Here is a 57,336-nt window from a genome sequence, read left to right as displayed (position 1 = left end):
TCGAGACTGTCGTCACCGCGACCGCCGGGGGCTCGTGAGGGCATGCGGATGAACTCCACGCCGGGCGCGGCGTGAAAGAAGCCTTGCCACGCCTGGTCGTCGTTGCGATCGGGGTCGCCGGCGGCGACGTAGCGTTCGTCAACGAACCACACGCGCACCCGCGACCAGTCGACCTCGCCAACTCGCCCGCGCAGAGAGGGGAGTAGGGAGGAGGTGATCGCGCCCCCGGAGATCGCCAGGTTGACCCGTTGCCCGGGCTCCGCCTCCTCGATCAGGATCCGCAAACGCGCAAAGAGGGCATCCCCGACGGCCTCGGCCAGTTCCTGCGGGCCGGGTAGCACCGCGAGCGTACGAACGCTGAGCATCTCACTTCCCCTCGGTGCAAAAGGCCAGGCGAGGAAGTTCCGTCGTCAAAAGCTCGCCGTAGTAGACATCCGGGTCGAGGCGACGCAGCTCCTCCATGAGAGAATCCTGGACGGAGCGACGCGCGAGATTCACGTTGCGATCCTCGAGTCCGGGACGGGAGAGGCGTGCCACGGAGGAGGTGGCGCTGCGCGAGAGGGACACGGTGGTGTCGTCATCGAAGAAGAAGGTGATGTCCGTGATCGTCAGGGCGTGCGGATCCACGACCCTCTCGACGGGAACACCCAGCTGGTGGTGGAGCCACGCGGCCACCAGGAACGGCGAGGGGTGGGTCGCGTTTCCCGCGATCCGAATCGAGGTGGGCATCCGATCAAGGTCCTCCGCGATAGCTGCCAGGAGTGCGCGCCACAGGGTCACGCCCGCCCATGCCAGGTCGGTGTCGCCGGAGGTGTAGACGGAGGACAAAGCCGAGAGCGTCTCCATCGGGCAGCTCGTTGCGCGAGAATCCGTGATGCGTTTGACGGCAAGACGCCCCAGGGGGTGACGGCCGGGGTCAGAGGGAGGGGTAAGCGGCCAGTAGGTGACGACCGGAGTATCGGACTGCAGGAGCGGCATGACGAGGGAGTCGATGTTTGTTGCGGCCTCACCGCGCGGCTCGAGAATGATGATGTCGGACAGGCCCGCGGCATCGCCCACGCGAATCTGCGCATTGAGGCTTGCTTCGCCCTGGACGGAGGAAGGCTCGACAATGACGATGACGCGGCAAGGGTGCTCGCGCGAAACCGCATCCGACACCTCGATCGCGTTGTCAACGTCGATGACGTCGGGAACGCAGATGAGAAGGGTCAGGACGCGGCTCAGCGCCGCGGAGCCGCGTTCGTCGCGCAGCTCGACGATGCGCGAAGCGACCTGCGCGGATGTCGTGTTCTTCAGGGTAATAATCACGGAAGCCTCCAGAAGCGGCCGTCGCGGGCCAACATGTCGTGCGCGGACGAAGGACCCCACGTGCCCGGCGCGTAGGGCTCGGGCTGACCCTGGGTGTCCCAAAAGTCGAGGATCGGGTCAAGAATCCGCCACGAGGCCTCGACCTCGCGCTGGTGGGGAAAAAGCGGAGCAGAGCCGACGAGCGCATCGAGGATGAGGCGCTCGTAGGCCTCCGGGGAATCCTCCGTGAACGCGTGGCCGTAGGCGAAGTCCATGGTCACGTCGCGCACCTGCATCTCCGTGCCGGGAACCTTCGCACCGAGCTTCAGGGTCAGTCCCTCGTCCGGCTGGACGCGGATGACGAGCGCGTTCTGACCCGATTCGCTCAGATCGGAGTTGGCGAAGGGAACGTGAGCCGAACGCTTGAAGATGACGGCAATCTCGGTGACGCGCTTGCCCAGACGCTTGCCGGCACGCAGGTAGAAGGGCACCCCGGCCCAGCGCCGCGTGTCAACATAGAGCTTGACGGCCGCGAACGTGTCCGTCGTCGAATCGGCAGGAATACCGTCTTCTTCCAGGTAACCCCGCACGCGGTCACCGCCCTGCCAGCCGCCGGCGTACTGCCCGCGAGCCGTCGCGCTACCCAGGTCCTCGGGCAGGCGAACCGCGGATAGGACTTTCTCCTTCTCCACGCGGATCTCCTCGGGGGTGAAATGAACGGGCTCCTCCATCGCTGTGAGCGCCATGAGCTGCAGGAGGTGATTCTGGATGATGTCCCTGGCAGCGCCGATGCCGTCGTAGTACCCGGCACGCGTGCCGATGCCGATGTCCTCGGCCATCGTGATCTGGACGGAGTCGACGTAGGTGGCCTTCCACAGCGGTTCAAACATCGCGTTGGCGAAGCGCATCGCCATGATGTTCTGAACCGTCTCCTTGCCCAGGTAGTGGTCGATCCGGAAGACATCACGCTCATCGAAGATCTGGGAGATGACGGTGGACAGCTCGCGAGCCGAATCCAGGTCATGGCCGAAGGGCTTCTCGATGATGACGCGGCGCCACTCGCGACCCTGACGCCTGTTGAGGCCCGTGTCGGACAGGTGCTTGGCGACGACGGGAAAGTAGGAGGGGGGAATGGACAGGTAGAAGGCGTGATTGCCGCCCGTGCCTCGGGAGCGGTCCAGTTCGGCCACGGTCTGGGCCAGCTGCCGGTAGGCGCCCGGATCGTCGAAGGTCCCGGAGACGAAACGCAAGCCCGAGCGCAGCTGATTCCACGTGCCCTCGTTGAAGCCGGTACGCGAGTGGGCCTCGATGGAGGAGCGCACATAGTCCTCGAAGTCGCGGGGGCTCCAATCGCGCCGGGCGAAGCCGGTCAACGCGAAAGCCGGATGGAGGAGACCGCGGTTGGCGAGGTCGTAGATCGCTGGCAGTAGCTTCTTGCGGGCCAGATCCCCGGTAATACCAAAGATCACGAGGCCGCACGGCGGCGAGATGCGCGGGAGCCTACGGTCTTGCGGGTCGCGCAGGGAAGGGATCTCGTTGGCCACGGGGGCGCTCCATTCGCTTGGGGACATGGGACGAGGTCGGTGAGGGCCGCGAGCGATGCCGCGGGCCGCCGGGCACCGAGGAACCGGTATGCCTAAGAGAATAGGGCTGCCGACACGCCCTCGCGCGCCAGCAGCCCTATCGCCATGAAGTTGACTAGAAAGTCACGACCTCGCAGCCTCGATGGAGTCCTTCGCGGCGGAGGCGACGTGCCCCGCGTCGATCCCGTACTTCTCGAACAGGAGGGTGCCGGGAGCCGACTCTCCGAAGTGCTCGATGGAGACGGCGCGGCCGACGTCGCCGATCCAGCGGTACCACGGCAGGGCAATGCCCGCCTCGACGGACACGCGTGCACGCACGGACGGGGGAAGGACCTCGTCGCGGTAGGCGCGATCCTGTGCCTCGAACCAGTCCAGGCAGGGCACGGAGACGACGCGCGCCGCGATGCCCTCGGCGGCGAGACTCTCGCGCGCTTCGAGGGCAACGGCGACTTCCGAGCCGGAAGCCATGAGAATCACGTCCGGAGTACCCTCGGTGTCAGCCAGCACGTAGGCACCCCGGTGCAGGTTCGCCGTGCCAGCCAGGCCGGTCCCTTCCCCGCGCGCCGGGTTGGGCAGGTTCTGACGCGACAGGACGATGGCCGCGGGGTGCGTCTGCTCAAGGATCGCCTTCCAGGAGGCAGCCGTCTCGGCGGCGTCGGCCGGACGCACGACCGCGACGTTCGGAATCGCACGGTAGGCCGCCAAGTGCTCGATCGGCTGGTGCGTGGGACCATCCTCGCCCACGCCGATGGAGTCGTGGGTCCACACGTAGGTGACCGGAAGATCCATGAGCGCGGCCAGGCGCACGGCTCCGCGCATGAAGTCGGAAAACACGAAGAACGTGCCACCGTAGGCCCGAGTCAAGCCGTCGGCGGCGATGCCGTTGAGGGCGGCACCCATCGCGAACTCACGGACGCCGAAGTGCAGGTTACGGCCGAACTCGTTGCCGCTGAAGGACGTGGAGGAGCGGTGCGCGGGCAGGAACGAGGGCTCGCCCTTGACGAACGTGTTGTTGGATCCGGCGAGGTCAGCCGAGCCCCCCCACAGTTCAGGCAGCACGGGCGCGATCGCGTTGAGCACCTGGCCCGAGGCGGCGCGGGTCGCGATCGCCTTGCCCTCCTCGAAGACGGGCAGCGCGTCGGCCCATCCTTCGGGGAGGCGGCCATCGAGGAGGCGCTCCAGCAGGGCGGCCTCCTCGGGGTGGGCATCCTTCCACGCCTCGAAGCGGGCATCCCAGTCCTTGCGGTACTCGGCAGCGCGCGCTGCGGCGCGCTCGCGCACGGTTGCCACAAGCGTGGCGTCGGCGTCGAACATCTTGTCCGGGTCGGCTCCCAGAGCCTCCTTCAGACCCTTGAGGGCATCGGAGCCGAGCTTGGAACCGTGAATCCCGCCCGTGTTCTGCTTACCGGGGGTTGGCCAACCGATGATGGTGCGCAGCGCGATGAGCGAGGGCTTCGCCGTCTCTGCCTTTGCCGCATCGAGGGCGTCGCTGAGGGCCGCGGTGTTCTCCTCGTAAGAGCCGTCCTCGCCCAGCCAATCGACGCGCTGAACGTGCCAGCCGTAAGCCTCGTAGCGTGCCAGGACGTCCTCGTTAAACGCGATCGAGGTATCGTCCTCGATCGAGATATGGTTGTCGTCCCAGATCACCGTGATGTTACCCAGCTCCTGGGTTCCCGCCAACGACGATGCCTCGGCGGAGACGCCCTCCTCGAAGCAACCGTCACCGGCGATCACGTAGACGTGGTGATCGAACACGGACTCGCCCAGAGGCGTGTCAGGATCCAGCAGGCCGTGCACGCGGCGGGCGTTCATGGCGAAACCGACGGCCGACGCAATGCCCGTTCCCAGCGGTCCGGTTGTGATCTCCACACCCTTCGTGTGTCCGTACTCGGGGTGGCCGGGCGTGAGCGAGCCCGCGGTGCGCAGCTTCTCGATGTCCTCCAGCTCAAGGCCGAAGCCCGTGAGGTAGAGCTGAACGTACTGGGTGAGGGACGAGTGCCCCGCCGACAGGATGAAGCGGTCACGGCCGATCCAGCGCGGATCCGCAGGGTCCACGTTCATGACCTTGTTGTAGAGAAGGTACGCGGCGGGGGCGAGTGAAATGGCGGTTCCAGGGTGTCCTGATCCGGCCTGCTCGACGGCATCGGCCGCGAGGATTTTCGCGGTCTTGACCGCTTCGTCGTCAATGTGGTCCCAGTGTAGTGTCACATCGGTCTCCAGGTGTCGGGCCCCAGCGTCGGGGCGAGAAACGTTTACCGTGTCACAGTCTAGCGAAACTGGCGGCAAGCGGATACCGCTCACGCGCAATCGGAGGATCGAGCGCTTACGCTGGCGCCATGACCGCCATGGATGCACTCGTGCGCGACTGGGTGGACTATCTGCGCGTCGAGAAGGGAGCGTCGACGCACACGGTGTCGAATTACCTGCGCGACGCCTCACGATACGTGCGCGACATGGAAAGCCGGGGGAGGGCAACGCTCACGGATGTCAGCGCTCACGACGTTGAGGAACACCTGGCCGGGCTCGCATCCGGCCAGGTGTCCGGTAGGCCGGCGGCCCCGTCGTCGGTTGCACGTGCCTGTGCGGCAATCAGGGGACTGCACAGGTATGCGCTGGCGGAGGGGGTCCTCAACGTCGATGTGACGGCGCAGCTGCGTGCTCCGCGCCAAGGCAGCCACCTTCCCAAAGCCCTGTCCGTTGACGAGGTGGGGCGTTTGCTGGACGCGGCCCACGCCGACGACACGCCCATTGGGCTGCGCGACGCCGCGCTGTTGGAGCTCCTGTACGCCACGGGTGCGCGCGTGTCCGAGGCCGTTGCCCTGAGCGCCGACGATCTCGATCTCGATGGGCAGGTGCCCGTCGTGCGCCTCTTCGGTAAAGGACGCAAGGAGAGAATCGTGCCGGTCGGATCCTTCGCAATCGAGGCTCTCGATGCATACCGGGTCCGTGCCCGCCCCGTGCTGGCCGCTCGAGGTTCCGGTTCGACGGCTCTCTTCCTCAATTCGCGCGGATCTGCTCTGTCCCGCCAGAGCGCCTGGACGGCCATTCGCCGCGCGGCGCAGGCGGCGAATCTCGCACACCGAGTCTCGCCGCACACGCTGCGCCACTCCTTCGCGACCCACCTTCTCGAAGGTGGGGCAAGTGTGCGCGAGGTTCAGGAACTCCTCGGGCACGCGTCGGTGGCTACCACCCAGATCTACACGCGTGTCACCGCCACCGTGTTGCGCGAGGTATTTACCGTCTCGCACCCCAGAGCGCGTGGCACGGATGAGAATGTGAAGCAATGAACTAGGATGAGCCTGTGACCATGAATTCGCATCCGACGCTCACGCCCGACCTGCCCGCCGAAACGGTCGATTTTCCGGTGCCGCCGCCGCTGACGGGACACGGTCCTGCCCGCGTTATCGCGATGTGTAACCAGAAGGGCGGGGTGGGGAAGACCACGACGACCATCAACCTGGGTGCCGCGCTGGCCGAGTACGGGCGCCGGGTCCTCATCGTCGATTTCGACCCCCAGGGAGCGGCCTCCGTGGGGCTGGGGATCAACGCGCTGGACATGGAGCAGACGATCTACACCCTGCTCATGAACCCGAAGGCCGACGTCGTCGCGACCATCTGTCACACGGCCACGCCTAACCTCGACATCATTCCCGCGAACATCGATCTGTCGGCAGCGGAGGTTCAGCTGGTGAACGAGGTCGCGCGCGAGAGTGCGCTGGCTCGCGTGCTGCGCCACGTCGAGTCCGACTACGACGTTGTCCTCATCGACTGCCAGCCCTCTCTCGGTCTTCTCGCGGTGAACGCACTGACGGCCGCGCACGGTGTCATCGTGCCGGTGGAGGCTGAGTTCTTCGCCCTGCGAGGCGTCGCTCTGCTCGTTGAGACGATCGAAACGGTACGCGACCGCATCAACCCTCGGCTCAAGATTGACGGTATCGTGGCCACGATGGTCGACAGCCGCACCCTGCACTCTCGCGAGGTGCTGCAAAGGCTTCAGGAGGCCTTCGGTGACCTCGTTTTCGACACCCGGATCGGCCGCACGATCAAGTTCCCGGACGCGTCGGTCGCGACCGAACCCATCATTTCGTACGCGCCCAACCACGCCGGAGCCCACGCGTATCGTCGACTCGCGCGGGAAGTCATCGCCCGTGGCGACGCAGCCTGAACAGCTTGAGGTACAGGGGGAGTTTGACCTCTTCGCCGTGTCTCTGCCGGTGTTCGAAGGGCCCTTCGACCTGCTTCTGTCACTGATAGCCCGCAAGAAACTCGATATCACGGAGGTTGCGCTCGCGCAGGTGACCGACGAGTTTATCGCGTTCATGCACGCCAGCCCCGACCTGTCGCGCACGAGTGAGTTCCTCGTCGTCGCAGCCACGCTGCTCGACATGAAGGCAGCGCGCCTCCTTCCGCAGGTGGACGAGGAGGCGGGGGCCAGCGAGGCGGACCTTGAGGCCCGTGACCTTCTCTTCTCCCGTCTCCTGCAGTACCGCGCCTACAAGGAAGCATCGAAGGACATCGGGCGCAGGCTCATCGACAACGAGCACTACGTGCCGCGGGAGGTCCCCCTCGAAGCGCACTTTGCGGTCATGCTTCCTCCCCTGGCGTGGACGACAACCCCGCAGGATCTGGCGCGGCTGGCCGCCGACGCGTTGACATCCCAGAGCCCGACCGTTGAGGTCTCCCACCTGCATGATCCCGTCGTGCCGGTGCGCGAGCAGGTCCTCGTGCTCTCTGCGATGCTTGCCCGGGCGGGGCGCATGACATTCGCTGAGCTGGTGTCTGACGCCGCCTCCCGTCCGGTACTGGTATCGCGTTTCCTCGCGCTCCTGGAGCTGTATCGTGACGGAGCGGTTGAGTTTGACCAGGAGGCTCCGCTGGCGCCCCTGCTCGTCTCCTGGCGCGGGCGAGCCACGGGTGACGGGCACGGATCCGAGGCATCATCCGAACGCGCAGGACGGCGCGGCGCAGGGGCATCAGTCAACGAGGAAGGGAAGGGCGCGGACAATGAGTGAGGGCGCGCTGAGGGGGCCGCTTGAGGCGATCCTGATGGTCGCGGCGGAGCCGGTGGCCGCCGAAGAGGTGGCGGCGGCCCTCGGCGTCGACGCGGGCGAGGTCGAGCGAGAGCTCAACGCGCTGGCGCGGGAGTATGGGGGCGAGGACGGCGCAGAGGCCAGGGGGTTCGAGCTGCGTCGGGTCGCGGGCGGATGGCGCATCTACTCTGCGCGCCGCTACGCGCACGCCGTGGGGAGATTTGTCGTCGGTTCCGCGCACGCGCGTTTGTCGCAGGCAGCGCTGGAAACGCTGGCCGTGATCGCCTATCGCCAGCCGATATCGCGCTCGCGCATCTGCAAGATCCGCGGGGTGAACGTCGATGGCGTCGTGCGCACCCTGCTCGCTCGGGGCCTCGTAGAAGAGACCGGCACGACACCCTCGGGGGCGCACCTATACGGGACGACCACGGAGTTTCTTGAGAAAATGGGGATGTCAAGCCTGTCCGAGCTGCTACCCTTGGCACCCTACCTGCCGGAAGCCGACGCGCTCATCGAATTGGAGGAAGAACTATGAGGGCTAACCCCTACACCGAGGGCGGAGTGCGCCTACAGAAGGTGCTTGCCCAGGCCGGGATCGCGTCCAGGCGCGCGTCCGAACAGATGATCGCCGATGGGCGCGTCAGCGTTGACGGCACAGTGGTGCGCACCCAGGGGGTGCGCGTCGATCCGGCGACCCAGGTCATTCACGTCGACGGTGAGCGCCTCATCCTTGACGAGGCCAAGCACATCGTGCTGGCGGTCAACAAGCCGATCGGCACCGTCTCCACGATGAGCGACCCCGAGGGACGTCCGACGATCGCCGACCTGATCGCAGACTACCCCGAGCGCCTCTACCACGTCGGCCGGCTCGACATCGACACGTCGGGCCTGCTGCTGCTGACGAACGACGGTGAGCTCGCCAACCGCCTGACCCATCCCTCGTACGAGATCCGCAAGACCTACGTGGCCCGCCTCCACGGTGAGGTCAAGCCGGGCGTGCGACGTCGACTGCTGGCTGGCATCGAGCTTGAGGACGGGCCCATCGCCGTCGACTCCTTCCGCCTCGTCGACACCTACGGGGATATCACGACCGTTGAGATCGTCGTGCACGAGGGCCGCAACCGGCTCGTGCGGCGCATGATGGAGGCGGTTGGCTACCCGGTGCGCGAGCTTGTGCGTACCGGCTTTGGCCCGATCAGCCTCGACCACCTCAAGCAGGGCACGACGCGCCGCATCAAGGGCAACGCCCTGACTGCTCTCTACGGGGCCGTCGGGCTGTGAGCGGGCCAGCGGCGGGCGTTGGCGCCCGCGTGGTTTCGACGGTCGGCCCGGTTCTCATCGTTGGGACGGGCCTCGTGGGTGCATCGCTTGGCCTCGCGCTGCGCGCCGGGGGCGTGAGCGTCTACCTCGAGGACGCATCCCCCACCTCCCTGCGGCTGGCTGCCGACGTGGGCGCCGGCAGGCCCCTGAGCGACGTGGCCAACGAGGCCCGGGTGGCCTGCGCGGATCGCGGACACAACCACCCCGGTTACGAGGCGCCCCGCATCGTTGTCGTCGCGACGCCCCCGGACGTGGCCGATCGTGTCATCGTCGATGCGTTGGCGCGCTTTCCCCGCGCGATCGTCACCGACGTTGCCTCCGTCAAGGACGCGATCGTTGCCGACGTCCTCGCGGCGTTGGACAGGGAGGGAAGAGGGGAAGATGCCTCCCGATACGTGGGATGCCATCCGATGGCTGGCCGCGAGCGCTCGGGCGCCGGGGCCGCGGACGCTGACCTGTTCTACGGCCGTCCCTGGGTGATTGTTGCTCACGGTAGGACGGCCCCGCGCGCGGTGCTTGCCGCCCGCGCCCTTGCCACGGACGTCGGTTCCGTCCCGCTCGAGATGAACGCGGGCACCCACGACCACGCCGTCGCGCTCGTGTCCCACGTGCCCCAGCTGGTTTCCTCGATGCTTGCGGCTCGCCTCGTTGATGCCCCCGCGCAGGCGCTCGGCCTGGCCGGGCAGGGCCTGCGGGACACGGCCAGGATCGCCGCCTCCGACCCTCGATTGTGGACGTCGATCGTGGCAGGCAATGCCGGACCTGTCACCTCGATCCTGCGCGAGCTGCGCGCGGATCTGGATGACCTTCTCGTGCACCTGGATGCGGCGGCCGAGCTGGGGCCGCTGAGGGGAGGCAGCGTCGGGGCGATCAACCGCGTCATGACGGCGGGCAACCAGGGCGTCGCCCGGATCCCCGGCAAGCACGGCGGAGCGCCGTCACGCTATCGAGAGATCGAGGTTCTGATACCCGACGAGCCCGGCGCGCTCGGGCGTCTGTTCAGCGAACTGGGGGAGTCGTCGATCAACATCGAGGATCTCGTCCTGGAGCATTCGGCCGGCGCGCAAGCCGGCGTCGCTCGGGTCATGATCGACCCGGCCGTGGCCGATCGGTGCGTTGCGGACCTGGAGGGACGAGGCTGGCGCCTCATCACTCACTAGATTGACTGTCGAAGGAGAGTGTTCGGATGAATGACATGTTGCGCCGTGAGGCGATCTCGCGCGTGGGCATCACGATCGCGATTGATGGCCCCGCGGGATCGGGCAAGTCGACGGTGTCCAAGGAATTGGCGTCCCGCCTGGGGATCGGCTACCTGGATACCGGAGCAATGTATCGCGCACTCACGTGGTACGTGCTTGACCGGGGCATCGATTGGAGCGATGGCGAGGCCGTGGCTCGTGCCGCGCAGGAGATGCCGCTGCGTATGGACTCGGATCCGGCCGACCCGCACGTGTGGATCGGGCAGCGAGAGGTGACGAAGCAGATCCGAGAGCCCAGGATTGCTCTCGAGATCAAACACGTGTCGACGAACCTTGACGTGCGCGCGTGGATGGCCGGCGACCAGCGCAGGCGGATGATGGAGGCCCGTCTGGGGGGCTCCGGGATGATCGCGGAGGGCCGCGACATTACGACGGTCGTCTGTCCGGATGCCGACGTGCGTGTGCTGTTGCTGGCCGACCAGGAGGCACGCCTGCGCAGGAGAACGCTGGAGCTGTACGGCGACGCGACGGCGGAGCACATGGAGATCGTGCGCGCGCAGGTGGAGGGACGCGACCGGGCCGACGCCGAAGTGTCGGAGTTCATGGTTGCCGCCCCGGGTGTGTCCACCGTGGATTCCACGGGCCTTGACGTCCGTGGGGTGTGCGAGGCGATCATCGGTCTCGTGGACGAGGACCTTGCTCGGCGCGACGCGTAGCCGCGCGCGCCCCCATGTTGCCTCGGCCGTGCGTGTCGCACAGTGGGTCCCACGCTGGGACAGGGCTGTCGACTGAGACTTAGCCGGAATACGAGGGACCGGAGGCGGGGTCGGGGGGCACCTGGCCGCCGTAGCCGGTACCGGGCGTGTAGCCCTGAGGGCCGCCGTATCCGGCGTATCCCTGGGGCGAGAAAGGCGTGGTCGGCGGGACCTGCTGATACTGGGGCGAGTAGCCTCCCACCCCCGTGACGCCGTACTGGGGGCCGGCGGGGCCGTTGTAGTTCGGGGTATTGATCGATCGGTCGCGCAAGGTCTTGTACGTCCGGTACCGAATGAACAGGAGGACGCCGAAGACGATGACGGCGACGATGACGGCGAAGATAACTGCGCCGGTGCTGGCGGGGCCGTTGTTTCGGCTTCGTATCCTGAAGCGGCGCCTGGCCGAGCTGATCGCGGAGTTCGCGGCGGCAGTGGTCGTGGGTGCCGCGAGTGCGTGCCCCGCTGACACGTCGGCGAGGGAGGCGGCGACAAGCGGCGAGGAGGGGAGGGGAGTTGCCTGCGAGGCGGCAGGCAATGCGACGATGGCCGCTGCGCCGATCGCGAGCGCGGCAGCGAGTTTTGTGAGCCTGATGCGGGTCATGGGAGGCAACTCCAAGAAAGATGGCACGGTGATCGAAACAATTGCCAGTCTAGTCCTCTCCCGGTGGCCACGGTAGTCTCGTGACTCACGATATGTTGCGGGCACAGCGCCGCCGACGTGAATGCTATCCAGCCTGTGATGGGGCGCACGCTTGTCGGCTTGCTTGTGCGCTGGATCGTGCGCTATAGTTCTACAGGTCGCTTCGGCGACGAACTGAATACGGGCTGTGGCGCAGCTTGGTAGCGCACTTGACTGGGGGTCAAGGGGTCGTGGGTTCAAATCCCGCCAGCCCGACTAAGAGGCCGTGGGGATTGCTTTCCCACGGTTTTTTCATGCCCGTTTCAGTACATGCCGAGCGGGACCTTTGTCCTTGTTGAGTGCGTGTGAATGGCGTTTGTAATCGAAACGTGATTCACGACCGGGTGCGTCTATTGTCCCTGGTAAATGGCCGCGCATCCTGCTTCTTTCGAGCATTCTCCGAGGTCGCAAGCCTCTCGACCGAATGCGATTCCCGTGCTTTTCCGCTGCGCTCATAGAGTAAACTGTTTCACAGGTCGAAGTCGTCAACGGGGATGATTTCGACCTGCTCACTTCTCCCACCTCGCCCACGCTGACCCATGACCCCCAGACGCGAGAGGCGGCCTCGTCCCAGATCGGAACGAGGCCGGGAAAGGACCGGGCGCAGCCGCGGCGGGGGTGCTGTCAGCTGCGAGGGTCCGCGTCGATGGCGCCCTGGACGTCGTGAAATAGCAGGTTGGAAATCTCTACCTGAACCATCTCCACCTTCGGCACGTCGTGCAGGAGCAATGGATCGTTTGCGGACGTCTGTAAGGCGAGCGTTCCGCAACCAAAGATGCGGTCGTCGACGTCCTTCTCGATCTGGATGTCCGAGATCCGCGTCAGGGGAAGATCGTGTCCCGTCCGCCTAAGGACTCCCGAACGGGTGATGACCCGCTTCGTGGTGACGGTATAGGTCGTCATCCACCACCGGACCCACGGAGCGATGAAGAGCGGGACCGACAAAGCAATAACGGCCAACCAGATGGTCGGGAGTGCCCAGTAACGTGCCTCCGCCGGGACATAGAAAGAGCCGACCGCAGCCGCGATCAGGAGGATGACCTCGACAATGATCGCGGGAAGCAGAGTCTTGATGTGCGTGTGCATGTGTCGGACGACGACCTCGTCCTGACTCAGGAGTTTCTTCGAGATGGCCATGACACCATCATGCCAGAGATGTCGTGACAGTGACACGCCGCGCCGGCCCGGCTGGGGCAGCCCCGGGGCGCGCCGACGGCCGCCGGTAGGTCCCGACAATGTCGGCGTTCACGATCCCGATTGCGCTCATGAGAGCAAACATGGTCGTCGGTCCGACGAAGCGGAAACCGCGGCGCTTCAGCGCGGCTGCGAGGGCCTGCGACTCTGGCGAGCGGGTCGGAACCTCCGCGGAGCACGTCGGCTGGGGATCAACGAGCGGGCGGAACATCCAGACCAGCTGGCCCAGATGGGAGGGACTCTCACACGCCTCTGCGTGCTGAGAGCCGACGCTTCTCATGGCGAGCGTGGCCCGCGCGTTGGCGATGGCCGCCTCGATCTTCCTGCGGTTACGGATGATCCCGGCATTCGACATCAGAGCCGCGACATCCTCGTCGCCAAATGCGGCAACGCGCTCGGGGCAAAAGCCTTCGAATGCATCGCGAAACGCGGGTCGCTTGGCAAGCACCGTGCGCCAGGCAAGGCCGGACTGAAACCCCTCAAGCACGAGGCGCTCGAAGACCCCGGCCTCGTCGTGAACGGGCATGCCCCACTCGCAGTCGTAGTACTCGCGCAGCAGGGGGTCGCGCGAAGCCCACGTCGGGCGAACAAGACCGTCGTCGCAGCGCGTCAGCCCCTCGGCCAGTTTGCCAGGAGGGGTGGCGCAAGAGTCCAATGAAGCGCTCATGCGTCGATTCTGCCGGAACGAACCGCAGCTGTCACCCCTGCCGCGTCGCGGTGTGGATGTCGACCCGCGGCATGACGGCCCTGTGGATAGCCAAGCCCCGCGCTAGCGGGCGCAACGTGACAGGAGAGGCCTGGGCGACATCCTACTTGCGACGCCTCTCGCGGACGCGAACGGAGATTTGGATGGGAGTCCCTGCAAAACCGAAGGTCTCACGCAAGCGCCGTTCGATGAAACGGCGATAACCCGGATCGAGGAAACCGGTCGTGAAGAGAACGAAACGAGGGGGCTTGCTGGAGGCTTGCGTGCCGAAGAGAATGCGCGGTTGCTTACCTCCGCGCAACGGGTGCGGGTGCGCGGCGACCAATTGACCGAGGAAAGCGTTGAGTTGGCCCGTTGGAATGCGGGTCTCCCAGCCCTCGAGCGCGGTGTCGAGTGCTCGCACGATACGGTTCGTGTGCCACCCGGTCTTCGCGGCAAGGTTGATGCGGGGCGCCCACTGCACCTGCACGAGCTCGCGCTCAAGCTCGCTCTTAATCTCCTTCTGGCGATCCTCATCAACGAGGTCCCACTTGTTGGTGACCACGACGAGGGCGCGGCCCGCGTCGATGACCTGCTGGATGACGCGCACGTCCTGCTCGGTCAGCGGCGCCGCGCCGTCGATGAGGACGAGCGCCACCTCGGCCTTCTCGATGGCCGCCTGGGTACGGATCGACGCGTAGTAGTCGGCGCCCGTTGTGCGGTGCATCTTGCGTCGAATTCCCGCCGTGTCAACAAACCACCACTGCCGGGAGTCAAGCTCGACCAGCTCGTCGACAGGATCGCGTGTCGTTCCGGCGAGCTCGTTCACGACGACCCGGTGCCCACCGGCTAGGGCGTTGAGGAGTGAGGACTTGCCGACGTTGGGTCGCCCGACGAGAGCGACGCGCCGCGGGCCGCCGACGGGCAGCGCCGAGGCGACCGACGACTCGGTGGGAAGGGTCTCCATGACGACGTCGAGCAGGTCGCCGGTGCCACGACCGTGAAGCGCAGAAATTGGGTGCGGTTCACCGAGTCCCAGGCTCCACAGGTAGGCGGCATCGGCCTCCTGGAGAGCCGAATCGACCTTGTTCGCCGCCAGAATGATCGGCTTGTCCTTGGAACGTAGCATCTCGACGATGCGTTCGTCGGAGGCGGTCACCCCGACGGTCGCATCGAGAACGAGGACCACCGCGTCCGCCAGGTCAACCGCGATCTCGGCCTGTTCGGCCACCGAGCGATCCAGGCCCTTGACGTCGATCTCCCACCCGCCGGTGTCCACGAGGGTGAAGTTACGTCCGGCCCACTCGGCGGGGTACGAAACACGGTCGCGGGTGACGCCGGGCGTGTCCTGAACGACGGCCTCGCGTCTGCCCAGGATGCGGTTCACGAGGGTCGACTTACCCACGTTCGGTCGCCCGACGACCGCGAGCACCGGCAGGCCGGCCGCGACGTCGTTGTTCGATGTAGCCGAGATGGAACCTGACAGCAGCGCGAGGTCGTCCTCGTCCAGCTCAAACTGGTCAAGGTTGGCGCGCATGAGGCGCGCGCGAGAGCGCGAGTCGGCGTCCTGCGCATCGGCGAGGACAGCCGAGGCGGTTCCGTCCTCGGTCCCCGCCTCAAGATCGCGGAAGGGGGAGTCACACTGGTCATCGAAGTCATTCACCCGACCAGTCTACGGGCTATCGAGCCGCCTGGGCCCACCGTGGGAGCGTGCGGCGCAGCACCCGCGCGGGAGGCGTGTTACTCGTGCGCACGAAGATCCCCGGCGAGGACCTCGGCGGCGACGGGCACATCGTTGTAGCGGTGATGGATCCCTTGGATCTCCTGATACCACTCCGCGCCCTTGCCCGTGATGATGACCGTATCGGCCGCGCGCGCATCCAGAATCGCCTGTCGTACCGCGTCGCGTCGGCATGTCGTGACCTCGTGGACGTCGTGCATGTCGGGACGCGCCGAGGCGATGCCCCGGAGGAGGTAGTCGCGAATCGACTGCGGATCTTCGCTCCGGGGATTCTCGTCGGTCACCCACAGGACGTCGGCCTCGCGCGCGGCAATCGCTGCGAGTTCCTCGCGCTTGCTCGCGTCGCGGTCTCCGTCGGTGCCAAAGACGATGACAACCCGACCGGCGGTGAGCTCCCGGGTCGAGCGTAGCGTCCACTCCAGCGCCTCGGGCGTGTGGGCGTAGTCGACGATCACGAGGGGTTGGGCTCCCGGGGTGGGGTTGACCTTCTCCATTCGTCCGGGAATCTGAGGGGCATTCTCCACGGACGAGATGGCGTCCTCCAGGCTCACCCCCAGGCTCACCGCGCTCACGATCGCCACAGCGGTGTTTTGGACGTTGACGTCACCCAGGATCGGCATCGCCACCCGGTGGGGCGAGCCGTCGGGGCTAACGAGGGTAAAGACCGTGCGCCCGATCGACTTGTCAGGCGTGACGTTGCGAACCTGCCAATCGGCGGCCTCGTGGGTCAAAGCAGACACGGTTGTGACGGGAACCGTCGCATGGTCGGCCAGGCGACGCCCCCACTCGTCGTCCACGCACACGACGCCGCGCCGGGAGTGCTCGGGCGTGAAAAGCAAGGCCTTGGCGGCGAAGTAGGTCTCCATATCGCCGTAGTAGTCCAGGTGGTCGTGCTGGAGGTTGGTGAAGGCGGCGACGTCGAAGACAATCCCGTCGACGCGATTGAGAGACAGCGCATGGGCGGAGAGCTCGATCACCGCGGCACCGCAGTGGTATTGGTCCGTTGCCGCCAGGAAACGGGCGACCACGGGTGCCTCGGCCGTCGTGCGCACAGCCTCAAAAGAGACGGGGCCGACGCTGGTTTCCACGGTTCCGCACAGGGACGCGTGGGGGAAACGGGAAGCGAGGGCGGCTCGCATGAGGTAGGAGGTGGTGGTCTTCCCGTTGGTTCCCGTCACGGCCATCGTGGTCACGCGCGTGGCGGGGGAGGAGTAGATGTTGCGACACAGGAGGGGGACGACGGCGCGAGGATTGGAGACCTGTACGACGGGAACGCCGAGGCGGCGCTCGAACGCCTCGCGGCGGCCAACCTCGTCCGTGAGGATCAGGCATGCCCCGGCCTCGATCGCGGCGTGGGCAAAACGCACCCCGTGCTGAGCGAGGCCCGGAATGGCCACGAAGATCCACCCCGGCTCGCAATCGTTGGACGAAACGGTCACGCCGGAGACGGCGGGGGCACAAGCGTCGAGCGACGCGGGGGCGGAATCGGCCCCGTAGAAGCCATCGACCGAGATTCCCTCCAGGGCGCGTGGGAGCGGAATCGGATCGACGGTGGGGCGAATGTCAGTCACGGAAGTCATGACCCCACTGTAGTTCGTCGTGCCCGCGTCGCGCGCCACACGCTTGGCCGCTGACACAGTAGGATGAGAGTCATGCAGATCCTGACACGCAACGAAGCGAACCACCGCGCTGCCCACCTAAACGTTTCGGCCATCGACGTCATCGTCGATCTTCGAGCTGCAGCGAACACTCAGGTAAGCACCTATCCCGTGACCTCACGGCTGACGATGAGCTCGCTGGAGGAACGCACCTTCATCGACATCGTCGGCCAGGTCACGGATGTGCTCGTTAACGGGACATCGCACGACTTCGAGGACGATGAGGATCGCGTGTGGGTGGGTGACCTCCCCGTGGGAGAGCCCTTCACGCTCGAGGTTCGCGCTCTGGCGAGCTTCTCCCGTAGCGGCGAAGGACTGCACCGCTACGTTGACCCCGAGGACGGCGAGGTCTACCTCTACACCCAGTTTGAACCCAACGACGCCCACCGGGCGTGGCCGTGCATCGACCAGCCCGACGTCAAGCCCGAATGGACCTTCCACGTGATCGCACCCCGGGAGTGGGTGGTCTCCTCCAACGGCGTGGAGGTCTCTTGCGAGCCGATTCAGGGGGAAGCGCTGCGCCACGACTTCAGCGCCACGCGACCCCTCTCGAGCTACATTACGGCGATCGTCGCCGGCCCCTGGGCCATCATTGACGGCGGGACCTGGAGCGGTGGCGCGAGCGACGGAGGACATGCGCAGCTCGCCCTGCGGCTGCTGTGTCGGCGCACGCTCGCACGCTACCTCGACTCCGACGACGTTTTCGAGGTGACGCGGGCAGGCCTGGACTTTTTCCACGAGCGCTACGGCGTTACCTTCCCGTGGGGCTCCTACGACCAGGTCTACGTGCCCGAGTACAACCTGGGGGCAATGGAAAATCCCGGGTGCATCACCTTCAACGAGAGCTACATTTCGCGCTCGACACCCACGTTCACGGAACGGCAACGCCGCGCCAACACGACGCTCCACGAGATGTGCCACATGTGGTTCGGTGACCTGGCGACCCCCGCCTGGTGGGACGACCTGTGGCTCAAAGAGTCATTCGCGGAGAATCAGGGCGCCAGCGCCATCGCAACGGCGACGCGCTACGCGGGTGAGTGGGCCAACTTCGCCATGAACCGCAAGATCTGGGCCTACGCACAGGATCAGATGCCGACAACGCACCCCATCGCGGCGGACATCCCCGATGTCGCCGCAGCGAAGACGAACTTCGACGGTATCACCTACGCCAAGGGTGCGGCAGTGCTCAAGCAGCTCGTCGCCTGGGTCGGTGAGGATGCCTTCTACGAAGGAACGCGTCGCTACTTCGCCGCACACCAGTTTGGCGCGACGCGCCTCGGTGACCTCTTCCAGGCGCTGGAGGAGGCCTCGGGGCAGAAGCTGGAATCGTGGAAGGAAACGTGGCTCGAAACCTCCGGGCCGTCGACCCTCTATGCGACGTGGAGCATCGACGCGGTCGGTGCCATGAGTGAATTCACTCTGCACCAGGGAACCGATTCCTGCGCCGGGGTGCTGCGCCCGCACCGCGTGAACGTCTCAACGTGGCGGGTGGCCGGGGGAGCGCTGGAGCGTACCCACGTCTTCGATGTCCGCATCGAGGCAGAGAGTGCGCCGATCGACCCCGATGGCGTGCTGGCCGTGCCCGGCGGCGTGGCTTTAGCCGATCTCGTCGTCATCAACGATGACGATCTGACCTATGCCATCTCTCGTCTCGATGAGCACTCCACCGACGTCGCCCTCGCCTACATCGCCACAATCGACAGTGCGCTCACACGCGCCGTCGTGTGGGCTTCGCTGTGGAATGCGGTGCGGGATGCAGAACTCGATCCGCGTCGTTTCATCACGGCAGCTTTGGGCGCCGTGGGCGCGGAACGCGAGCCCGCCATTCGCGACCGCCTGCTTCTCTTCGTCTCCGAAGCACTCTCCTCCTTCCTTCCGGGAAGCGCTCGTGCATCCGTGCACGACGAGGTGGCGGCAACCTTGATGCGCCTGTCGACAGAAAGCGAGGAACGGGACGCCCGGCGCAGCTACACGCGCGCCTTCATCGCCGAGTTCAGCGCCAGGGGAGGGGCGCAGTATGAGGCCTTCATCGCTGACCTGGCGCACTCGGGAGACCCCGATCTCGCCTGGCGAGCTCGCCGTGCACTGGCGGCCAGGGGACTGACCGACGAGGCGCGGATCGAACAGTGGCGAGCCGAGGACGGGTCGGGGGAAGCCGTACGCATGAGCGTCGAGGCGCGTGCCTCGCTGCCCTCGCACGAGGCTCGCAAGCGGGCGTGGGACGCCGTCTTTTCCGATTCGCTGTCCAACGACTTCCTGAGCGCGACACTGTCCGGCCTCCAGGCCTCCTCGTGGGAGGGTGAGTCCGGGACCGAACGTGCGGTTGAGGGCATGCGCGCCTATTGGGAGTCACACACCATCGGGATGGCATTGCGCTACGCCAATGGCGTTCTCGCCCTCGGGCTCGACGTCAGCCGGGAGGGCAGCGTGGAAGGCACCGTCGGCCTCCTGCGCTCCTGGCTCGATGCCAACGAGGACGCCCCTGCTCAGCTGCGCCGAATCGCCATCGAGCACCTTGACGCCTTCGAACGCAACGTACGCGCGCAGCGCCGCTGGGAGCGGGATCAGTGAGGCAGAGCGGTCCGGTGTTAGGCGAGCCGGGCGAGGCGGTTGACGCCCGCCCCGGCTCTGCGGACCCCGCCGCGTCCATGTCGTTGCTAACCTCTCTGCTGGCAAACCCCCTGGACGCCGGTTACGAGCACTACCGTGGTGGGCTCGGCTCACGCCGGGTCAGAGCCGCCGGAAAGGCCGGTGTTCTCCTCGTCGCGATCGCGCTCGGCTTCGGCTCGGTCGTCGCGATATCCTCCCTGCGCCACCCGGCCGGTGACGTCAAGGCGGACCTGAGGACGCAGGCCTCATCCCGCTCTCGGGAGGTCGCAGACCTCCGCGATGAGGTGCAGTCGCTGGGCAGCCAGATCGAGCGCTTCACTCACGCCGGTTCCGCGCAGGACGGTGATGGCGTTCAGGACATGTCCCTGGCCGCGTCGCCCGTCTCGGGACCCGGTATCGTCGTGACCCTGTCAGACCGCAGCGGCCCGGGGAAGGGCAGCGGAGCGGTGCGCGATCAGGACCTCGCGATGGTCGTGAACGCCATGTGGTCGGCGGGAGCGGATGCGGTTTCCGTCAACGGCCAACGGATAGGTCCCGACACCTTCGTACGCAAGGCCGGGTCTGCGATTCTCGTCAACGTCACGCCCGTGTCATCCCCCTACGAGGTCGCCGCCATCGGTGACGCCAACGCGCTGTCCATCGCGCTCGTGCGCGGAGCGACCGGCGACTACCTGTCTGCCGCCCAGTCGGTCACAGGAATGACCGTCTCGACGAAGAGCGTCGATACCCTGTCCATGGCAGGACTCTCCCCGGCCATTGCCCAGTATGCAACCCCACTGTCCACGCACAGCGAAGGAGACCCACAGTGATTGCGGTCATCGGCTTGATCATCGGTATTGCCCTCGGGGTGCTCCTGGACCCGACGGTTCCAGCGTGGTTGACTCCCTTCCTGCCGGTCGCCGTGGTTGCCGGCCTCGACGCCCTCTTCGGGGCGGGGCGCGCGTGGCTGGAAGGGCGCTTTGCCGACCGTGTCTTCGTCACCTCCTTCTTTTGGAATGTCGTGGTCGCCTGCCTCCTGGTGTTCCTGGGAACCCAACTCGGGGTCGGATCGGCCATGACGACCGCCGTTGTCGTTGTGTTGGGCATCCGGATCTTCTCCAACACCGCGTCCATTCGCCGTCTGCTTTTGAAGGCCTGATATGAGCACCGAGATCGAACAAGAGAATGGGACGGGCACCGATGAAACTCCCGCGCGGGTGAGTCAGCCGGGGCGCGAGGGGCGGGGCGGGCGCCTGTGGGCGCAAGCCAGGGGAGCCTTCTTCGCGCTGCCGCGCGGCCTGCACGCCGTCATGCTCATCATCTTTATGGTTCTCGGCTTCGCCCTGGTCACGCAGGTTCGTTCCCAGCGATCCGACCCCCTTGAGGGGCTGTCCGAGCAGGACCTCGTCACCGTGCTGGATGAACTGGGGACGCAGGAACAGAACCTGCGTACGCGGCGCGGGGAACTCGCGAGCGAACTGGAGGAGCTGCAGGGTGCGGCCGACGAGGCGGACGCTCGGGAGCAGGCCGCCCGCAAGGCGGCCCAGCAGGCACAGATCGCGGCCGGTACGATCGCCGTCCACGGGCCCGGAGTGTCGCTGAGCATCGTCGATCCCGGCGCCAACCTGACCCCCACGCAGTTCGTCATGACGCTCGGAGAGCTGCGTAACGCCGGAGCGGAGGCAATAGAACTCAACGGCGTCCGTCTCTCCACGCGCTCTGCGTTCACCGGGCAAGCCGGGGGAATCATCGTCGATGGCACACCCATCGCGTCGCCGTACACGTGGAACGTGATCGGGGAGTCACAGACGATTGCGACGGCGCTCGAGATCCAGGCGGGTTCGGCGGCCCAGATGAGGGCGAAGGGGGCACTCGTCTCGATCACGCCGAGCGCTGACATCGAGATCACGTCGCTCGCGACGCCACGACCGCCCCAGTACGCAACCTACGGGTAAACGAGCGCCGTATCATGGTCGGAATGTCACCGTGCCCGCGCCTGGCCGATGGTGAACGTTTACACTTATCACAGTCCCCGAAATCACCGTTTGGAGCGCACAATGTCTGACAACCAACCGTTTGACCCCACTGCAACCTCCATCTTTGGCTTGACGCCTGTGGCGGAGGATGTCGACGAGGCCCCCGTTGCGCTGTCCGCTCGCGATCGGGAGGCGGTGGAAGCCCTGCCCGCAGGGTCGGCCTTGCTCATCGTCCAGCGCGGTCCCAACACCGGCGCGCGTTTCCTCCTCGATCCCGACGTGACCAATGCCGGGCGCTCGCCCAAGGCGGACATCTTCCTCGACGACGTGACCGTCTCGCGCAAGCACTGCCAGTTCATCGCCTCCAACGGCGGGCACATCGTGCGTGACTCTGGCTCCCTCAACGGCACCTATGTCAACCGCGAGCGTGTCGACTCGATCGAGTTGCACGCGGGCGATGAGGTTCAGATCGGCAAGTATCGCCTGACGTACCAGCCGTCCACCAAGCGGGCGTAGCGTGGCTGAGGCTCTCGCGCGCGGGCGTCGGCGCGTCTTTGGAGCGGAGGCGACGTCGTGGCCACGCGACGTTGACCACTCGCCCGAGCTGTCCATTGGCCGCGTCGTTGATGCGCTCAAAGAGGAGTTTCCGGCAATCTCCCTGTCCAAGATTCGCTACCTGGAAAGCGAGGGACTGGTATCGCCGGCGCGTACGGGATCCGGTTATCGCAAGTACTCCGCAGCAGACGTCGAGAGGCTCCGGTACGTCCTTGCCGAACAGCGCGATTCCTTTACGCCGCTGAGCGTGATTCGCACCCAATTGGACGCGCTCGACGCAGGCCACACCCCCGCGCGCAGGCGCGTGGCGCAGGTCGTTTCCTCCGAGGGGCAGACCGTGTCTCTGGGGGGACGCCGAGCAATTCCCGCCGCTGATCTGTCGGACCTGACCGGCGTCGACATGGACACCCTGGAACGCTATAGCCGCCTCGGACTGATCACCCCTGACCTGGCCGGATACTTTCCGTCGACGTGCATTCAGGTGGTGGCCACGATCGCGCGGCTCGAGTGTGCGGGGGTCGACGTTCGGGTCCTGAGGTCCGTGCGTCAGGGCGCGGAGCGCAGCGCCGACATCATCGACCAGGCGGTATCGTCCCAGCGTGGACGAGGCCGAGGCGCCGATCGTGAACGCGCCCGCGCGCGGGCGATGGAGCTGGGCGACCTATTCGCCGAGCTGCATCGGGACATGTTGACGGTGGCGATGTCTGCTCTGACCGATGAGGGGGCTTAGTCTCATGTTCAACGTGAAGGTTAGACTCGCCGGGCCAATCGTTGACCGCCGTGCACCGGTGCTCTACCGTAGTCCTGTCCTCATCACGAACCAGCCACAAGGAGCCCACCAGTGAGTGCACAAGCGAACGCTGCCGCGCCCCGGCAAGGCATGCTTTTTGGCGACCCACTCGAGGGCCTGGACACGGATGAGATGGGCTACCGGGGACCCGTGGCATGCAATGCGGCGGGCATCACCTATCGGCAGCTGGACTACTGGGCCAGGACGGGTCTCCTGCAGCCCTCCATTCGGGCTGCTCGCGGCTCGGGCTCGCAGCGCCTCTATTCCTTCCGAGACATCCTGGTCCTGAAGGTCGTCAAGAAGCTCCTGGACGCGGGCGTCTCACTCCAGCAGGTCCGGGTTGCGGTGGCGTCCCTGCAGAACAGGGGAGTGGATGATCTCGCCTCCATCACCCTCATGAGTGACGGTGCATCGGTCTACGAATGCACGTCGACCGATGAGGTCATTGACCTTCTTCAGGGGGGACAGGGGGTCTTCGGCATCGCGGTTGGTCGCGTGTGGCGTGAGGTCGAAGGATCCCTCGCGGAGCTTCCGCTTGAGCGCTCGGAGCCTGCTCTCGTCGATGAGCTTGCGCAGCGACGACGCTCCAAGCTTTCGGCGTCCTAAGCACCAGATGAGAAGAGGCCGTGGGAACGGCAGGACGGCTCCTGCTTTCCCACGGCCCTTCTTGTCGCTCGGGTGGCGAACCCGTCCCTAGCGGCGCCCGAGGGGGCAACTCACCGTGAAGCCATCCTCGACATCGGCGATCTCAACCGTCACCATGCCGTTCTCGTCGACGATGTAGGACTCCTCGATGAGGGGGCCCTCCTCGGTGCGAACCACCGGCATTGCCGCCAGATCGATGTCGGTACCACGCAGGCTGGGATCGAAGGGGAAGATGACCTCGCCATAGGGCTGGAGGTCCCCCCGCGGCACCCCGGCCTCGTCGAAGGACGAGTACTCCACGAAGCGGAAGTAACCGATGTTGTGGGCGGCGCGGTAACGACGCTTGATCGTGAGGGTTTCGCCGGGAGCCAGCTCCGTGTTGGGCTCGAGGAGGGTGTCGAAGGAAATGAAGCTGCCGGCCTCACGCTCGCGGAAGACTCCGACGCCGCGCGAGAGCTGCTCGCGCACCGTGTATGCGGCGTCCGGATCGGCCCCGATCGCCAAGCCGATGGCCGTCGAAGCGGCGGTGTGGGGTGAACGGTGAACGCGCCGACCGAAACGCGACCGCAGCGCGCGGGCGACGAGGGGCAGCTGAGAACCGCCACCGACGACATACAGACCGGCGATGTCGCCGCCGAGCTTCGACTCCCCGGCCTCGTCGCGCACCAGCAGCGGCTCCATGGCGCTCATCGTGGCCTCGACGAGGGGAGTGCACGCGTCGTAAAAGTCTGCCACCGTGATCGTCACGGGCACGGAATCGACGGCTACCGTGATGAACTTTGTCGACGGGGACAGGTTTTCCTTGGCCGCGCGAGAGTCTTCCAGGAGGCGCTCCCACGACGCGTCACCGAGGCGACCGGAGTCCGTGCCTGCGGCCGAAGCGAGAAGCGTGGCAAGTACCGTGTCGAAGTCGTCGCCCCCGACCATGTTCAGGCCGCGCGACCCCATGACCTCGTGAAGCGTTCCCGTGGCCGAGACGACGGACGCATCGAAGGTTCCGCCGCCAAGATCGTAGACCAGGATCGCCGTGCGCTTGGAGTTCAGCGTCCCGGCGTGACGATGCGTGTACTCAAAACCTGCTGCCGATGGCTCATTCACCATCGCCAGCACATCCCAACCGGCGCGGCGGAAGGCCTCCAGCGTCAGAAAACGCTGGGCGGACCACGCGTGCGCCGGGACGCCGACGAGCGCCTCAAGGGGCTCCGATTCCGGCACGGTCGCGACGGAGGAGTTCGTGCGGAGCTGATGCGCGGCATACGTGAGGAAGCCCGTGAGCGCATCGATGATCGGAATCGAGTGGTTCCCCAGGCGTAGGGTCGATGTGTCGGTCACCGACTGGTCGGAGAGCAGTCGCTTGAAAGACCGCAGGTGAGGAGCTCCGTCGCGGGCGGCGTCTTGCGCGTCAAAGCCGTACACCAGACGATCGCCGTCAAGAGCAAGCACGGAAGGAATGAAGTCCACGGTGTCGTCTTGGTTATTCACAAAGGAAACGACCGGATAGTTCCCCCGATCGACGAAAGCGATCGCTGTGGTCGTGGTGCCAAAATCAACTCCGAATCTCATGGTTCCCACCCTAGCGCGCATTCGCGCCCGCACCTAGGACGTCTTGCGGAACGTTCTCACCTTGCTCGGTAAGGTACGGAAGATGCGGGTGACAAAGAGCCAGGCGAGGAGAAAGTAGACGAAGGCGGCCGCTGCGTCGACGACGTAGTGGTTGCCGGTCGCGATGATTGTCACAACGGTCAGGATGGGATGAATGGAGAGCAACACGCGTGCCCACCACGAGCGCCACACGTAGGTGCCGAGCATGAAGGCCACCCACAGCGCCCAGCCGGTGTGCATCGAGGGCATCGCGCCGTAGGGGTTAGCAAGTGTTCCAAAGAGCTGGGAGTAGGAGGAGGTGTGATGGGCGACGGCGTCAACGACGCCGAAGTCGTCGACGAGGCGCGGGGGAGCCAGCGGATAGGTCCAGTAGGTCACAAGCGCGCCAAGCGTCATGACGACGAGGGTCCACCGTGCCCGGCTGTAGTAGGCGGGTGCCTTGATCCACAGAATAAGCAGCGCCGCGCCAGTCATGAGAAAGAACGTTGCGGCGTACTGGATGGAGGCCAGCTGGGCGAGGCCCGGGTGCGTGGACAGCCATCGGTTGACGCCGGGTTCCATAAAGAGGCCGGCGCGGGCCTCGAAGCGGGCGATGTCGTGGGCGTGCGCGAGCGCGGCGTGCTTCGTGACGGGTGCGAGGTAGGACAGGAGTGAGTAGGACAAGCATGCGAGCGACAGCATGACAACCTCGCGGATCGGGTGAGGCCTGCGTGGGGAGTGGGTGTCGTCGTTCGTCATGGGAGCAACTGTAGCCGCGGGAAGGAGGGCGCGTCAGCACATGTCGACACGCTAAAACGGACATAATGTGCATTATCGGATCGTGGGTGCGTGTGGGCGGCGCGGCTCGGCTTGACGCGTCCGATACAATGGACCCGTTTCTTCACTACGTTCAGGAGGCAGTTATGGCAGACCGCGCACTGCGTGGCATGCAGATCGGCGCCAAGTCCCTCGAATCTGAGGACGGCGTCGTCTTCGCCGATCGTTTCGTCGTTCGTTACCTGTGCCCGAACGGACACGAGTTCGAGGTGACTCTCTCCAGCGAGGCCACGCCTCCGGCGACCTGGGAATGCAAGTGCGGTCAGGCGGCCGATCTGATCGGCGAAACCGAGGACGACGAGGAATACAAGCCGGTCAAGCCCCAACGCACCCACTGGGACATGCTCCTTGAGCGTCGCTCCATCGAGGAGCTGGAGGTCGTTCTTGGCGAGCAGTTGACCAGCTACCGCGAGGGTCGACTGCGTCCCGAGGGCCACTATCGCAAGGGCTAGCGGCGCGCACCGAGCGCCGAGCGCGCGGCCTGAGCCAAGCGGCTCAGGCCGCCTTTTGTCACCATGGCGAGCTCCTCGACAAAGATCGACGAATCAAGCTTGGATTCGCCGGCTATGCGCTCGTCAAACGTGATCGGAACCTCCCGGATCACTGCGCCCAGGGAGCGCTCACGTTCGGTCATCTCGACCTGGAAGCCGAAGCCCGTCGTGCTCACGCGCTCCAAGACACCGTGAGCGGCCAGGAAGGCACAGCGGTGCACGCGTAGCCCCGCGGTCGCGTCACGGACGGGAGTACCCAGGCACAGTCGGACATAATAGTTGCCCGCCTTCGACAGGGCCACGCGCTTGGCGGACCAGCCGTTGACCTTTCCTCCGCGGACCCATCTCGATCCGATAACCAGATCGGGCCGGTCGGGTCCGCCCATCCGGGCAAGCAGCTTCGGCAGGTCCGAGGGACGGTGGGAACCATCGGCATCCATCTGCAGGAGGAACGAGAACCCTGCCTCGATCCCCCAGCCCATTCCATCCACGTACGCGGTTGCCAAGCCTGACTTAGCAGGGCGATGGAGAACGTGTAGGCGTTCCTCCCCCGCCCGGCGTTGGTCCACCCACTCCCCCGTCCCATCCGGAGACGAATCGTCGACGATCAAGACGTGCGCGGCGGGCACATGCTCCCAGATTTGCTCCAACACGCTCGGCAGCGTCGACATTTCGTTGTAGGTGGGAATCACGATCAGCGTGGCGTCGCCAACCGGCGAAGGAGCAAGACACACGGCACTAGTCATGAGTCACATTTTGCCCGCTTGAAGCACTGTGTGCACGCGCTGGGTGGCGCCGCCGCTGGGAGTGAAGCCTCCACGCTCCGGCGAGGCCCACGAGGCCGATCGCTGCGGCGGCGGCCATGACTGCCATGGGGAGGCGATCCCCCGCGCGCGCCGTCAGCGTCATCGAGGAGCGGAGCGGAACGTCCGCGATGAGCGTCGCCGACTGCTCTGTGCCGGTGGCGGACAGCACCGTCCCATCGGGGCGAATGACGTAGGAATGACCCGTTGTCGACGCCTGAATGGCGCTGCGCGAGTACTCCATTGCACGCATGCGCAGGAGCTGCCCCTGCTGGGCGGACTCCCCCGAGGAACGGAAATGGTAGTTGTTCGACGGGGTGACGATCATCTGGCCGCCGAGCGTGACCCCCTGGCCGATGACCGTGGGATAGGCGGCTTCGAAACAAATGCCCACCGCGAGTGGGACCGCTTTACCGTCGCGCGCCGTGACCGTCATCAGGGGAGGCTCACTACCGGCCTCCATGTCCCTGCTCGACTGAGCGACCTCCGTGGCAAAGGAGGAAATGAACTCGCGGAAAGGAATGAACTCGCCGAACGGCACGGGCACGTGTTTGGAGTAGCGAGCATTCTCATCAACCCCAACACCGGGCTCCCACACCGCGAGCCAGTTCTTCACTCGGTCGCGCTCGTTGAGGTTTGTGTAACCCATCAGAATCGGTGCCCCAACCGCCTCGGACGCCTCGTTGACGCGCTCGGCCACCCCGGGAAACGCCAGCGGATCACGGTCAACGGAGCCTTCGCCCCACAGCGCCAGGTCGATCGGATGGGAACTCACCTGTCGCTCGCGCGCCAACTGCATCGTCGCACGGGCGTTGTTGCCCGTCACCTCTCCCTCGCGCCTGTAGGCTTGCGCGCCCGGGAGCGCGATGCCGCCCTGCACGACGCCGACACGCAAGAAGCCTTCCTGCGCCTGATTGGGCAGCGCGATGACAGCGGGCGTCACGTAGCACGCGAGCGCGACGGCGGCCAGAAGCGGACGCGAGAACCAGCGCTCGTCCCGAGTAGCGGCGTCGCGGTGGGTGAACATCCTGCGCACAAGAACCGCGATGAAAACGACGCCGCATGCCACGACCGGGGTGCCGCCGTAGGGAGCGAGGTGTCCCAACGGAGAATCCACCTGGGGTAGGGCTACCGAGCCCCACGGGAAACCCGACCACGGCCAGCGAGATCGCGCGACCTCGACCCCCGACCACGACAGCGCGTAAACGGTTGCCTGCGCGAGCGGTCCGCGGGCCCACGGCCACGCCTGCACCCACCTGACGGGGATGACCCACGCGAGGAGGAACAGTGTTTGAACAAGAGCCAATGCAAACCACGGTGGACGAGACCCAACGGAGAGAGGAATCCAGTCGAGCAGCGGGAGCCACATGCTCATCCCGAAGGCCACCGTCACCGCCGCGGCTCTGGGGGCCCGAGCCTGGTCGACCCGCGAGAAGTACAGTGCGAGCGCCGGGATCGAGAGCCACCACCAGCCCACCGGCGGAAAGGACGCGTACAGTGCCACTCCCGCCACAGCGGCGACCAGAGCATCCGCGCACGCGTGGGCCAGGGACGCTCGCTGTAGGATTTCCCGATGACTCACTGACGCCTCCCGGTTAGATAGTGGACCACGCGACGATACCGCGGCCGATGCGTTCCTTGGCCCCCTCCGCTCGGCGAGCCAGATTCGAGGAGTCGGACGCTGAAGCGATCTGCCCCAAGCAGTCCATGACCTGACGCATCCACCTGACGAAATCGCCCGGCTGAATCGGCGCGCCCTCGATTGCCGTGGCGAGCGTGGACCCGTGCGCCCACGCCAGCGTTGCCGCCATGAGCGCCCCGTCTAGTCCCGGTGTCGGATCACAGCCGTAGCGTTTCTCGGCGCGATGCACCCTCTCCAGCGTGCCCATGCACTCCTCCCACGCGGTGCGCAGGCGAGTGCCCACGCCCGAGGGAGCGAGTTCCTGGGCATCGTCCTCGCTGCGCGAATCGTAGACGAGCGCCGAGACCATCGAGGCAAGCTCACACTCGTCCAGGCCATCCCACGCCCCTTCGTCGAGCGACATGGCGATCACCAGGTCGCGTTCACCGAAGATTCGGCGCAAGCGTTGGCCCGCGTCTGTTACCTCGTCTCCGGCCAAAAAGCCGAGACGTTCGAGGACCGCGCAGACGCGGTCGAACTGGGCGGCCACGGAACCCGTCTGGGAATCGATGGATGAACGGAGACGATTGATCTCGCGCTCCAGACGTGCCCACTGGGCGCCCGCTCGAGCGTGCTCCTCGCGGTGCGGGCAGCGGTGAACCGGATGCTGACGCATCGCAACGCGCAGTGCTGAGATCGGATCAAAGGCCTGCGTAGACTCTGCGGGGACCACGTAAATTCCTTTGGCCGCGCCGGAGCGCAGCTCCCCGGCGATGCGCGTGCGCTCCTTCGTGCGCCGTAGCGCAGAACCACCGGGAATGGACATGTGTCCAACGACAGCAATTGCACCGCGCACGTCCTCGGGGGCCAGCGCCCTCCACGTGGCGTCCTCCCCGATCACTGAGACCTCAACCCTGCCCGAGGCGCTGGTGGCTTTCGCCCCAACGACGCACAGGCGTGTCTTGCGGCCACGAGTCAGTGCCAGGACGTCGCCCGGGCGCACGCCGGACAAAATACGACGCGATTCATCTCGTGCCTCGCGCTTGCGCGCTCGCGCACCAGACTTCTCCGTCTGACCCAACTGGTCGCGCAGCGTCAGGTACTCGCGGACATCTCCGTGCGAACACGACAGGTCCTCGGCCGTCGCGTCGCGCTGCGCCTCCAGCTCGGTCAGGCGCGACGCGAGTGCGACGACAGCGGAATCGGCCTGATACTGCGCAAAAGAGGACTCCAGCACCTTGCGAGTCTGGGCGCGCGTCGAGCGCGCGAGCAGGTTGACGACCATGTTGTACGTCGGAGTGAACGCCGAAATCAACGGGTACGTGCGCTTCGACGCGAGGGCGGCGACCTCTTCGGGTGCCACTCCCCCGCGATGCGAGACGACCGCGTGCCCTTCGGTGTCGATACCGCGGCGCCCCGCGCGTCCCGAGAGCTGCGTGTACTCGCCGGCGGACAGAGAGACGTGCGCCGAGCCGTTCCACTTCGTCAATGATTCAATGACGACCGTGCGCGCGGGCATATTGATACCGAGCGCGAGTGTTTCGGTCGCGTACACCATCTTGACGAGGCCACGCGAGAACAGGTGTTCGACGCTCTCCTTCATGAGGGGCAGCATGCCAGCGTGGTGCGCGGCGATGCCGCGCATGAGGCCGCGTTTCCACGCCTCGGCGCCAAGGATGATGGCATCCTCGGGGGGAAGAAGCGCGATCACCTCATCCACGTAGCTCTCGATTTCGGCGGCCTCCGAGCGGGTCGTCAGCGTGATGCGCGTGGAGAGGATCTGGCGTACCGCATCCTCGCATCCTGCCCGCGAGAAGATGAACGTGATGGCGGGTAGCAGGCGCCCGCGATCGAGAGAAATCAGTGTCGAGGGACGCGATTCACGCCGCACTCGGACCTCGCGGTTCCACGAGCGCGAGCCGCGCCCGCCGCGCATTCCAAAGTCCCGCGTCGCGGCCACGAGCTCGGGATTGAGCTTTCCCTTTCCGGTCGGCGCGTACAGGTCAAAAATGTCCTCGCCGACAATCATGTGCTGGTAGAGCGGGACCGGGCGCTTTTCGGAAACGATGATCTCGCAGGTGGAACGAACTTCCCGGATCCACGCGCCGAATTCCTCGGCGTTCGACACCGTGGCCGACAGCGCGATGATCGCGACGTGTGCGGGCAGGTGAATGATCACTTCCTCCCACACAGGGCCGCGCATCTTATCCGCCAGGTAGTGGACCTCGTCGAGAATGACGACGCCCAGATCGCGCAGGGGTGCGCCCGCATAGATCATGTTGCGCGCCACCTCCGTCGTCATGACGACGACGGGAGCACCCGAGTTGACGGACGTGTCGCCCGTAGCCAGGCCGACGTTGGCGGCCCCAAAAAGATCGCACAACTCGAGGTACTTCTGATTGGACAGAGCCTTGATCGGGGTCGTGTAGAAAGCGCGCATCCCCTGCTCAAGGGCGACGTAAGCGCCAAACTGGCCGACGATCGTCTTTCCGGCACCTGTGGGTGCGGCAACGAGGACGGAGCTGCCAGCCTCGACGGCGTCGAGTGCCTGGATCTGGAACGGGTCCGGACTGAAGCTCAGCGTGGAGACCCAGCGTGCGCGCAGCGACGAGGCAGCCTGCGCTTCGGCCTTGTACGCGGCGTAGCGCTGGGCGGCACTGCCCTCCCCCACGCCGGTCGGCTCCGGGGTGGCCGCGCGGTCGCGTCCGTGGCCGCGGTGCCTGCGTCTTGGTGGGCTCACGGCGACTCCTCCTGCATCCAGACGGACAACATGTGCTGCGCGCGCTTAGCCGCGTCGCCGCGCCTATCGGGGTCAACGCCGCGCAGGTGAGACGCGATGTCGGTGAGCAGGCTCAGGCCCCACTCCTCGTTCCACACGGGCAGGGTGATGCGGGCTCCCCCCTCCGCCAACTCCTCAACGATCGACCCCGCGTACTCGTCGGCGATCCATCTCGCCTCCCGGTCCACCTCCAGCGTCCAGGTCGTGGCATCCTGGCGCACGCGGCGTGGACGGTGAGTGCGCGGTCCCCTCACGCGAAGATTACTGATCGAGGAGACGGAAAAACGACGCGGCGCGTCGGCGCGCGTACACCACCCGTGTAGGAGCCAGCCCGTCGCAGTGGCCTCAAGCGACCAGGGATCGACGACGCGATGGGACGAGGTGCGCGCGGAGACGTAATCAAACTCCACGCGCTGGCCTTGCGTCAGCGCCTCACGCAGCTCGTCGACGGTGGCCGAAGCAGGCGGCTGCAGGGCCAAATCGACTCCCCCGTCCCCGGGCAGGGTATCGAGGCCTCCCAGCGCACAGACGACGAGCGCCGCGTGGGGGACACGGTCGGCAAGATCGGAGCCAAGAAGCGGCGCAAGCGCCGACAGGCCGATGAGGAGAGCCTGCGCTTCGGCCTCGGAGAAGCGAAGCGGCGCCGACGCTCCCATCGTTGAGCGCAGAGACACCCGTTCCTCCTCCTCGTACAAACCCCAATCGATCTCGAAGGACGCCCCGGGCATGGAGTCGCCGACCGACGCCAAGTAGTCAATATCGCGGCGAACCTGGCGCCGGGTGCGGTGAAAGTGAGTGGCCAGCTCGTCGACGCTCACCCCGGGGTGCTCACCGATCCACGCGACCATCGACGCGAGACGAACCACGGCCAGCTGTACGGCTTCAGGCATGGCGCCCTCCCCACGTCGCGGCCGTGGCCAGGCGCTCCAGAATTGCCTCGCGCAGCGGTGGCGGGGAAACGACGATGACGTCGCCGGCGAGGGGCAACAGACGCGCAATCCACGTGCCAAGCTCGGCGTCCTCCAGGCACAGAGCATCCCATCCCCGCCGAGGAGCGGGTCCCCCATCGCGGCCCGCACCCGCTTCGTAGCCCAGAAGAACCATGCGCGCGTTCGACTCAGCGCGCACGTGGACACGGGGCGCGACCAAGGTCGACACGCGCGGGGGTACTGCCCCGGCGGGTGCCACCGACGCATCCCCGGGCTGGCCGATGAAGCCAACCGGCGAACTCACGCGCGACAGGCGAAACGTGCGCTCGGCTTCCCGATCAAGATCCCACCCCCACAGGTACAGGGCGCGGCCCTGTACCGTGAGCGCCCACGGATCGACCGAACGCTCCGTGAGACCAGCCGACCCCGGATACGTGAAGGTAACGACGAGCCTTTCGCGGATGCCCCGCGCGAACTGGGTGGCAGGGATCAGGCCTGACAGGCCGAGGCGAATGAGGGGCGCGGTCGCGTCGTCGCGCGTGCCCGCAGCAGTCTTGGCGTCAATCGAGTCAGCGAGGATCTCGCCGCCCTCCCACACGTGAGCCGCCAGGGAGATCAGCGCGCGGTCAGCGCTCGTGATCTCGATGGAGGGTGCGAAGGAGTCTCGCTCGATGCTGTAACGCTCTCCCGACCCAATCGACAGGTGAGCTCCTGCCTCGCGCAGCGCATCCTTGTCGCGCTGGAACTGGGTCTCAAAGGCGTCCAAGCCCAAGGAGCGATATCCCGGAAGGGAGCGAAGCTGGGCCTTGGTGCGGCCCGGCTTCGCTCCCAGAAGCTCGATGAAGAGCTCCAGGACGCGCACGTTAGCGTTGGGGGCGGTACTCACCCGTTCACCCTACGTCTCGCGAGCGCACCTTGGGGGTGCGGCGCACCGTCAGGACCGAGACGAGGAGTCGGCGTTGGCGTCGGCAACAACGTAGTCGTTTGTGACAACAGACGATGGATCCACCCTCCCCTGGAGTTCGCCGAGGGATTCGAGGAACGAGATCATGCGCGCCCACGTCGCCTCGTCCTGCGTCCCCGTCGCATGCCCGCTCTCGCCGATCCAGAGGGGCACGGTGGCCGTCAGCACGGCGCGGGCGGACGTAAGCGTCGCCTCGTCCGTGAGCGAGGTATCCCACGGCTTTGTCGCATCAATGGCGATCTGTGGATCGGCTGCAATAGCGTTCATTGCCTGGGTTGTCGCCGAAACGACGGCGCGTGCCTGCTCGGGATGCTCCTGCGCCCACTTGTGCGTCGTGATGATCGACGCGCTCACGAGCGGCGTCGACGAGGGGTCCAAGGAGATCTCGCGGATATCGAGACCAGCCAGGCGCATCTGCACCGAATCGTTGTTCGTAAAGCCGACGACTGCATCCACCTGCCCCGAAGCGAGAGCGGCCTGCTGCGTGTAGCCGATCGGAGAGATCGTTACCTCCGACTCAGCCAGTCCAGCTTCCTGCAGGGCTGCGCGTGTCGCGTAGTAGTTCGCACCGTGCTCACCGGGAATGCCCACCGTCTTGCCTGCGAGGTCGCCGAGAGTGTTGATCGGAGAATCTGCCGGCACGATAACCGTCCCCGGGTAGGACGCGTAGTATTGCCCGATCGAAACGATATCGAGTCCCTGCGAGGCGGCCACGGCGGCCTCGTCGCCCGACGCGATCACGACGTCCTCCTCACCGGCGAGAAGAGCCGTAAAGAACCCCTCGTGAGAACCATGGTGACGAATTGTCGTGCTGATACCAGCATCGTTGTATGTCCCCTGCGCATCGGCCACGTACACGGGAGCAAACTGAATGTTGGGAATGTAGGTCAGGCCGATTGTGACGTCTGAGTTGTCCGCCGATCCGGACTGACCGGTGCGATCGGGTGCCGCGCAGGCGCCGAGGGCAAGCGACGCGCAGGCACCGACAACTGCGGCGCGAACGATGGTGGATAGCTTCTTCAAAAGATTCTCCTTCACTGCGTGATCTCGTAGCGCTTCGACCGCTCGATCCTGTACACGATGGTGTACAACAGGGTCGCCATCGTACACAGGATGATGATGACGACGAACATGCCGGCCGTGTCCACGTTGTTTCTCATCTGAGTGAGTACCTGCCCGAGCCCGGAGCCTCCCATGACCATCTCCCCCACGACGGCACCCGTGACAGACAGAGCGAAACCGTTGCGCAAGCCGCCCAGGATTGCTGGTGCCGCCAGCGGAAGCTCCATGTGCCAGGCCATGGTCCATCCCGTTGCCCCGTCGAGGGCTGCCGCTTCAAGCAGTTCACGATCGATATGACGCAGGCCAACGACCGTGGAAACGAGAATCGGGAAGAACACCATCAGGGCACACAGCACGACAATCGCGGTGAATCCGTAGCCGACCCACAGGACGAGAATGGGCGCAATAGCGATGGCGGGCAATGCCTGGGTTGCCCCGAGGAACGGCTCGACCGCGGCGGCCAACAGACGCGAACGGTAGATCACGTACGCTGACGGCAGGGCGACGGCCGACCCGAGAAGACAACCGGCAACCGCTTCGGCCCCGGTGACCTGCACCCTGTGCCAGGTCGTCGGGAGCACCAAAATGACGGAGCCCTTGGAGATGACGGACATGGGGTGTGGCAGGCGCCAGGCCTCGATGCCGGTGAGCGTCGTGGACAGCCACCATCCAGCCGCCAACACGGCGAGAAAGAGGATCGGGGCCACGACGGTCAGCGCGCCGCCAGGCTTGTTCCGAGATGCCACGACTAACTTTCCGACACCGGGGGTACGCGCAGCACAGCAGGCGCACGGATGCGCCTCATGCACTCCTCCCATCCGGACTTTCACCGTCGGTGCCGGAATTTCACCGGCTCAGCCACCCCCGTTCTGTGAGGGCAGGTCGCGGACTATCACCGCCGGTTCGGACTTTCACCGACCCCGGAGTACTCGCCTGCTATTGTGCCATTGACGGGCGCGTCGTGCGCGGTATTTCCGCTATGAAAGAAAGCGGGTGGTCAACAAACGACGCGTCGTTCTTTCGAACACCAGCACGCATGCGGCGCTCAGTGCGTGTGGGCGTTGGCCAGCTCGCGCAGCACCTCGACCTCCCGATGAGCATCGTCGGCTCGAAAGACGGCGGAACCGGCGACGAAATTGTCCGCACCCGCAGCCGCCGCGCGCTCGATTGTGGTCCGAGAGATACCGCCGTCGACCTGGATGGACACCTCCAACCCGGCCGCGTTGATCGCACGCCGCGTGCGCTCGATCTTCGGGATCATCTGCTCGATGAAGGACTGACCGCCAAACCCGGGTTCGACAGTCATGATGAGGATCATGTCGAACTCGTTGAGGATGTCGACGAAGGGCGCGATATCGGTGGCGGGCTTGAGGGCAAGGCCCGCACGTGCTCCGAGGCGGTGAAGCTCGCGAGCCAGCCGTAGCGGCGCTGCCGCCGCCTCCGCGTGGAAGGTGACGGAGTGACACCCGACTTCGGCGTAGCCGGGAGCCCACCGATCCGGGTCTTCGATCATCAGGTGCGCGTCAACGGGAAGGATACCGGACTTGACCACGGCCTCGGCCACCGGGAGCCCCCACGAGAGGTTGGGCACGAAGTGATTGTCCATGACGTCGACGTGAGCGACGTCGGCTCCGGCGATCTTGTTCAGTTCGCCGCGCAGGTCAGCGATGTCACAGTTGAGAATCGAAGGGCTAATTGTGGCGTTCATAACGCCTATGCTAGCGCTTGCGCATGCATGCAACAAACATAAGGTCCGTGCCGAAACGGTGGTCCCACAGCTGGAGCGTGCGGCCTTGCGACCCAGCGATGACGCCTGCCGATGCGGGCACGTCGAGGGGTGCGGGACAGCAGTCATTCGCCAGGGCGACGGTGTCAAGCAGCTCGACCTCACCGCGCTGTGTCAAGCGCTCCACATGTTCGCGCGTTTCGGCCGCGTGCGGGGAACACGTGACGTAGGTCAGGACGCCACCGGGACGGGTGAGCGCGACTGCTCGTTCGGTAAGCTCGTGCTGCAGCTGGGTCAGCTCCGCCACGTCGGCGGGCGTGCGGTTCCACCGCGACTCGGGGCGCCGACGCATCGAGCCCATGCCCGAGCAGGGGGCATCGACGATGACCCGATCAAAGGAAGCGAGCGGCCAGGCGCTCTGTCCCCCGCCGAAGCTCCGACCGTCACCGGAGACAACCTCGATGGAGTCGAGGAGCCGCGTCGTTCGTTCGACAAGCCTGGCGCGGTGCGGGTGCACTTCGTTGGCGGTCACCCGAGCGCCAACTTTCGCCGCGAGTCCGGCAAGCATTGCCGCCTTCCCGCCCGGGCCCGCGCATAAATCGAGCCAGCGCTCGTCCCGGCCCCCATCGAGCGGGGCCGAGGCCGCAATCAACGCGGCCAGCTGCGAGCCCTCGTCCTGAGCTCCGCAACGCCCGTCTCGAATCGACGGCAGACGCGCGGGATCACCAGATTCGAGGAGAACCGCGTAGGGCGAGACGGTCCCGAAGGCGACGCGCGTGTCGAGAACGTCCTCGGCTTCGTCGGCAAGCTCGTCGACGGTCATCAGCGAGGGGCGGGCGACGAGCGTGACCGTGGGGACCTCATTGTCGGCCTTCAGGACATCAATAAGCTCGCCGGCGGGATAGCCGTGCGCAACAAGCGCCTCACGAAAAGCCCGCACCATCCACGAGGGATGGGAGTAGCGCACGCCGAGAGCCTCGTCTTCGTCCTCGATGGCCTCCAGCGCTGCCTCACGCTCGCCCGGCCCCTCCCGCGTGATTGAACGCAGGACGGCGTTGATGAAGCGGACCGGACCATCGGTCAGGTGCTCGCGCGCCACGTCAACGGTCGCAGACACGGCCGCGTGGTCGGGAACGCGCATGTCGAGGAGCTGATGGGCACCCACGCGCAGGAGAACGAGGACACGCGGGTCAAGCTGGGACAGCGAGCGGTCCACGTGGCGTGCGATCACCCAGTCGAGCCATCCCATGGCCCGCAGCGTGCCGTGGACGAGCTCGGAAGCAAAGGCCGCGTCGCGATCCGAAAAATGACCGTGCAAGCGTGCCTGACGCAGAGCCTTGGGCAAGATGATGTTCGCGAACGCTCCGTCGACCGTGACGGCCCGCAGCACCTCGTATGCGACGCGGCGAGGTTCGTCAGCCAGACGCAGCTTCCGGTAACCGTCGGCGTAGCGCTTCTCGCTCACTGCTGCGCTCCCGTCTCGCCTCCGAGGCGAACCTCCTCGCCCAGGCGTGCTCCCCGCGCCCAAGCCGCCCCGTCCATCCAGGACTTGCCGGCCGGAGCGACGTCGCCGAGGAGAAGAGCCCCGCTCGCGCATCCCACCGTCACCTCTCGCTTGGTCACCTCGAGCTGTCCGGGCTCCAAGTCCGAGCGTTCAACCGGAGTGGCGACGCCCAGCTTCATGCGTGCTCCGCCGGGCAAGACGGTAAAGGCTCCCGGGTTGGGGGTGACGGAGCGGATGACACGGTCCTCGTGGTCGGCGCTGTGGGTGAAGGACACGTAGCCGTCTGCGCGGCTGAGGCGGCGCGCGTGGGTGACGCCTTCCTCGGGCTGCGGGTGGGCGTGGGCGGTTCCGGACTCAAGCGAGTCGACGACACCGAGGACCTGGTGTGCTCCGGCACAGGCCATCGAAGCGAGGAGGTCGCCGGCGCTGTGACGCGCGATAGGCACCTCGACACGCGAGTAGACGGCGCCGGTGTCCAGTCCTTCCTCCAACGCGAACACGCAGGAGGCCGTGGAAGTATCCCCGGCGCGAATCGCCCACTGGACGGGGGCGGCCCCCCGCCACCGGGGCAGGTCCGAGAAATGCAGGTTGATCCATCCGTGGGTCGGCATCTCCAGGATGGTCGCCGGTACGAGCCCGCCGTAGGCGACGACGACGCCGATGTCGGCGCGAGCGTCGGCGATCCGCTGGGCGATCTCGGGTGTCTTGAGCGAACTTGTTTCAAGGAGTTCGAGGCCGACGCTCGCCGCTAGCTCGGCGATCGGTGACGGATGCAGTGTCTTGCCACGGCCGCGCCGCGCCGGCGGGCGGGTGATGACGAGGACCACCTCGTGTGACGAGGCGTGCAGAGCACGCAGCGTGGGGACTGCGGCTTCGGGGGTTCCTGCGAAGATGATACGCACGTGAGCCAGTCTACGGCACGGTGCGTGGCCGCACTCAGAAGAGCTCGGGTGGGTTGACGCTCATTGCGACGGTAGGCGCCTTGCGTGCGCTGCGCGACCGACGGATGTCCGTGAGCACCCGAAGCATGTGACCCGAGCGTGCCAGCGGCGCGCGCACAAGGGTGCGCACCTCGTTCTCCTGCCCCTCCCGCGTGGCGGGACGAACGACCGTTCCAACGAGCTCGGCGCCGCCCTGACGAACAACCTGGTCGGCGACCTGACGTACCTGTGCGGCCGCTCCGTCGAGCGCGACCATCGTTGATGCGGGGAAGAAGCCAAGAGCCTCCCGCTCGTCCAGGAGGCGTTCGGCGTACTCGGTGGGAGCCCAGCGCACGAGCATCTGCCCGAGTGAGTCGGGGATGGAACCGACGATGAGGCCGGGGTGCCCCGGCCTGACCAGGGAGAGCGCGTCAAGCCATCGGCGCGCGGCCTCCTCGGGTGCCCACAGCTCGGGTCGTCCGGCGAGCGCGGGGGCGTCGAGGATGACGGCGGCGGCGTAGCCGTCATCGACGGGTGGTTCGGCGCCCGCCGTGGCCACGACGACGGTCGGTCGCGCCGGTAGCCGACGGCTGATGCGGTGTGCGGCGGAGGACTCGAGGACAGACACGTCGCGCAGCGTTCTGGCGATCTCTTCGGCGGTGCGTGTGGAGCCGACGCGGGTTGCTCGCAGCTGGGTTCCCGAACAGTGGGGGCACCGCCAGGACTGCTGCTGGCGGGCACACCACGCGCACGACACGACCCCGTCGGCCTCGGCGCTTAAGGGGCCCGAGCACGTGCGGCAGCGGGCACGCTCCTCGCACCGGCGACACACGACGGTCGGCCAGTATCCCGCAGACGCGACCTGGATGAGGACTGGTCCGGAGCGCAGCGCCCCGCGAATCATCCGCAACGCTGCCTGCGGGATGCGCATGAGGCCGCCAGCGCCTTCGCGCTCGGCCTGGGTGCTGCCGTGGAGGTGGACGCGTGGCGTGGCCTCGCGCAGGGCCTGGGGCGTTGGCTCGATCCCGACGGCCCAGCCTGAGCGTACAAGCGCCTGAGCCTTCACCGAGCGCGCTGACGACGCGACAAGGAGGCCACTGCCTTCCACCGCGCACCGTTGAACCGCCACATCAAGCGCATCGCACCTGGGGAAGCGGCGTTCGCGCAGGCGGTCATCGCCGTCGTCGACGATGATGATGAGGCCGAGTCGGGAGCAGGGAACCCACACGGCCGATCGCGTTCCCACGACGACCGGAACACGTCCGAGCGAGGCAGCCACGTGGAGGCGGTAGCGCTTCTCGGCAGCCACCTCCGAACCCGCCAGCGATACCGGGATCGAAAGGTCTTCGGACAGCTCCCGCGCATAGCGTCCAGCCTGCTCGCCGGTTGCCGTCACGACGATGACGGAGCGCCTAGAGGCGACCGTCGACGCGACGGCCTCGGACAGGCAGCCACGCAGGCGCGGGCGCAGCATCGTGGCTATGGCACGCGGTGACTCCCCCGCCCGCAACCGGGACACGAGCGCCTCCCCGGCCGGATATGCCTCCCAGCCGAGGCCCACATGATCCGAGGTGACCGTGGGCCAGGTGGGAGCATTCTCGTCACGCGCCTCTCGCTCCGCGCGCGCGTGGCGGGGCGGGATGGCGAGGGACAGTACCTGAGACGTCGTGGCAAGGAAACGTGCCGCGATGCGGCGCGCGGTCTCGTAGATGGATGGCGTAAGCACGGGAGTCGAAGACACGACGGACTCGAGGCTGGCGGTTCCCTCGCCCACCTCCCGCCTGGTTCTCTCAACGATCCAGCCGTCGATCCTCGCGGAGGACAGGCGTACGCGCACGAGGGAACCCACGACGGCTGCGTCGGCGAGCCCGGCCGGCACTATGTAGTCCAAAGGCCTATCCATGTGGGGCAGATCAACGTCAACGAGGACGCGCGCGACGTCGGCGCTGCGCGTTGACGGCGCCTCGAAGCCCTCAAGCATGCCCTGCATGGAAGTCATGAACCCAGTCAAGCACAGAGCATGCTCACGTGCGTGACTCCTAGCCCAGAAGCTTCACGCCGTACTTGGCGACCACCATCGCAATGACGCCGAAGATGATGAGGCCCCACAGCGCCCAGTCGAGGCCCTGGGCGACCGCCCGACGCAGCCCCTGGGGCGCGGGAATCACGCCGTCGCGGACGTTGATTCGAGTCAAGCCGGCGAAGACCAGGGTTGTCGTGAGCGTGATGAGCAGGCACCAGGGGCACAGGACCTGGATGACGAAGTACGACTGCGAAAAGAGCCAGAAGGCGAAGAAGAGCGCAACCGTGTAGAGCAGGTTTGTGCCGAGCATGTACCAGCGGGGAAATCTCACCCCGGCACATAGGGCGACTGAGATGGCGAGCACGACCGCCTCGAAGAAGATGCCGAGGAAAGCGTTGGGAAAGCCCAGGATGCGTGCCTGCCACGTCTGGGCGACGGCCGAACACGACAGCACCGAGGAAATATCGCACCCGAAGCGCGCGGAGGAATCGGCAGCGAGCTGCCACGCCTCGATCGAGAGAACGAAGGAGGTGACAAGGCCGATTATCCCCGAGATCACCATCTCGACGCTCGTGCGCCGACGCCACGAGCGCCGAGCACTCTCGGTCTCGCGGGAGGGCAGAAGATCCTCGGCTTCTGGCGAGGCGCTCATTGAAGCGCGGCCCTGAGCTGCTCGACGCGATTCGTCGCCTCCCACGGGAACTGTTCGCGCCCGAAGTGGCCGTACGCCGCCGTGTCACGGTAGATGGGGCGCGCCAGGTCGAGGTCTTCGATCATGCCGAGAGGACGGAGATCAAACACCTCGCGGATCGCGTGTGCAATCTTGTCCTCGCTAACCGATGCCGTGCCGAAGGTGTCGACGTACAGGCCGATCGGGTGCGCCCGCCCAATGGCGTAGGCGAGCTGAATCTCGCAGCGGCGCGCGGCTCCGGAGGCAACCACGTTCTTCGCGACCCAGCGAGCAGCGTAGGTCGCGGAGCGGTCAACCTTTGACGGATCCTTGCCGGAAAACGCTCCTCCGCCGTGGCGTGCCATGCCGCCGTAGGTGTCGACGATAATTTTGCGGCCCGTCAGGCCCGCGTCGGCAGCTGGTCCGCCCAGCACAAAACGACCCGAGGGATTGATGAGCGTCTTCATGGCTGAGGTGGACAGGTCAAGGCCGGATTCGTCGATGACCGGCTCAATGACGTGGGTGCGCACGGCATCAGCGACGGCCAGCTGGCTCATGCACTCGTCGTGCTGGGTGGACACCACGATCGTGTCGATGCCCACCGGGCGGTCGTTGTCGTAGGCGAGCGTGACCTGGGTTTTGCCGTCGGGGCGAAGACCCTCAACGATCCCCTGCTTGCGCACGTCGGTGAGGCGCTTGGCGAGGCGGTGGGCGAGCCAGATCGGTGCGGGCATGAGATCGGGCGTGTCGGCGCACGCGTAGCCGAACATGATGCCCTGGTCGCCGGCCCCCAGGCGATCCCGGGGGTCCGTGCTGCGAGAACCGCGCACTTCCAGGGCCTCGTCGACGCCGCCTGCAATGTCGGGGCTTTGACCGTCGAGGGATACCGAGACTCCGCAAGAAGCCCCGTCAAAGCCCACGCGCGAGGAGTCGTAGCCGATGGAGAGGATCTCCCGGCGTACGATTTCGGGGATCTCCACGTAGGCCTCGGTCGTGACCTCACCGGCGACGTGAATGAGGCCGGTGGCAGCCATTGTTTCGACGGCGACGCGAGAACGGGGGTCCACCTCGAGCAGAGCGTCCAAGATCGCATCGGAGATGCGGTCGCACACCTTATCGGGGTGGCCTTCAGTGACGGACTCGGAAGAGAAAAGCTGTTGACTCACCGCTTCAGGTTATCAAGGAAAGCGGCAGCCCGAGCAATCAGACCTGCAGCGACGTCATCCTTTGAACCCACGTAACGATCGACGAGAGTTCCGGTGGCGTCAAGAAGGCGGATCTCGTTGGGGACGTCACCAAAACCCGTTGTCTCCCCCACGCGGTTGACGGCGATGTAGTCGGCCCCTTTGCGGGCCGCCTTGTCGGCCCCGAAAGCCATGATCTCCTCGTCGGTGCCGGTTTCGGCCGCAAAGCCGATGACGAGAGGGGGCCGATGCGGGCCGTGGCTAATCTCGGCGAGAATGTCCGGGTTACGTATCAGGCTCAGGCTTGGTGCATCGGTTGAGCCGGGATCCTTTTTCATTTTGGCGCCAAGGGTGTGCTCTGGGCGAAAGTCGGCCACCGCGGCCGTCATGACCAGGGCATCGGCGTCGCCCACCAGCTCCATCGTCGCATCGCGCATCTGCATCGCGCTGCCGACGCAGTGCACCTCCACTCCCGGTGCAACCAGTGCCTGGACGGAGGCGTCGATGTTGGCCGCGACGAGGCGTACGCGTGCTCCCGCGCGCGCCGCGGCGCTCGCGATCGCCACACCTTGGCGCCCCGACGAACGATTTCCCAGGTAGCGCACCGGGTCGATGGGTTCGCGTGTGCCCCCGGCGGTCACGACGATCGTGCGGCCCGCCAGGGTGCGCGCCTGGGCCGAATGCCCGCCCGCCGTGAGCAGGGCCAACGCCTGCCGTGCGATCGACACCGGATCGGCCAGGCGCCCGATTCCGCTGTCTCCCGAACCCAGCGCGCCCGTCTCGGGGTCGATCACGTGCACGCCGCGGCGACGCAATGTTGCCACATTGGCCTGCGTGGCGCTCGCCAGCCACATGTTCGAGTGCATGGCGGGCGCGACGACGACCGGAGCGGCACTGGCGAGAACCGTGAGCGACACCATGTCGTCGGCGAAGCCAGCTGCGAGCTTGGCGAGCGTGTTGGCCGTTGCCGGGACGACGATGATCAGGTCCGCGACGCGAGCGAGCTCCACGTGCTCAGCGCGCCCCTCCCCCGCGATGTCGACGGCGACAGGACGGGAGGTGATGCCCTCCCACGTCGAACGGCCAACGAAGTCCAGAGAGGACAAGGTCGCAGCCACACGCACGTCGTGGCCCGCGCGTTGACACTCGCGGACCACGATGGGGGCTTTGAATGCCGCGACGCCGCCGGTCACACCGACGACAACGCTCGCCATGGTCAGGCCTCAGGGTTGGACTCGAGCGAGAGCATCCCCTCGTTGATTTCGCGCAGCGACACGGCCAGGGGCTTCTCGTCGGGCTGAACATCAACGACCGGGCCCACGAACTGAATCATGTTCTGCTGGAGCTGCAGGTTGTAGGAATTGATCTGGCGGGCGCGCTTTGCCGCGAAAATGACCAGCGCGTACTTGGAATCGACGTGCTCCAGCAGATCATCAATGGGTGGAGACGTAATACCCACGGGCTGGGCAACAATTCCGGACATGCGTGTCTTCCTCTCAGTGGCTGATTCAGGTAGATACTACTCCAGGCCAATGAGTCCAGCCAGCTCATCCACCGTGCGCTCGATGTCGTCGTTGATCACAACGTGATCGAACTCGGAGGCGGCCTCCATCTCGATCCTGGCCGTGCGTAGGCGCCGCTCGCGCTCTTCGGGTCCCTCGGTTCCGCGCCCGATCAGCCGACGCTCAAGTTCCTCCCACGAGGGTGGCGCAAGAAAAATGAAGCAAGCGTCGGGCCTGGTGGCCCGCACCTGGCGAGCGCCGTCCAGATCGATCTCGAGAAGCACAGGCACGCCCGCGTTCAGGGACTCGTCAACCGGGCCGCGGGGCGTGCCGTACTTGTTGGTCCCGTGAACGAGTGCCCACTCAAGCATGTCTCCGCGTTCGATCATGTCGTCGAACTCTTGCGGGGAGACGAAAAAGTAGTGAACGCCTTCCTTCTCACCTGGGCGAGGAGCGCGCGTCGTGGCGGACACCGATACCCGTAGCTGCGGATAGCGCCTGGTGAGGGCTGCGACGACGGTACCCTTTCCGACGGCTGTCGGTCCGGCGAGAACGGTCAATTGAGCCTGAGTCATGACACAAGTGTGCCACGCCCAGAGGGCTCAGCCGAAACGCTCAACGAGAGCCTTGCGTTGGACCGGACCGAGGCCGCGCACGCGCCGACTCTGAGCGATCTTGTACTCGTCCATCAGGACTGCGGCGGTGTTCGTACCGACGCGAGGCAGGGACTCAAGAAGCGAAACGACTTTCATCTTCGCCACGGCCTCGTCGGAGTCGGCGAGTTCAAGAACCTCGGATAGGTTCATCGAGCGCGCCTTGAGCGCGTTCTTCACCTCGGCGCGACGCCGACGTGCCTGAGTTGCCTTCTCGAGAGCCTGTGCCCTCTGTTCCGGCGTGAGATCAGGTAGTGCCATTCTGATCATCTCCTCCGTTGGTATCTTCGGTAAATAAACTATGTCACCAATCAGAGCATGATTGCCAGATCAAACGGGTCACTCTTAGCTATTGGGACAGACTATTGCAACGAACCGGCTGTCGCCAGGTATGCCTGACGCAAGGCGCTCATGCTAGGGCCAGCAGACAGGATCGCGCGCGAGGAAGAGGCGAGAACGGCGTCCTCAACCCCGGCGAAAACCTGCCTGACCTGCGCCGCTCCCGCTCCCTGCGCACCCACTCCTGGAGCCAAAAACGCCCCGCGCAGAGCCGAAAGATCAAGGCCGAGTCGCTTGATCGCGTCCCCGACTGTCGCGCCGACGACGATCCCGGCGGGACCAAGGTGCGATTTGTCACAGCTTGCGTTAAATTCCGCCAATTGGGACACAACGTCCCCCGCGACGCTCGCGCCACTGGCTCCGCGAGCGTGCTGCACGGACGCCCCCTCGGGGTTCGACGTCAGCGCGAGGACGAAGACGCCCCGACCGGTGCGCCGTGCCAGTTCGAGTGCGGGCGCGAGTGAGCCGACCCCAAGGTAGGGTGACAGCGTGACCGCGTCGCCTGCCAACGGAGACGAATCGGCGAGGTAGGCCTGGGCGTAGCCATCCATCGTTGAGCCGATATCTCCGCGCTTAGCGTCCACGATGCTCAGCGATCCAACCTCGCGACAGGCGGCGATCACCTCCTCAAGGACTGCCACGCCTCGTGAGCCGTGCCTCTCAAAGAACGCCGACTGAGGCTTGAAAGCCGCCACCCGCCCCCCGAGCGCATCGATGACGCGCAGCGAGAACTCGCGCACCCCATTGGCGTCGTCAGTGAGTCCCCAGGATGTCAGAAGCGAGGCGTGTGGATCGATACCGACGCACACTGGGCCGTGCTCGCGCATAGCGGCATAGAGGCGGTCGCCGAAGCCGGGCGACGCGGATGTTGTCGTGTGCGTCATCGTGTCTCCTCCGTTCGACGAGCGTCCCACTCCTGAAGGGAACGAACGGCGTACGCGCCGCGCTTGCGGACCTCAATGGCCTGAACCATCGCGTTGAAGGCCTGCAGCGTCGTCACCGCCGGGCAATCCTGTGCCACCGCCGCCGCGCGAATCTGGTAGCCGTCATTTCGGGGAGCGGATCGCTGCGGTGTGTTGACGACCATGTTAATGGAGCCATCGTTGATCAGGTCGACGATCGTGGGCTCCCCATCCTTGCCCCGCCCCTCCGAGGACTTGCGCACCGCGCGCGCCTCGATCCCGTTTCGCCGCAGGACGGAAGCAGTGCCTGAGGTCGCCAGGATCGTGAAGCCCAGCTCGGCCATCCGCGCAGCGGGGAGCACGATCGCGCGCTTATCCGTATCCGCGATCGAGATGAAGATCGTGCCCGAGGTCGGCATGTCGGTGGAGGCGCCGAGCTGCGACTTGGCGAAGGCGGTCGGGAAGTCACGGTCGATGCCCATCACCTCACCGGTGGAACGCATCTCCGGACCGAGCACCGTGTCGACGGTTTCGCCTCGGCGCGTGCGGAATCGCTTGAAGGGCAAGACCGCCGCTTTGACCGCGATGGAGCCCCCGTCGTGAATCGTGCGCGCGTCCCGGGTGGGAAGGACCCCGCACGCGCGCAGCGACGCGATCGAGGCACCTACCTGAATGAGCGCGGCGGCCTTGGCAAGTTGCACGCCCGTTGCCTTCGATGCGAAAGGAACCGTACGCGAGGCGCGCGGATTTGCTTCGATCACGTAGAGAGTGTCGGAGAGCAGGGCGAATTGGATGTTGATGAGTCCGCGCACGCCCACCCCGCGAGCGATCGCCTCGGTTGAGTCGGTGATACGCTCCAGCTCCCGTGCGGACAGGGTCATCGGGGGAAGAACGCACGAAGAGTCGCCGGAGTGAATCCCGGCTTCCTCAATGTGCTCCATGATCGCGCCCATGAATAGTTCTTGACCGTCGTACAGTGCGTCGACGTCGATCTCAATGGCTGCGTCCAGGAAGCGATCGATGAGCAATGGGCCCCTCGAGAAGAGAAGGTCCGCGTCATGGTTCTCCAGGTAGTCGCGCATTCCAGCCTCGTCATTGACGATCGCCATGCCGCGTCCTCCCAGAACAAAGGACGGGCGAACGAGCACGGGGTAACCCACCTGATGCGCGATCGACAGAACCTGCTCGGGCGTGTGGGCGGTGTCGTGCGCGGGCGCCGGGCAGCCCGCGGCCTCCAGGACCTTGCCGAACTCCTCCCGGTCTTCGGCCATGTCAATCGCGTGCGGGCTCGTTCCCAGGATCGGCACACCCGCGCGCTCCAGGTCGGCGGCCAACGACAGCGGGGTCTGGCCTCCGAGCTGAACGATCATTCCCTTGACGGGGCCGGCCGCGCACTCCGCCCGGTAGACCTCCAGCACGTCCTCCAGCGTGAGAGGCTCAAAGTACAGCCTGTCCGAGATGTCGTAGTCGGTCGAAACCGTCTCCGGATTGCAGTTGACCATGATCGTGTCGTAGTGCTCGCGTAGCGCCATGGCCGCGTGCACGCACGAGTAGTCGAACTCGATTCCCTGGCCGATCCGGTTCGGACCCGCTCCGAGAATGATCACCGCTTCGCGGCTTCGCGGGCGAACCTCGTTCTCCTGATCGTAGGTCGAGTAGTGGTAGGGCGTGCGGGCGGCAAACTCCGCGGCGCAGGTGTCGACCGTCTTAAAGACGGGATGGATGGCGAAGGCCCCTCGCACCTCGCGCACGGTCTCCTCCGACAGGCCGCGGATCGCTGCGATCTGGCGGTCCGAAAAGCCGTGACGCTTCGCTTGCGCCAACACGGCGCCGGTGAGTGCCTCGGCCTGGCGGATCCGCTGCGCGACCTCGTCGAGAAGGAACATCTGGTCGAGGAACCACGGATCGATCTTCGTGGACTCGAAGAGCTCGGACAGGTTCGCTCCCCCACGGATCGCCTGCTGAACCTGCACGAGCCTGCCCTCGGTGGCCGTAGCGGCGGCCGCGACGAGCGACCTCGTCTGCTCGGGAGTCGGAGCCTGCCCGTCCCAGTGGAACTGCACACCCCCCTTGTCGATCGAGCGCAGCGCCTTTTGCAACGCCTCGGTGAAGCAGCGCCCAATGGCCATGGCCTCGCCGACCGCCTTCATCGACGTCGTCAGGGTCGGATCCGCCGCCGGGAACTTCTCGAAGGTGAAGCGAGGCACCTTGACGACCACGTAGTCGAGCGTGGGCTCGAAGGACGCCGGGGTGGATCCCGTGATGTCGTTGGGGATCTCATCGAGGGTGTAACCGGTTGCCAGGCGCGCCGCGATTTTCGCGATCGGGAAGCCCGTCGCCTTCGATGCCAACGCGGAGGAACGCGAGACGCGCGGGTTCATCTCGATGACGATGACGCGGCCGGTTTCGGGGTGGACCGCGAACTGGATGTTACAGCCTCCCGTGTCAACGCCCACCGCGCGGATCACCGCAATACCGATGTCGCGCAGGCGCTGCATCTCGCGATCCGTGAGCGTCAGCGCGGGCGCAACCGTGATCGAATCGCCCGTGTGCACTCCGACGGGGTCAACGTTCTCGATCGAACACACGACCACGACGTTGTCCGCCTTGTCGCGCATCAACTCGAGTTCGTACTCCTTCCAACCGAGGATTGACTCCTCGAGCAACACCTCGGTGGTGATCGAGTCGGCCAACCCCTGCCCCGCTATGCGATCCAGGTCCTCGGGCGTGTAGGCGAACCCCGAGCCCAAACCACCCATGGTGAAGGAGGGGCGAACGACAAGCGGATAGCCGAGCTCGGCCGCCGCCGCGTGGCATTCCTCCAGCGTATGAGCGATGAACGACCGTGCGACCTCGGCGCCCGAGCGCTCCACGATCGCCTTGAACTCTTCACGATCCTCGCCGGCGCGAATCGCGTCGATAGACGCACCGATCAGCTCGACGTCGAAGCGCTCCAGCACGCCCATCTCCGAGAGCGCAACCGCCGTGTTGAGGGCCGTCTGTCCACCCAGGGTGGGCAGCAGAGCGTCGGGGCGTTCCTTCTCGATGATCGAGGCGACCACCTCGGGCGTGATCGGCTCGACGTAGGTCGCGTCCGCAATGCCGGGGTCCGTCATGATGGTGGCCGGGTTGGAGTTGACGAGGATGACGCGCAGTCCCTCTTCCTTCAACACGCGGCACGCCTGGGTGCCCGAGTAGTCGAACTCGCAGGCCTGGCCGATCACGATGGGACCGGACCCAATAACGAGAACGGAAGAAAGATCGTTCCTGCGGGGCATCAGCGGTTCTCCTTAGCGGCGATCATGAGCGACATAAAGCGGTCGAAGAGCAGCTCCCCGTCGTGGGGGCCGGCCGCCGCCTCGGGGTGGAATTGGACAGAAAAGGCGGGAATGTCGAGGGCTCGAAGGCCCTCCACGACACCGTCGTTGAGCCCGACGTGTGAGACCGTGATACGCCCGTAGCGGCCGGCGTCAAAAGGCGCCACAGAATCCGAACCCACGGGGGCGTCCACGGCGAAGCCGTGATTGTGCGCGGTGATCTCCACGCGCCCGGTCTCCAGGTCCTTGACGGGCTGGTTGATACCGCGATGACCATAGTTCAACTTGTAGGTACCGTAGCCGAGGGCTCGTCCAAAGAGCTGGTGACCAAAACAGATGCCGAAGTAGGGGATGCCCGCATCCAACACGGCGCGTAGAACGCCCACTTCCCGGTCGGCCGTGGAGGGATCACCGGGACCGTTGGAAAAGAACACGCCGTCGGGGTTCAGCGACTCAATGTCGGCAAAGGAGACCGTGGAGGGGACGACATAGACGCGCGCTCCTCGCGCAGCCAGGTGGTACGGGGTACGCGACTTGATACCCAGGTCGACGGCCACGACACGAGCAAGGGGGTCAGCACCCTCGAACTCGCCGAGCGGCTCAACGACGTACGTTTCCTCGGTCGACACCTGCGCGGCCAGGGCCTGGCCGCTCATCGCCGGAGACTCGGCCACGATGCGTACCAGGGAGGTGATGGCCTCCTCCGCCAGGTAGAGCGCGCCGGCGGGGAGCGCGTCACCGGAGAATATGCCCGCCCGCATGGCTCCGCGCTCGCGGATGTGTCGGGTGACGGCGCGAGTGTCAACGTCCGCGATGCCAACAATTCCCTGCGCGAGGAGTTCGTCCTCAAGTTCGCGCCGAGAACGCCAGTTGGATGCGCGCCTGGCGCCGTCGCGTACCACGAAGCCGGCGACCCAGATCCGTGAGGACTCGGGGTCCTCGTCGTTGACCCCCGTGTTGCCGATGTGCGGAGCCGTCATGACGACGATCTGGCGGTGGTACGACGGGTCGGTGAGGGTCTCCTGGTATCCCGTCATGCCGGTCGAGAAGACGATTTCGCCGAGGGTGCGGCCGCGAGAGCCCCACGCTCGTCCCCGAAAGACGGTTCCGTCCTCCAGCACGAGCAGAGCGGTATTGCTCGACGTCATCGGTCCTCCTTAGCGATCGGGGCGGCGTCAACGACCGTCGGCACACCGCCGTAGATGGTGTAGCGCACCTGACCCGGAAGTTCCATGCCGCGATACGGGCAGTTGGTCGACCTCGTCCACTGTGCGGCGGGATCGACCGTCGTACGAACCGAGGCGTCAACCAGGGTGACGTGCGCGGGTGCGCCCTCGACGAGGCCTCGCCCCTGGGTGTCGACCCCTCCGATGCGCGCCGGAGCGGTGGACATGACGCGGGCGACGTCCTCCCACGTCATGCGACCGGAGTCGACCATCGTCTCGATGATGATCGGAAGCGCCGTCTCCAGTCCGGTCATTCCGAAGGCGCCGGCCTGCCACTCGCAGTCCTTCATCTCGAGAGGGTGGGGGGCGTGGTCGGTCCCGACGCAGTCGATCGTGCCGTCGGCCAAGCCCTCGCGCACGGCTTCGACGTCTTCGGAGCGTCGCAACGGCGGGTTGACCTTGAAGAGCGGGTCGTAGGTGGAGGCGAGCTGCTCGGTGAGTAGCAGGTGGTGGGGCGTCACCTCGGCGGTGATGTTGACGCCCTGCGCTTTGCCCCAGCGAACAATGTCGACGGATCCAGCCGTGGACAGGTGGCACACGTGCAGGCGCGAGCCGACGTGCTTGGCCAGCAGGATATCGCGAGCGATGATGGCTTCCTCGGCGACGGCCGGCCATCCCGCCAGGCCCAGCTGGCCCGACAGTGGCGACTCGTTCATCTGCGAGCCCTCGGTCAGCTCGGGATCCTGACTGTGCTGAGCGATGACGCCGCCGAAGCTCTTGACGTACTCGAGCGCGCGGCGCATCAGGACGGGGTCGGAGACGCACTTTCCGTCGTCGGAGAAGACCCTCACGCGCGAGCGTGAGCGAGCCATGGATCCCAGGGCCGCGAGTTGCTTGCCAGCCAGGCCCTTCGTCACCGCGCCAACTGGGCGCACCTCCACCCAGTCGGCCGCCTCCCCCAGACGCAGCACCTGATCAACGACGGCCGCCGTGTCCTGAGTCGGGGTGGTGTTCGCCATGGCGTGAACGGCCGTGTAGCCTCCGACGGCCGCCGCGCGCGTCCCGGTGAAAACCGTTTCGGCATCCTCTCCGCCCGGCTGACGCAGGTGCGTGTGCATGTCGACGAGGCCGGGCAGGGCGATGAGACCTGCTGCGTCAATGACGCGCGGATCGGTCAGAGCGCCTGACGCGTCGGGGCCGATGCCAACGATCACGCCCCGGGAGAGCGCAATGTCCGTCGCGCCCTTTCCGAGCAATGAGGCCCCCGTGATGAGAATGTCGCGGGTCTGTTCAGTCATTGCGTTGTCCTTCCGATGCGAGGAGCAGATAGAGCGCGGCCATGCGGATGCACACGCCGTTGCCCACCTGTTCGACGACTACTGATTGGTCCGAATCGGCTGCTTCGGCGCAGATCTCGAGGCCGCGATTCATCGGGCCCGGGTGCATCACCACGGCGTGAGGGTCGAGGCGTGCGAAGCGTTCGGGAGTGAGCCCGTACTCAGAGTGATAGGCGCCCGGAGAGGGAAAAAACCCGCCTCCCGCTCCGGACATCCGCTCGCGTTGGACCCGCAGCATCATGACCGCGTCGGGCCGAGACGCGATCGCATCATCAAAGTCGTAGGATGTTCCGCACTTCCAGGCCTCCACGCCGATGGGCAGGAGCGTGGGGGGTGCAACGAGGGTGACGCGGGCACCGAGCATCGTGAGAAGATCGACGTTGGAGCGCGCGACCCGCGAGTGGAGAATGTCGCCGACGATAACCACGTGCGCTCCATCGAGTCCCGTGCCCGCGTGCGGGGACCCTCCCCCGGTCGCGTAGTGGCGCCTGAGCGTCATCGCGTCGAGCAGTGCCTGGGTGGGATGCTGGTGGGTGCCGTCTCCCGCGTTGAGAACGGGAAGGTTCATCCAGCCGGCGTGCGCGAGTCGGTGGGCGGCTCCCGACGAGGAGTGGCGTACCACAACAGCGTCCGCTCCCATTGCCTGCAGGGTCAGGGCGGTGTCCTTGAGAGATTCCCCCTTGGAGACCGAGGAACCTCGGGCCTGGAAGTTGATGACGTCGGCGCTCAAACGCTTGGCGGCGGTCTCGAAGGAGATGCGCGTGCGCGTCGAATCCTCGAAAAAGAGGTTGACGACGGTCTTACCCTGAAGCGTGGGGAGCTTCTTGATGCCCCGGTTCTGTGTGGCGGCCATCTGCTCCGCCGTGTCGAGGATCAGAACCGCCTCCTCGCGCGTCAGATCGCGGATCGAAATGAGATGGCTCAGGCTCATCGCTTATCGGCCTTTCCCGAGAAGGACGCCGTCGCGCCCGTCCGTTTCGTCAAGCAAGATGGTGACGGTCTCCTCGCGCGACGTCGGCAGGTTCTTGCCAACGTAGTCGGGCCGGATCGGCAGTTCCCTGTGCCCGCGATCCACCAGGACCGCCAGCTGGACCGCCGACGGTCGGCCGATCCTGGTCAGCGCATCGAGGGCGGCCTTGATGGTGCGCCCCGTGTAGAGCACATCGTCGACGAGAATAATGGTCTTTCCGTCGATCCCAGCGGCCGGTATCAGCGTTTCCTTCGGAGAACGAAGCGGCTGGCTGGCGAGGTCGTCTCGGAACAGCGTGGTGTCGATGATCGCCAGATCCGCGTAGGTGCCCGACACCTCGCGAATCCTGTTAACGAGGCGACGAGCAAGCGTCGCTCCTCGAGTCGGAATGCCCGCGATGACGAGGCCCTCGCCGCCTCTGTTGCGTTCGACGATCTCGTATGCGATACGCGTCAGGGAGCGCGCGACGTCGCCGACTCCCAGTACTTCTTTGCCGCGCTGAGCGCGATCGGCATGCAGTGCTGCCACTGCTAGCTCCTTCCCCGCCTCACGGGACGGTCATTAAAGGATTGATGTCGCCATCATGGTACGCGCCCGGCGCGCATTCGTCACGGCGAGGCGGGCGGCGGCGTGCGCGCCAGCGACGCATCGTGGCCGTGATCGAGGGCGTAAGCATCCCGGAACGATCGTCGTGACCTCATTCAGCCTCCCGACGACAGTGCCCACGTCGAACGAGTGCGAGAGGATATACCCGGTAGGGGTATCCTATGATACCCCTACCGGGTATAACTCACGGGCCGCTCGCATCGCCCCATCCCACTGGGTATCGAAGGGGAAAAACCGGTAAAATTACGCGTGTGCACGACTCGCGTGCGCCAATCACAGCGTCACCACAGAAAGGTCACCAATGACCATCGAAGAACTTCCCCTGACCGAGGTACGTAGCGACGGTTGCGGCTGCGGCGCACACGAGGGTGCGGAGCCGATGATCGACGCATCGGCGATCCCCCACCGGATTCGCCACGCCGCCGTACTCGGCGCCGCCCAGTCGATGAATGCGGGCGAAGCCTTCATTATCCGCGCGCCGCACCTGCCCAGGCCCCTCCTGGTCCAAATCGCCCAGCTACCCGGCGAGTGGACCTTCGAGGTGCTCACGGACGGCCCCGAGTACTGGGACGTGCGGGCCACCCGACTCGCGCTCTAGTTTGTCACCGAAGCACACAAACAACGAAGAGGTGGCCGGTCCCCGCGAAGGGACCGGCCACCTCTCATCAGCGGATGAAACTAGTACTCCTGCAGGAGCTCGTCCAGCTCATCGTCCACGGACGCCCCGTCGAGCGGCGTCGCGCCGTCGGGAAGGGAACGCGACGGCGCAGTCTGCTCCGCCAGGGCAGTGTGCTCACCGCGGACGGATTCCGAGGCCTCCCCCGCCGAGGTTGCCTCGTCTGCGTCGGTGCGCCGAGACCATGCAGGGGACTCTAAGTCCTTGCGGATCGCGTCAAGCACTGCGTTGACGAAAGCGGGAGACGTGTCGGTTGAAATCGAGCGGACAATTGAGACTGCCTCGTCGATCACGATGATCGGCGACACCTCGTCGTTTTCCAGCATCTCCCACACGGCAACGCGCATGACGGCCAGATCGACCGCAGCAATCCGATCCAGGCCGGGAACGCGGGCGTGGGCGGAAATCAGCGAGTCGATGCGGCGCAGGTTGTCCGCCACTCCCCCGATGATGCGAAGAGAAAACTCCGGCAAGGGGGTCTGAGCCGCGGTGATGACGCGGCGTTCGCGCAGCAGGTCGCGCAGCGCGTCGGGATTGGAACCCATCCCGCGCTGATCGGCCTCGTAGACCACGTCGGCCGCGCGCTTGCGGGCCTTCGTGCGCGACGTGAAGCGGTGCTGCTTCGACATTACTCGGTCACGCGACCCGAGTACGAGCCGTCGCGGGTATCGACCTTGACGCGCGTTCCTTCCTCCATGAAGAGGGGAACCTGGATCTCGTAGCCCGTTTCAAGCGTCGCGGGCTTGGTGCCGGCCGAGGAGCGGTCGCCCTGCAGGCCAGGCTCGGTGTGGGTGATCGTCAGGACGACGGTGGCGGGCAGCTCGACGAAGAGGACGGTGCCGTCGTGCTGGGAGACGATGACGTCCTGGTTCTCCACCATGAAGTTGCGGGCGTCGCCCACGGTCTCGGCGGGCACGTTGATCTGCTCGTAGGTCGACTGGTCCATGAAGACGTAGTCGGTGCCGTCCTGGTACAGGTAGGTCATGTCGCGGCGGTCCACGGTCGCGGTCTCGATCTTCAGGCCGGCGTTGAACGTCTTGTCGACGGTCTTACCGGACAGGACGTTCTTGATCTTGGTGCGCACGAAGGCCGGCCCCTTGCCGGGCTTGACGTGCTGGAACTCGACAACCTGCCAGAGCTGGCCGTCAATCACCATGACGAGGCCGTTCTTCAGATCATTTGTCGTTGCCACAGGGGTACCTCACTCGTGAAGGAATCAGTAATCAGAGGTCAGTCTACACGCGCGCGCCACCACATCGGCGACTTCTTGCGGGGTGCGGGTGCTCGTATCCACTGTTGCATCGGCCACGCGCTGATACGAGATCCGGGCCCGCTCCATCATGCGGGCAAGAACGGCGCGAGGCGCTCCGAGTCCGACCGATCTCGGTGCGCCGAGTCCTTCGCGGCGAGATACCGCCGAAAGATCGGCGCTGAGCTCGACGACGATCGCCCCGGCGCGGCGCGCCCGGTCAACGGCGGCGGCAACAACGGGATCGAGGGGTTGGGATGCCCCGAGGGTGACAATGCCCTCGCGCAGGTCCAGCGCACGAAGAGCTTCGTCGCGTGCAACGTCGGCCAGCCTCGCGTCGCGTCGAACGACGAGGGAGCGCATGCTCGCCCCAAGCTTGGCCTCCACCGCGCGATCCACCTCGTGAAGCTCAAGACGATAGGAATCGGCGAGAATCCGGCCAACCGTCGTCTTGCCGCTCCCCGTGACGCCGATGAGAACGACGAGGCTCATGAGGGAATACCGATTGCTCGCGCTGCGTCGACGAGCTCGGAGTGCTCGATCGTCTCGGTTCGAGGGTTCGCGATGCCATGCAAGAGGACGAAGCGCAGCACTCCGCGGCGGACCTTCTTGTCCGACGCCATGATCGCACGCAACCGCTCAAGGTCGGTGCCCTCGTATCGAGTGGGCAGGCCGAGTCGCGAGAACAGCGCATCGTGCCGGGCGACGTCGGCGTCCGTGAGGAGACCTCGGGCGCGGGCCAGTCGCGCTGCGAAACAGCATCCGACGGCAACTGCGTCGCCGTGACGCCAGCCGTAGTCGTTCGCTCGTTCGATCGCGTGCGCGAGGGTGTGCCCGTAGTTGAGGATCTCGCGGAGCCCTCCTTCCATCAGATCCGCGGACACGACCCGCGCCTTCACGGCGATGGCGCGGGTCGTAATCTCGCCGAGCGCAGCGCCACCGGGATCCAGGAGCGCCTCGGGCTCCGTCTCTTCAACCACCGTCAGGATCGTCGGGTCAGCGATGAAACCACACTTGATGACTTCCGCGGCACCGGCGGCCAGGTCGGCGCGCGGCAGCGTGGCGAGCAGATCCATGTCTGCGACGACGGCACTGGCCGGATAGAACGAGCCGACGAGGTTCTTGCCCACGGAGGTGTTGATGCCGGTCTTACCGCCGACCGCGGCATCCACCATGCCGAGCAGGGTGGTCGGCACATTAATGAGGGTGATCCCCCGCAGCCACGTGGCAGCGACAAAGCCCGCCATGTCTGTCGTCGCTCCCCCGCCGAGGGCGACGATGGCGTCCTTACGCCCGAGCTGGAGATCGCCGCACCGATCCCACAGGGAGGACACAACCTCGATCGTCTTGCCGGCTTCGGCGTCGGGGTGGTCCGCCAGGTTCGCCTCGTAGCCGAGGCCGCGCAGGTGGTCGGCGAGGGCGTGGGCACGAGAGGCCAGCGGACGGGCGTGAATGATGAGAACCCTGGTGGCGGCCGCGTCAAGGGCCGAGACGATCGGGGCAAAGCCGAGGCCGCGTCCGACGGTGATCGTCGAGGGGCGCGGCCCGGTGACGGTGATGGTGGTCATGAAAGCTCCAGGTGTTTAAGGATGGTGGCTGCGACGTCGGACGCGGGGCCGGGGCCGCTTGGCACGACGAGCGTCGCGACGGCCCGGTAGTAGGGTTCGCGTTCCTCCCGCAGTCGGCAAAGAACGGCGGAGGGATCCTGCACGAGAAGCGGCCTGTGCCTTCGAGACCCGGTGCGGCGCAGTAACTCATCGTGCGTCGCATCGATATAGACGACCGTGTGGCCGGCGAGGCGATCGCGGACCGCTTCGGTCACCACGGCTCCGCCGCCCA

Annotated in this window: 55 protein-coding genes, 1 tRNA gene and 1 riboswitch (2 of these 57 running past the window's edge); of the genes, 17 read left to right on the top strand and 39 right to left on the bottom strand. The window is 66.0% G+C overall.

Annotated features, from left to right (window positions below; all coding sequences use genetic code 11):
* The 4 genes from pgl to tkt all read right to left on the bottom strand — a co-directional run.
* Positions 1–365: the 5' end (the start) of a 6-phosphogluconolactonase gene (gene pgl, locus HMPREF9006_RS00545; RefSeq protein WP_009211574.1), read on the bottom strand. The gene continues 382 nt to the left of window position 1, outside the view; the window shows 365 of its 747 coding nt (coding positions 1–365); its start codon is at positions 363–365; the stop codon falls past the left edge of the window.
* 1 nt (position 366) lies between these two features.
* The gene (locus HMPREF9006_RS00540) at positions 367–1,308 is read right to left on the bottom strand and encodes a glucose-6-phosphate dehydrogenase assembly protein OpcA (RefSeq protein ID WP_009211573.1); all 942 of its coding nucleotides are present in this window, start codon (positions 1,306–1,308) and stop codon (positions 367–369) included.
* Positions 1,305–2,831 carry a glucose-6-phosphate dehydrogenase gene (gene zwf, locus HMPREF9006_RS00535; RefSeq protein WP_034230793.1) on the bottom strand — a complete coding sequence of 509 codons (1,527 nt, stop codon included), beginning with the start codon at positions 2,829–2,831 and terminating at the stop codon, positions 1,305–1,307. Before zwf ends, HMPREF9006_RS00540 begins: the two co-directional genes overlap by 4 nt.
* Before the next feature lie 162 nt (positions 2,832–2,993).
* Positions 2,994–5,078 carry a transketolase gene (gene tkt, locus HMPREF9006_RS00530; RefSeq protein WP_009211571.1) on the bottom strand — a complete coding sequence of 695 codons (2,085 nt, stop codon included), beginning with the start codon at positions 5,076–5,078 and terminating at the stop codon, positions 2,994–2,996.
* Between the two features lie 128 nt (positions 5,079–5,206).
* Between tkt and HMPREF9006_RS00525 the strand changes: the two genes are divergently transcribed.
* From HMPREF9006_RS00525 to cmk, 7 genes are read left to right on the top strand one after another with little or no spacing between them, the layout of a single operon-like run.
* Positions 5,207–6,157, top strand: coding sequence for a site-specific tyrosine recombinase XerD (locus tag HMPREF9006_RS00525; RefSeq protein WP_009211570.1), 951 nt, complete (start codon positions 5,207–5,209; stop codon positions 6,155–6,157).
* A gap of 20 nt (positions 6,158–6,177) precedes the next feature.
* Positions 6,178–7,035, top strand: coding sequence for a ParA family protein (locus tag HMPREF9006_RS00520; RefSeq protein ID WP_426693602.1), 858 nt, complete (start codon positions 6,178–6,180; stop codon positions 7,033–7,035).
* On the top strand, positions 7,019–7,882 hold the full coding sequence (locus HMPREF9006_RS00515) for a segregation and condensation protein A (RefSeq protein ID WP_009211568.1): 864 nt from the start codon (positions 7,019–7,021) through the stop codon (positions 7,880–7,882). The genes HMPREF9006_RS00520 and HMPREF9006_RS00515 overlap by 17 nt, the downstream gene beginning before the upstream one ends.
* Positions 7,875–8,435 (top strand): SMC-Scp complex subunit ScpB, encoded by a 561-nt coding sequence (gene scpB, locus HMPREF9006_RS00510; protein ID WP_009211567.1) that lies wholly within the window; start codon positions 7,875–7,877, stop codon positions 8,433–8,435. The genes HMPREF9006_RS00515 and scpB overlap by 8 nt, the downstream gene beginning before the upstream one ends.
* A complete protein-coding gene (locus HMPREF9006_RS00505; protein ID WP_009211566.1) occupies positions 8,432–9,181 on the top strand; it encodes a pseudouridine synthase in 750 nt (249 codons plus the stop codon). Before scpB ends, HMPREF9006_RS00505 begins: the two co-directional genes overlap by 4 nt.
* On the top strand, positions 9,178–10,380 hold the full coding sequence (locus tag HMPREF9006_RS00500) for a prephenate dehydrogenase (protein WP_009211565.1): 1,203 nt from the start codon (positions 9,178–9,180) through the stop codon (positions 10,378–10,380). The genes HMPREF9006_RS00505 and HMPREF9006_RS00500 overlap by 4 nt, the downstream gene beginning before the upstream one ends.
* Positions 10,381–10,406: 26 nt before the next feature.
* Positions 10,407–11,135, top strand: coding sequence for a (d)CMP kinase (gene cmk, locus HMPREF9006_RS00495; RefSeq protein ID WP_009211564.1), 729 nt, complete (start codon positions 10,407–10,409; stop codon positions 11,133–11,135).
* Positions 11,136–11,214: 79 nt separating this feature from the next.
* On the opposite strand, the gene HMPREF9006_RS00490 is transcribed toward cmk, so the two are convergent.
* Positions 11,215–11,775 carry a hypothetical protein gene (locus tag HMPREF9006_RS00490; RefSeq protein WP_009211563.1) on the bottom strand — a complete coding sequence of 187 codons (561 nt, stop codon included), beginning with the start codon at positions 11,773–11,775 and terminating at the stop codon, positions 11,215–11,217.
* 220 nt (positions 11,776–11,995) lie between these two features.
* Between HMPREF9006_RS00490 and HMPREF9006_RS00485 the strand changes: the two genes are divergently transcribed.
* Positions 11,996–12,069: transfer RNA gene (locus HMPREF9006_RS00485), tRNA-Pro, on the top strand.
* Positions 12,070–12,477: 408 nt separating this feature from the next.
* Here the strand turns inward: HMPREF9006_RS00485 and HMPREF9006_RS00480 are convergent.
* From HMPREF9006_RS00480 to HMPREF9006_RS00465, 4 genes are all read right to left on the bottom strand, one after another.
* Entirely contained in the window at positions 12,478–12,990 is a 513-nt protein-coding gene (locus tag HMPREF9006_RS00480) for a PH domain-containing protein (protein WP_009211562.1), read from the bottom strand.
* A 7-nt stretch (positions 12,991–12,997) separates the two neighbouring features.
* Positions 12,998–13,714 (bottom strand): DNA-3-methyladenine glycosylase I, encoded by a 717-nt coding sequence (locus tag HMPREF9006_RS00475; RefSeq protein WP_009211561.1) that lies wholly within the window; start codon positions 13,712–13,714, stop codon positions 12,998–13,000.
* Between the two features lie 142 nt (positions 13,715–13,856).
* Positions 13,857–15,395, bottom strand: a complete 1,539-nt coding sequence (gene der / locus HMPREF9006_RS00470; protein WP_009211560.1) for a ribosome biogenesis GTPase Der — start codon at positions 15,393–15,395, stop codon at positions 13,857–13,859.
* A 77-nt stretch (positions 15,396–15,472) separates the two neighbouring features.
* On the bottom strand, positions 15,473–17,053 hold the full coding sequence (locus tag HMPREF9006_RS00465) for a UDP-N-acetylmuramoyl-L-alanyl-D-glutamate--2,6-diaminopimelate ligase (protein ID WP_034231829.1): 1,581 nt from the start codon (positions 17,051–17,053) through the stop codon (positions 15,473–15,475).
* 72 nt (positions 17,054–17,125) lie between these two features.
* Here HMPREF9006_RS00465 and pepN point away from each other — a divergent pair, with 72 nt between their 5' ends.
* The 7 genes from pepN (at position 17,126) to HMPREF9006_RS00430 (ending at position 23,647) form a co-directional block, all read left to right on the top strand.
* The gene (gene pepN, locus HMPREF9006_RS00460) at positions 17,126–19,702 is read left to right on the top strand and encodes an aminopeptidase N (RefSeq protein WP_034230787.1); all 2,577 of its coding nucleotides are present in this window, start codon (positions 17,126–17,128) and stop codon (positions 19,700–19,702) included.
* The gene (locus HMPREF9006_RS00455) at positions 19,699–20,550 is read left to right on the top strand and encodes a DUF881 domain-containing protein (RefSeq protein WP_009211557.1); all 852 of its coding nucleotides are present in this window, start codon (positions 19,699–19,701) and stop codon (positions 20,548–20,550) included. Before pepN ends, HMPREF9006_RS00455 begins: the two co-directional genes overlap by 4 nt.
* Entirely contained in the window at positions 20,547–20,879 is a 333-nt protein-coding gene (locus HMPREF9006_RS00450; protein WP_009211556.1) for a small basic family protein, read from the top strand. The genes HMPREF9006_RS00455 and HMPREF9006_RS00450 overlap by 4 nt, the downstream gene beginning before the upstream one ends.
* A 1-nt stretch (position 20,880) precedes the next feature.
* Positions 20,881–21,675, top strand: coding sequence for a DUF881 domain-containing protein (locus HMPREF9006_RS00445; protein WP_009211555.1), 795 nt, complete (start codon positions 20,881–20,883; stop codon positions 21,673–21,675).
* Positions 21,676–21,777: 102 nt separating this feature from the next.
* Positions 21,778–22,212, top strand: a complete 435-nt coding sequence (locus HMPREF9006_RS00440; protein WP_009211554.1) for an FHA domain-containing protein — start codon at positions 21,778–21,780, stop codon at positions 22,210–22,212.
* A gap of 1 nt (position 22,213) precedes the next feature.
* On the top strand, positions 22,214–22,981 hold the full coding sequence (gene ftsR, locus HMPREF9006_RS00435; RefSeq protein ID WP_009211553.1) for a transcriptional regulator FtsR: 768 nt from the start codon (positions 22,214–22,216) through the stop codon (positions 22,979–22,981).
* A gap of 111 nt (positions 22,982–23,092) precedes the next feature.
* Complete coding sequence (locus HMPREF9006_RS00430; protein ID WP_009211552.1) at positions 23,093–23,647, top strand: MerR family transcriptional regulator; 555 nt, start codon at positions 23,093–23,095, stop codon at positions 23,645–23,647.
* A gap of 87 nt (positions 23,648–23,734) precedes the next feature.
* On the opposite strand, the gene HMPREF9006_RS00425 is transcribed toward HMPREF9006_RS00430, so the two are convergent.
* Together HMPREF9006_RS00425 and HMPREF9006_RS00420 are read right to left on the bottom strand one after the other, a co-directional pair.
* A complete protein-coding gene (locus HMPREF9006_RS00425) occupies positions 23,735–25,249 on the bottom strand; it encodes an Hsp70 family protein (protein ID WP_034230785.1) in 1,515 nt (504 codons plus the stop codon).
* Between the two features lie 33 nt (positions 25,250–25,282).
* Positions 25,283–26,026: a phosphatase PAP2 family protein gene (locus HMPREF9006_RS00420; RefSeq protein ID WP_009211550.1), complete on the bottom strand. Its 744-nt coding sequence runs from the start codon at positions 26,024–26,026 to the stop codon at positions 25,283–25,285.
* A 164-nt stretch (positions 26,027–26,190) separates the two neighbouring features.
* Between HMPREF9006_RS00420 and HMPREF9006_RS00415 the strand changes: the two genes are divergently transcribed.
* Entirely contained in the window at positions 26,191–26,556 is a 366-nt protein-coding gene (locus HMPREF9006_RS00415; RefSeq protein ID WP_034230782.1) for an RNA polymerase-binding protein RbpA, read from the top strand.
* On the opposite strand, the gene HMPREF9006_RS00410 is transcribed toward HMPREF9006_RS00415, so the two are convergent.
* The 23 genes from HMPREF9006_RS00410 to pyrR form a co-directional block, all read right to left on the bottom strand.
* Complete coding sequence (locus tag HMPREF9006_RS00410) at positions 26,553–27,341, bottom strand: polyprenol monophosphomannose synthase (protein ID WP_009211548.1); 789 nt, start codon at positions 27,339–27,341, stop codon at positions 26,553–26,555. The two genes, HMPREF9006_RS00415 and HMPREF9006_RS00410, sit on opposite strands and share 4 nt — an antisense overlap.
* Positions 27,334–28,980 (bottom strand): apolipoprotein N-acyltransferase, encoded by a 1,647-nt coding sequence (gene lnt / locus HMPREF9006_RS00405; protein ID WP_034230779.1) that lies wholly within the window; start codon positions 28,978–28,980, stop codon positions 27,334–27,336. The genes HMPREF9006_RS00410 and lnt overlap by 8 nt, the downstream gene beginning before the upstream one ends.
* A 13-nt stretch (positions 28,981–28,993) precedes the next feature.
* Entirely contained in the window at positions 28,994–31,759 is a 2,766-nt protein-coding gene (locus HMPREF9006_RS00400) for a DEAD/DEAH box helicase (RefSeq protein ID WP_009211546.1), read from the bottom strand.
* A complete protein-coding gene (locus HMPREF9006_RS00395; RefSeq protein WP_009211545.1) occupies positions 31,756–32,688 on the bottom strand; it encodes a helix-turn-helix transcriptional regulator in 933 nt (310 codons plus the stop codon). Before HMPREF9006_RS00395 ends, HMPREF9006_RS00400 begins: the two co-directional genes overlap by 4 nt.
* Entirely contained in the window at positions 32,681–33,613 is a 933-nt protein-coding gene (locus HMPREF9006_RS00390; RefSeq protein WP_009211544.1) for a helix-turn-helix transcriptional regulator, read from the bottom strand. Before HMPREF9006_RS00390 ends, HMPREF9006_RS00395 begins: the two co-directional genes overlap by 8 nt.
* Before the next feature lie 48 nt (positions 33,614–33,661).
* On the bottom strand, positions 33,662–34,729 hold the full coding sequence (locus tag HMPREF9006_RS00385) for an ABC transporter substrate-binding protein (protein WP_009211543.1): 1,068 nt from the start codon (positions 34,727–34,729) through the stop codon (positions 33,662–33,664).
* Positions 34,726–35,499 (bottom strand): ABC transporter permease, encoded by a 774-nt coding sequence (locus HMPREF9006_RS00380; RefSeq protein WP_009211542.1) that lies wholly within the window; start codon positions 35,497–35,499, stop codon positions 34,726–34,728. The genes HMPREF9006_RS00385 and HMPREF9006_RS00380 overlap by 4 nt, the downstream gene beginning before the upstream one ends.
* A 56-nt stretch (positions 35,500–35,555) precedes the next feature.
* A riboswitch (FMN riboswitch) is annotated at positions 35,556–35,685 on the bottom strand.
* 113 nt (positions 35,686–35,798) lie between these two features.
* The gene (gene rpe / locus HMPREF9006_RS00375) at positions 35,799–36,461 is read right to left on the bottom strand and encodes a ribulose-phosphate 3-epimerase (RefSeq protein WP_009211541.1); all 663 of its coding nucleotides are present in this window, start codon (positions 36,459–36,461) and stop codon (positions 35,799–35,801) included.
* Between the two features lie 10 nt (positions 36,462–36,471).
* Positions 36,472–37,944 carry a transcription antitermination factor NusB gene (locus HMPREF9006_RS00370; RefSeq protein ID WP_009211540.1) on the bottom strand — a complete coding sequence of 491 codons (1,473 nt, stop codon included), beginning with the start codon at positions 37,942–37,944 and terminating at the stop codon, positions 36,472–36,474.
* The gene (locus HMPREF9006_RS00365; protein WP_009211539.1) at positions 37,941–38,885 is read right to left on the bottom strand and encodes a methionyl-tRNA formyltransferase; all 945 of its coding nucleotides are present in this window, start codon (positions 38,883–38,885) and stop codon (positions 37,941–37,943) included. The genes HMPREF9006_RS00370 and HMPREF9006_RS00365 overlap by 4 nt, the downstream gene beginning before the upstream one ends.
* A gap of 34 nt (positions 38,886–38,919) precedes the next feature.
* A complete protein-coding gene (locus HMPREF9006_RS00360; protein ID WP_009211538.1) occupies positions 38,920–40,902 on the bottom strand; it encodes a hypothetical protein in 1,983 nt (660 codons plus the stop codon).
* Positions 40,903–40,942: 40 nt separating this feature from the next.
* Positions 40,943–41,578 (bottom strand): vitamin K epoxide reductase family protein, encoded by a 636-nt coding sequence (locus tag HMPREF9006_RS00355; protein WP_009211537.1) that lies wholly within the window; start codon positions 41,576–41,578, stop codon positions 40,943–40,945.
* Entirely contained in the window at positions 41,575–42,762 is a 1,188-nt protein-coding gene (gene metK, locus HMPREF9006_RS00350) for a methionine adenosyltransferase (protein ID WP_009211536.1), read from the bottom strand. The genes HMPREF9006_RS00355 and metK overlap by 4 nt, the downstream gene beginning before the upstream one ends.
* Positions 42,759–43,994: a bifunctional phosphopantothenoylcysteine decarboxylase/phosphopantothenate--cysteine ligase CoaBC gene (coaBC, locus tag HMPREF9006_RS00345; protein WP_009211535.1), complete on the bottom strand. Its 1,236-nt coding sequence runs from the start codon at positions 43,992–43,994 to the stop codon at positions 42,759–42,761. Before coaBC ends, metK begins: the two co-directional genes overlap by 4 nt.
* Positions 43,995–43,996: 2 nt before the next feature.
* Positions 43,997–44,263, bottom strand: coding sequence for a DNA-directed RNA polymerase subunit omega (rpoZ, locus tag HMPREF9006_RS00340; protein WP_009211534.1), 267 nt, complete (start codon positions 44,261–44,263; stop codon positions 43,997–43,999).
* A 36-nt stretch (positions 44,264–44,299) separates the two neighbouring features.
* On the bottom strand, positions 44,300–44,857 hold the full coding sequence (gmk, locus tag HMPREF9006_RS00335; protein ID WP_009211533.1) for a guanylate kinase: 558 nt from the start codon (positions 44,855–44,857) through the stop codon (positions 44,300–44,302).
* A gap of 27 nt (positions 44,858–44,884) precedes the next feature.
* Positions 44,885–45,196 (bottom strand): integration host factor, actinobacterial type, encoded by a 312-nt coding sequence (gene mihF / locus HMPREF9006_RS00330; protein ID WP_007589281.1) that lies wholly within the window; start codon positions 45,194–45,196, stop codon positions 44,885–44,887.
* 101 nt (positions 45,197–45,297) lie between these two features.
* Positions 45,298–46,158 carry an orotidine-5'-phosphate decarboxylase gene (gene pyrF / locus HMPREF9006_RS00325; RefSeq protein ID WP_009211532.1) on the bottom strand — a complete coding sequence of 287 codons (861 nt, stop codon included), beginning with the start codon at positions 46,156–46,158 and terminating at the stop codon, positions 45,298–45,300.
* Positions 46,155–49,454 (bottom strand): carbamoyl-phosphate synthase large subunit, encoded by a 3,300-nt coding sequence (gene carB / locus HMPREF9006_RS00320; protein WP_009211531.1) that lies wholly within the window; start codon positions 49,452–49,454, stop codon positions 46,155–46,157. Before carB ends, pyrF begins: the two co-directional genes overlap by 4 nt.
* Positions 49,454–50,641, bottom strand: a complete 1,188-nt coding sequence (gene carA / locus HMPREF9006_RS00315; RefSeq protein WP_009211530.1) for a glutamine-hydrolyzing carbamoyl-phosphate synthase small subunit — start codon at positions 50,639–50,641, stop codon at positions 49,454–49,456. Before carA ends, carB begins: the two co-directional genes overlap by 1 nt.
* Entirely contained in the window at positions 50,638–51,957 is a 1,320-nt protein-coding gene (locus HMPREF9006_RS00310) for a dihydroorotase (protein WP_009211529.1), read from the bottom strand. The genes carA and HMPREF9006_RS00310 overlap by 4 nt, the downstream gene beginning before the upstream one ends.
* On the bottom strand, positions 51,950–52,927 hold the full coding sequence (locus HMPREF9006_RS00305) for an aspartate carbamoyltransferase catalytic subunit (protein ID WP_009211528.1): 978 nt from the start codon (positions 52,925–52,927) through the stop codon (positions 51,950–51,952). The genes HMPREF9006_RS00310 and HMPREF9006_RS00305 overlap by 8 nt, the downstream gene beginning before the upstream one ends.
* Positions 52,928–52,930: 3 nt before the next feature.
* Positions 52,931–53,494 (bottom strand): bifunctional pyr operon transcriptional regulator/uracil phosphoribosyltransferase PyrR, encoded by a 564-nt coding sequence (gene pyrR / locus HMPREF9006_RS00300; RefSeq protein ID WP_009211527.1) that lies wholly within the window; start codon positions 53,492–53,494, stop codon positions 52,931–52,933.
* A gap of 379 nt (positions 53,495–53,873) precedes the next feature.
* On the opposite strand from pyrR, the gene HMPREF9006_RS00295 reads away from it, so the two are divergent.
* Entirely contained in the window at positions 53,874–54,170 is a 297-nt protein-coding gene (locus HMPREF9006_RS00295; RefSeq protein WP_009211526.1) for a DUF2249 domain-containing protein, read from the top strand.
* An 80-nt stretch (positions 54,171–54,250) separates the two neighbouring features.
* Here HMPREF9006_RS00295 and nusB read toward each other — a convergent pair whose 3' ends face one another.
* The 5 genes in view from nusB to HMPREF9006_RS00270 are tightly spaced (at most 24 nt apart) and all read right to left on the bottom strand, a layout consistent with a single transcriptional unit that may run on beyond the window.
* A complete protein-coding gene (gene nusB, locus HMPREF9006_RS00290; protein ID WP_009211525.1) occupies positions 54,251–54,877 on the bottom strand; it encodes a transcription antitermination factor NusB in 627 nt (208 codons plus the stop codon).
* On the bottom strand, positions 54,877–55,440 hold the full coding sequence (gene efp, locus HMPREF9006_RS00285) for an elongation factor P (RefSeq protein WP_009055954.1): 564 nt from the start codon (positions 55,438–55,440) through the stop codon (positions 54,877–54,879). Before efp ends, nusB begins: the two co-directional genes overlap by 1 nt.
* 24 nt (positions 55,441–55,464) lie before the next feature.
* The gene (locus tag HMPREF9006_RS00280) at positions 55,465–55,989 is read right to left on the bottom strand and encodes a shikimate kinase (protein ID WP_009211524.1); all 525 of its coding nucleotides are present in this window, start codon (positions 55,987–55,989) and stop codon (positions 55,465–55,467) included.
* Positions 55,986–57,065, bottom strand: a complete 1,080-nt coding sequence (aroB, locus tag HMPREF9006_RS00275) for a 3-dehydroquinate synthase (protein ID WP_009211523.1) — start codon at positions 57,063–57,065, stop codon at positions 55,986–55,988. Before aroB ends, HMPREF9006_RS00280 begins: the two co-directional genes overlap by 4 nt.
* Positions 57,062–57,336, bottom strand: partial view of a shikimate kinase gene (locus HMPREF9006_RS00270; RefSeq protein WP_009211522.1) — the 3' portion only. The gene runs 235 nt beyond the window's last position; only the last 275 of its 510 coding nucleotides appear in the window; its start codon lies off the right edge, out of view; the stop codon is at positions 57,062–57,064. The genes aroB and HMPREF9006_RS00270 overlap by 4 nt, the downstream gene beginning before the upstream one ends.

Source organism: Actinomyces sp. oral taxon 180 str. F0310, assembly GCF_000185285.1.
Taxonomy (GTDB): Bacteria; Actinomycetota; Actinomycetes; order Actinomycetales; family Actinomycetaceae; genus Pauljensenia.
Note: the sequence above shows the minus strand (reverse complement) of the source record. Positions and strands in the feature narration are given on the sequence as shown.

Coding starts and splice junctions, on each gene's coding strand:
- HMPREF9006_RS00525 (WP_009211570.1), top strand. CDS start 5,207: ATGACCGCCATGGATGCACTCGTGCGCGACTGGGTGGACTATCTGCGC.
- HMPREF9006_RS00520 (WP_426693602.1), top strand. CDS start 6,178: ATGAATTCGCATCCGACGCTCACGCCCGACCTGCCCGCCGAAACGGTC.
- scpB (WP_009211567.1), top strand. CDS start 7,875: ATGAGTGAGGGCGCGCTGAGGGGGCCGCTTGAGGCGATCCTGATGGTC.
- HMPREF9006_RS00505 (WP_009211566.1), top strand. CDS start 8,432: ATGAGGGCTAACCCCTACACCGAGGGCGGAGTGCGCCTACAGAAGGTG.
- cmk (WP_009211564.1), top strand. CDS start 10,407: ATGAATGACATGTTGCGCCGTGAGGCGATCTCGCGCGTGGGCATCACG.
- HMPREF9006_RS00490 (WP_009211563.1), bottom strand. CDS start 11,775: ATGACCCGCATCAGGCTCACAAAACTCGCTGCCGCGCTCGCGATCGGC.
- HMPREF9006_RS00480 (WP_009211562.1), bottom strand. CDS start 12,990: ATGGCCATCTCGAAGAAACTCCTGAGTCAGGACGAGGTCGTCGTCCGA.
- HMPREF9006_RS00475 (WP_009211561.1), bottom strand. CDS start 13,714: ATGAGCGCTTCATTGGACTCTTGCGCCACCCCTCCTGGCAAACTGGCC.
- HMPREF9006_RS00465 (WP_034231829.1), bottom strand. CDS start 17,053: ATGACTTCCGTGACTGACATTCGCCCCACCGTCGATCCGATTCCGCTC.
- pepN (WP_034230787.1), top strand. CDS start 17,126: ATGCAGATCCTGACACGCAACGAAGCGAACCACCGCGCTGCCCACCTA.
- HMPREF9006_RS00445 (WP_009211555.1), top strand. CDS start 20,881: ATGAGCACCGAGATCGAACAAGAGAATGGGACGGGCACCGATGAAACT.
- HMPREF9006_RS00440 (WP_009211554.1), top strand. CDS start 21,778: ATGTCTGACAACCAACCGTTTGACCCCACTGCAACCTCCATCTTTGGC.
- HMPREF9006_RS00425 (WP_034230785.1), bottom strand. CDS start 25,249: ATGAGATTCGGAGTTGATTTTGGCACCACGACCACAGCGATCGCTTTC.
- HMPREF9006_RS00420 (WP_009211550.1), bottom strand. CDS start 26,026: ATGACGAACGACGACACCCACTCCCCACGCAGGCCTCACCCGATCCGC.
- HMPREF9006_RS00415 (WP_034230782.1), top strand. CDS start 26,191: ATGGCAGACCGCGCACTGCGTGGCATGCAGATCGGCGCCAAGTCCCTC.
- HMPREF9006_RS00410 (WP_009211548.1), bottom strand. CDS start 27,341: ATGACTAGTGCCGTGTGTCTTGCTCCTTCGCCGGTTGGCGACGCCACG.
- HMPREF9006_RS00395 (WP_009211545.1), bottom strand. CDS start 32,688: ATGCCTGAAGCCGTACAGCTGGCCGTGGTTCGTCTCGCGTCGATGGTC.
- rpe (WP_009211541.1), bottom strand. CDS start 36,461: ATGAACGCCACAATTAGCCCTTCGATTCTCAACTGTGACATCGCTGAC.
- HMPREF9006_RS00360 (WP_009211538.1), bottom strand. CDS start 40,902: ATGACTTCCATGCAGGGCATGCTTGAGGGCTTCGAGGCGCCGTCAACG.
- HMPREF9006_RS00355 (WP_009211537.1), bottom strand. CDS start 41,578: ATGAGCGCCTCGCCAGAAGCCGAGGATCTTCTGCCCTCCCGCGAGACC.
- coaBC (WP_009211535.1), bottom strand. CDS start 43,994: ATGGCGAGCGTTGTCGTCGGTGTGACCGGCGGCGTCGCGGCATTCAAA.
- rpoZ (WP_009211534.1), bottom strand. CDS start 44,263: ATGTCCGGAATTGTTGCCCAGCCCGTGGGTATTACGTCTCCACCCATT.
- gmk (WP_009211533.1), bottom strand. CDS start 44,857: ATGACTCAGGCTCAATTGACCGTTCTCGCCGGACCGACAGCCGTCGGA.
- mihF (WP_007589281.1), bottom strand. CDS start 45,196: ATGGCACTACCTGATCTCACGCCGGAACAGAGGGCACAGGCTCTCGAG.
- pyrF (WP_009211532.1), bottom strand. CDS start 46,158: ATGACGCACACGACAACATCCGCGTCGCCCGGCTTCGGCGACCGCCTC.
- carB (WP_009211531.1), bottom strand. CDS start 49,454: ATGCCCCGCAGGAACGATCTTTCTTCCGTTCTCGTTATTGGGTCCGGT.
- carA (WP_009211530.1), bottom strand. CDS start 50,641: ATGACGTCGAGCAATACCGCTCTGCTCGTGCTGGAGGACGGAACCGTC.
- HMPREF9006_RS00310 (WP_009211529.1), bottom strand. CDS start 51,957: ATGACTGAACAGACCCGCGACATTCTCATCACGGGGGCCTCATTGCTC.
- HMPREF9006_RS00305 (WP_009211528.1), bottom strand. CDS start 52,927: ATGAGCCTGAGCCATCTCATTTCGATCCGCGATCTGACGCGCGAGGAG.
- HMPREF9006_RS00295 (WP_009211526.1), top strand. CDS start 53,874: ATGACCATCGAAGAACTTCCCCTGACCGAGGTACGTAGCGACGGTTGC.
- nusB (WP_009211525.1), bottom strand. CDS start 54,877: ATGTCGAAGCAGCACCGCTTCACGTCGCGCACGAAGGCCCGCAAGCGC.
- HMPREF9006_RS00280 (WP_009211524.1), bottom strand. CDS start 55,989: ATGAGCCTCGTCGTTCTCATCGGCGTCACGGGGAGCGGCAAGACGACG.
- aroB (WP_009211523.1), bottom strand. CDS start 57,065: ATGACCACCATCACCGTCACCGGGCCGCGCCCCTCGACGATCACCGTC.